The sequence below is a fragment of the Streptomyces pathocidini genome, from assembly GCF_001418495.1.
Lineage (GTDB): Bacteria > Actinomycetota > Actinomycetes > Streptomycetales > Streptomycetaceae > Streptomyces > Streptomyces pathocidini.
In genome coordinates this window covers 1-46,714 of record NZ_LIQY01000001.1, presented here as the reverse complement: position 1 = coordinate 46,714, position 46,714 = coordinate 1, and the positions used below count along the sequence as shown (strand labels likewise).

Annotated in this window: 41 protein-coding genes and 2 pseudogenes; 23 read left to right on the top strand and 20 right to left on the bottom strand. The window is 68.6% G+C overall.

What is annotated here, in order from left to right:
• Window positions 1–43 precede the first annotated feature (43 nt).
• Window positions 44–238, bottom strand: coding sequence for a DUF2304 family protein (locus AOK16_RS00210; protein ID WP_055470134.1), 195 nt, complete (start codon window positions 236–238; stop codon window positions 44–46).
• Window positions 239–877: 639 nt separating this feature from the next.
• On the opposite strand from AOK16_RS00210, the gene AOK16_RS00205 reads away from it, so the two are divergent.
• The 7 genes from AOK16_RS00205 (at window position 878) to AOK16_RS00175 (ending at window position 9,965) form a co-directional block, all read left to right on the top strand.
• Window positions 878–3,013: a prolyl oligopeptidase family serine peptidase gene (locus AOK16_RS00205; protein ID WP_055470133.1), complete on the top strand. Its 2,136-nt coding sequence runs from the start codon at window positions 878–880 to the stop codon at window positions 3,011–3,013.
• Window positions 3,014–3,126: 113 nt separating this feature from the next.
• The gene (locus AOK16_RS00200; protein ID WP_055470132.1) at window positions 3,127–3,333 is read left to right on the top strand and encodes a hypothetical protein; all 207 of its coding nucleotides are present in this window, start codon (window positions 3,127–3,129) and stop codon (window positions 3,331–3,333) included.
• A 444-nt stretch (window positions 3,334–3,777) separates the two neighbouring features.
• Window positions 3,778–4,767: an ABC transporter permease gene (locus AOK16_RS00195; RefSeq protein ID WP_398718156.1), complete on the top strand. Its 990-nt coding sequence runs from the start codon at window positions 3,778–3,780 to the stop codon at window positions 4,765–4,767.
• Between the two features lie 100 nt (window positions 4,768–4,867).
• Window positions 4,868–6,667, top strand: coding sequence for an ABC transporter substrate-binding protein (locus tag AOK16_RS00190; protein WP_055470130.1), 1,800 nt, complete (start codon window positions 4,868–4,870; stop codon window positions 6,665–6,667).
• Between the two features lie 108 nt (window positions 6,668–6,775).
• Window positions 6,776–7,753, top strand: coding sequence for an ABC transporter permease (locus AOK16_RS00185; RefSeq protein WP_055470129.1), 978 nt, complete (start codon window positions 6,776–6,778; stop codon window positions 7,751–7,753).
• A 10-nt stretch (window positions 7,754–7,763) separates the two neighbouring features.
• Complete coding sequence (locus AOK16_RS00180) at window positions 7,764–8,828, top strand: ABC transporter ATP-binding protein (RefSeq protein WP_055470128.1); 1,065 nt, start codon at window positions 7,764–7,766, stop codon at window positions 8,826–8,828.
• 15 nt (window positions 8,829–8,843) lie between these two features.
• The gene (locus AOK16_RS00175; protein ID WP_055470127.1) at window positions 8,844–9,965 is read left to right on the top strand and encodes an ABC transporter ATP-binding protein; all 1,122 of its coding nucleotides are present in this window, start codon (window positions 8,844–8,846) and stop codon (window positions 9,963–9,965) included.
• Between the two features lie 54 nt (window positions 9,966–10,019).
• Here the strand turns inward: AOK16_RS00175 and AOK16_RS00170 are convergent, their stop codons facing one another.
• Genes AOK16_RS00170 through AOK16_RS00150 form a run of 5 tightly spaced genes read right to left on the bottom strand, consistent with a single transcriptional unit; the run spans window position 10,020 to window position 15,652 of the window.
• Entirely contained in the window at window positions 10,020–11,093 is a 1,074-nt protein-coding gene (locus AOK16_RS00170) for an ABC transporter ATP-binding protein (RefSeq protein WP_055470126.1), read from the bottom strand.
• Window positions 11,083–12,087, bottom strand: coding sequence for an ABC transporter ATP-binding protein (locus AOK16_RS00165; RefSeq protein WP_276202459.1), 1,005 nt, complete (start codon window positions 12,085–12,087; stop codon window positions 11,083–11,085). Before AOK16_RS00165 ends, AOK16_RS00170 begins: the two co-directional genes overlap by 11 nt.
• An 11-nt stretch (window positions 12,088–12,098) precedes the next feature.
• Entirely contained in the window at window positions 12,099–13,121 is a 1,023-nt protein-coding gene (locus AOK16_RS00160) for an ABC transporter permease (protein WP_055470125.1), read from the bottom strand.
• Window positions 13,114–14,037: an ABC transporter permease gene (locus tag AOK16_RS00155; RefSeq protein ID WP_055470124.1), complete on the bottom strand. Its 924-nt coding sequence runs from the start codon at window positions 14,035–14,037 to the stop codon at window positions 13,114–13,116. The genes AOK16_RS00160 and AOK16_RS00155 overlap by 8 nt, the downstream gene beginning before the upstream one ends.
• A 4-nt stretch (window positions 14,038–14,041) precedes the next feature.
• Window positions 14,042–15,652 carry a peptide ABC transporter substrate-binding protein gene (locus tag AOK16_RS00150; RefSeq protein ID WP_055470123.1) on the bottom strand — a complete coding sequence of 537 codons (1,611 nt, stop codon included), beginning with the start codon at window positions 15,650–15,652 and terminating at the stop codon, window positions 14,042–14,044.
• Between the two features lie 1,046 nt (window positions 15,653–16,698).
• Between AOK16_RS00150 and AOK16_RS00145 the strand changes: the two genes are divergently transcribed.
• Together AOK16_RS00145 and AOK16_RS00140 are read left to right on the top strand one after the other, a co-directional pair.
• Complete coding sequence (locus tag AOK16_RS00145; protein ID WP_055470122.1) at window positions 16,699–17,640, top strand: RICIN domain-containing protein; 942 nt, start codon at window positions 16,699–16,701, stop codon at window positions 17,638–17,640.
• A gap of 356 nt (window positions 17,641–17,996) precedes the next feature.
• Complete coding sequence (locus AOK16_RS00140; protein ID WP_055470121.1) at window positions 17,997–18,728, top strand: hypothetical protein; 732 nt, start codon at window positions 17,997–17,999, stop codon at window positions 18,726–18,728.
• Window positions 18,729–18,847: 119 nt separating this feature from the next.
• Here the strand turns inward: AOK16_RS00140 and AOK16_RS00135 are convergent, their stop codons facing one another.
• The gene (locus AOK16_RS00135; RefSeq protein WP_055470136.1) at window positions 18,848–20,224 is read right to left on the bottom strand and encodes a M1 family metallopeptidase; all 1,377 of its coding nucleotides are present in this window, start codon (window positions 20,222–20,224) and stop codon (window positions 18,848–18,850) included.
• 212 nt (window positions 20,225–20,436) lie between these two features.
• On the opposite strand from AOK16_RS00135, the pseudogene AOK16_RS00130 reads away from it, so the two are divergent.
• Window positions 20,437–20,697 (top strand): annotated as a pseudogene (locus AOK16_RS00130) (MFS transporter); the annotation flags it as partial.
• A gap of 203 nt (window positions 20,698–20,900) precedes the next feature.
• The gene (locus tag AOK16_RS00125; RefSeq protein ID WP_107098228.1) at window positions 20,901–21,548 is read left to right on the top strand and encodes a DUF4230 domain-containing protein; all 648 of its coding nucleotides are present in this window, start codon (window positions 20,901–20,903) and stop codon (window positions 21,546–21,548) included.
• Between the two features lie 401 nt (window positions 21,549–21,949).
• Here the strand turns inward: AOK16_RS00125 and AOK16_RS00120 are convergent, their stop codons facing one another.
• Together AOK16_RS00120 and AOK16_RS00115 are read right to left on the bottom strand one after the other, a co-directional pair.
• Window positions 21,950–22,360, bottom strand: a complete 411-nt coding sequence (locus AOK16_RS00120) for an NUDIX hydrolase (RefSeq protein ID WP_055470118.1) — start codon at window positions 22,358–22,360, stop codon at window positions 21,950–21,952.
• On the bottom strand, window positions 22,357–23,016 hold the full coding sequence (locus tag AOK16_RS00115) for an NUDIX hydrolase (RefSeq protein ID WP_055470117.1): 660 nt from the start codon (window positions 23,014–23,016) through the stop codon (window positions 22,357–22,359). Before AOK16_RS00115 ends, AOK16_RS00120 begins: the two co-directional genes overlap by 4 nt.
• Before the next feature lie 407 nt (window positions 23,017–23,423).
• On the opposite strand from AOK16_RS00115, the gene AOK16_RS00110 reads away from it, so the two are divergent.
• The 7 genes and pseudogenes from AOK16_RS00110 to AOK16_RS29150 all read left to right on the top strand — a co-directional run.
• Window positions 23,424–23,933 (top strand): nucleoside-diphosphate kinase, encoded by a 510-nt coding sequence (locus AOK16_RS00110; RefSeq protein WP_055470116.1) that lies wholly within the window; start codon window positions 23,424–23,426, stop codon window positions 23,931–23,933.
• 79 nt (window positions 23,934–24,012) lie between these two features.
• Window positions 24,013–24,312, top strand: a complete 300-nt coding sequence (locus AOK16_RS00105) for a hypothetical protein (protein WP_055470115.1) — start codon at window positions 24,013–24,015, stop codon at window positions 24,310–24,312.
• Window positions 24,313–24,469: 157 nt separating this feature from the next.
• Complete coding sequence (locus tag AOK16_RS00100; protein ID WP_055470114.1) at window positions 24,470–25,045, top strand: CYTH domain-containing protein; 576 nt, start codon at window positions 24,470–24,472, stop codon at window positions 25,043–25,045.
• A 38-nt stretch (window positions 25,046–25,083) separates the two neighbouring features.
• Window positions 25,084–25,848, top strand: a complete 765-nt coding sequence (locus AOK16_RS00095) for a hypothetical protein (RefSeq protein ID WP_079100891.1) — start codon at window positions 25,084–25,086, stop codon at window positions 25,846–25,848.
• A gap of 2 nt (window positions 25,849–25,850) precedes the next feature.
• Complete coding sequence (locus AOK16_RS00090; protein ID WP_055470112.1) at window positions 25,851–27,245, top strand: hypothetical protein; 1,395 nt, start codon at window positions 25,851–25,853, stop codon at window positions 27,243–27,245.
• A gap of 61 nt (window positions 27,246–27,306) precedes the next feature.
• The gene (locus AOK16_RS00085) at window positions 27,307–28,044 is read left to right on the top strand and encodes a class I SAM-dependent methyltransferase (protein ID WP_055470111.1); all 738 of its coding nucleotides are present in this window, start codon (window positions 27,307–27,309) and stop codon (window positions 28,042–28,044) included.
• 122 nt (window positions 28,045–28,166) lie between these two features.
• Window positions 28,167–28,481: pseudogene (locus AOK16_RS29150) on the top strand (ATP-binding protein); the annotation flags it as partial.
• Between the two features lie 458 nt (window positions 28,482–28,939).
• Here AOK16_RS29150 and AOK16_RS00080 read toward each other — a convergent pair.
• Genes AOK16_RS00080 through AOK16_RS00070 form a run of 3 tightly spaced genes read right to left on the bottom strand, consistent with a single transcriptional unit; the run spans window position 28,940 to window position 30,242 of the window.
• A complete protein-coding gene (locus tag AOK16_RS00080; protein WP_055470110.1) occupies window positions 28,940–29,146 on the bottom strand; it encodes a DUF397 domain-containing protein in 207 nt (68 codons plus the stop codon).
• Window positions 29,143–29,340: a DUF397 domain-containing protein gene (locus AOK16_RS00075; RefSeq protein WP_055470109.1), complete on the bottom strand. Its 198-nt coding sequence runs from the start codon at window positions 29,338–29,340 to the stop codon at window positions 29,143–29,145. The genes AOK16_RS00080 and AOK16_RS00075 overlap by 4 nt, the downstream gene beginning before the upstream one ends.
• Before the next feature lie 11 nt (window positions 29,341–29,351).
• The gene (locus tag AOK16_RS00070) at window positions 29,352–30,242 is read right to left on the bottom strand and encodes a helix-turn-helix domain-containing protein (protein WP_079100890.1); all 891 of its coding nucleotides are present in this window, start codon (window positions 30,240–30,242) and stop codon (window positions 29,352–29,354) included.
• A 167-nt stretch (window positions 30,243–30,409) separates the two neighbouring features.
• On the opposite strand from AOK16_RS00070, the gene AOK16_RS00065 reads away from it, so the two are divergent.
• Window positions 30,410–30,820, top strand: coding sequence for an ATP-binding protein (locus AOK16_RS00065; protein WP_240483299.1), 411 nt, complete (start codon window positions 30,410–30,412; stop codon window positions 30,818–30,820).
• A gap of 95 nt (window positions 30,821–30,915) precedes the next feature.
• On the opposite strand, the gene AOK16_RS00060 is transcribed toward AOK16_RS00065, so the two are convergent.
• The 7 genes from AOK16_RS00060 to AOK16_RS00030 form a co-directional block, all read right to left on the bottom strand.
• Window positions 30,916–32,046, bottom strand: coding sequence for an ABC transporter ATP-binding protein (locus AOK16_RS00060; protein ID WP_055470107.1), 1,131 nt, complete (start codon window positions 32,044–32,046; stop codon window positions 30,916–30,918).
• Complete coding sequence (locus tag AOK16_RS00055; protein WP_398718157.1) at window positions 32,039–33,073, bottom strand: ABC transporter ATP-binding protein; 1,035 nt, start codon at window positions 33,071–33,073, stop codon at window positions 32,039–32,041. Before AOK16_RS00055 ends, AOK16_RS00060 begins: the two co-directional genes overlap by 8 nt.
• 20 nt (window positions 33,074–33,093) lie before the next feature.
• On the bottom strand, window positions 33,094–34,023 hold the full coding sequence (locus tag AOK16_RS00050) for an ABC transporter permease (RefSeq protein WP_055470105.1): 930 nt from the start codon (window positions 34,021–34,023) through the stop codon (window positions 33,094–33,096).
• Entirely contained in the window at window positions 34,016–34,939 is a 924-nt protein-coding gene (locus AOK16_RS00045) for an ABC transporter permease (RefSeq protein ID WP_055470104.1), read from the bottom strand. Before AOK16_RS00045 ends, AOK16_RS00050 begins: the two co-directional genes overlap by 8 nt.
• 118 nt (window positions 34,940–35,057) lie before the next feature.
• Window positions 35,058–36,695 (bottom strand): peptide ABC transporter substrate-binding protein, encoded by a 1,638-nt coding sequence (locus tag AOK16_RS00040; protein ID WP_055470103.1) that lies wholly within the window; start codon window positions 36,693–36,695, stop codon window positions 35,058–35,060.
• Window positions 36,696–37,108: 413 nt separating this feature from the next.
• On the bottom strand, window positions 37,109–39,007 hold the full coding sequence (typA, locus tag AOK16_RS00035; protein WP_055470102.1) for a translational GTPase TypA: 1,899 nt from the start codon (window positions 39,005–39,007) through the stop codon (window positions 37,109–37,111).
• Between the two features lie 150 nt (window positions 39,008–39,157).
• Window positions 39,158–41,047 (bottom strand): ABC transporter family substrate-binding protein, encoded by a 1,890-nt coding sequence (locus tag AOK16_RS00030; protein WP_055470101.1) that lies wholly within the window; start codon window positions 41,045–41,047, stop codon window positions 39,158–39,160.
• 376 nt (window positions 41,048–41,423) lie between these two features.
• Between AOK16_RS00030 and AOK16_RS00025 the strand changes: the two genes are divergently transcribed.
• The 4 genes from AOK16_RS00025 to AOK16_RS00010 are packed head-to-tail and all read left to right on the top strand — an operon-like array spanning window position 41,424 to window position 45,375.
• Window positions 41,424–41,720 (top strand): hypothetical protein, encoded by a 297-nt coding sequence (locus AOK16_RS00025; protein WP_055470100.1) that lies wholly within the window; start codon window positions 41,424–41,426, stop codon window positions 41,718–41,720.
• Window positions 41,721–41,780: 60 nt separating this feature from the next.
• Window positions 41,781–42,623: a hypothetical protein gene (locus tag AOK16_RS00020; RefSeq protein WP_055470099.1), complete on the top strand. Its 843-nt coding sequence runs from the start codon at window positions 41,781–41,783 to the stop codon at window positions 42,621–42,623.
• Entirely contained in the window at window positions 42,623–44,596 is a 1,974-nt protein-coding gene (locus AOK16_RS00015) for a fumarate reductase/succinate dehydrogenase flavoprotein subunit (RefSeq protein WP_055470098.1), read from the top strand. Before AOK16_RS00020 ends, AOK16_RS00015 begins: the two co-directional genes overlap by 1 nt.
• Complete coding sequence (locus AOK16_RS00010) at window positions 44,593–45,375, top strand: succinate dehydrogenase/fumarate reductase iron-sulfur subunit (protein WP_055470097.1); 783 nt, start codon at window positions 44,593–44,595, stop codon at window positions 45,373–45,375. The genes AOK16_RS00015 and AOK16_RS00010 overlap by 4 nt, the downstream gene beginning before the upstream one ends.
• A 228-nt stretch (window positions 45,376–45,603) precedes the next feature.
• On the opposite strand, the gene AOK16_RS00005 is transcribed toward AOK16_RS00010, so the two are convergent.
• A partial coding sequence (locus AOK16_RS00005; RefSeq protein WP_157859037.1) for an ATP-binding SpoIIE family protein phosphatase occupies window positions 45,604–46,714 on the bottom strand: 1,111 nt, incomplete at its 5' end.

Genomic DNA, 46,714 nt, shown 5'->3' with positions numbered 1-46,714 from the left:
GTCGGGCGTCGGCGGCCGGCCGCCTGGCCGGCCGCTGCCGCGGTCAGAACCTGATGTCCCCGATCATGCCGGCGACATTCGTGGTCAATTCGCTGATTGTGGGAGCTATGGACGAACTCGCCAGATAGAACCCCAGCAACATGCAGACCACCGCATGTCCGGCCTTCAGTCCTGCTTTCTTGATCATCAGGATGACGATGATCGCCAGCAGCACCACCATGGAGATGGACAGGGCCACCGCGGTTCACCTCCTCAGACGCGCGGCAGAGCCAACGGAACGTACGGACGACTCAACTCGTGCATGACCAGTGCACTGATCCCGACCAGCGCCCCATGGGCTTCCTACCCACCATGCGCAACTGATCATAACTACGGGCCTGTTGAGCATGGATCGGTGCACGGAAGCAGACCAGGGGCGCACGCCCCGCCGGGTGCCCTGCGGGCGGCTGGGGACGGTTCGGCACCGCCGGGCTTCGGCGCAGGGGTTGAGCGCCGTCGCGGCGGGAGTTTTTCGCGGACGGTGGGCGGGGCCCGCCTGGGCAGGCGGCGGCCACTCACGTCCCGATGCCCCGTGAACGCCCTGCGGGCGGGCTGGGGATTGCCTTCCGGCCAGCTGAGAGCAGTTCGGCACCGCCGAGCTCCACCACGGGCGTTGAGCACGGCCGCGGCGGGAGGATTCTCGCGGACGGTCCGCCGCCCTGCTCAGCGAGGGTTCAAGTGGCCGTGCCGCGGGACCCTGCGGGCGGCTGGGGGTGTTCGGCACCGCCGGGCTTCGACATGGGGGTTGAGCGCCGTCGCGGCGGGAGATCTTGCCCGGAATCGAAGTCGCTGTGCGCGAGATGGGGGCGTTGTCAGTGAGGGCGCATAGGGTCGGGGTATGGATGGCGAGGTTTCGTTTCCGCGGCAGTTCGCGCGTACGCAGCGGTTCACGCTGGGGGCGCCGCGTGGGTTCAGTGTGGCGCCGGACGGGGGGCGCGTCGTTTTCCTGCGGTCGCGCGGGGGGACCGAGCGGGCCAACCTTCTGTGGGTGTGCGAGCCGGGCTCCGGGGAGGAGCGGATCGCGGCCGATCCGGAGGTGCTGCTCGGCGGCGCCTCCGAGGAGCTGTCCGCAGAGGAGCGGGCGCGGCGCGAGCGGAGCCGGGAGGGCTCCGCGGGGATCGTCGGCTACGCGGTGGACGACGCCGTCGAGTTGGCCGCCTTCGCGCTGTCCGGGCGGCTGTTCACGGCCGAGCTGCGGGCCGGTACGGCGCGCGAACTGGCCGTGCCCGGGCCGGTGGTTGACCCCCGGCCCTCGCCGGACGGGCGCCATGTCGCCTACGTCGCGGATGGGGCCCTGCGCGTCGTCGGGGCGGACGGTGGCGGTGACCGGATCGTCGCCGGGCCCAGCGCCGCGAGCGACGGGGCCGATGTGACCTACGGGCTCGCCGAGTTCGTCGCCGCCGAGGAGATGGACCGGGCGCGGGGGTTCTGGTGGGGCCCGGGGAGCGACCGGCTGCTCGTCGCGCGCGTGGACGAGGCGCCCGTGCGGCGGTGGTGGATCGCCGATCCGGCGCACCCCGAGCGCGGACCGCAGGAGGTCGCGTACCCGGCCGCGGGGACGGACAACGCCGAGGTGCGGCTGCTCCTCGTCGGGCTCGACGGGGCGCGGACCGAGGTCGAGTGGGACCGCAAGCGGTACCCGTACCTCGCGCGCGTGCACTGGTCGGCCGCGGGCCCGCCGCTGCTGCTCGTCCAGGCACGGGACCAGCGCAGCGCGCTCTATCTGACCGTGGACACCGCCACCGGCCGGACCCGGACCCTGCATGTGGACGAGGACCCGGTGTGGCTGGAACTGTTCCCCGGCGTGCCCGCCTGGACGCCGGGCGGGCAGCTCGTGCGGATCGCCGACGAGGGCGGCGCGCGCGTGCTGGTCGTGGGCGACCGCCCGCTGACCGGGCCCCAGTTGCACGTGCGGGCCGTTCTGGACATGTCGGATTCGGACATCCTCGTCTCCGCCTCGGCGGGACCGGAGGCCGAGGATCCGGAGACCGGCGAGATCCATGTGCACCGCGTCAACGAGCTGGGCACCGAGCGCTTCTCGGAAGGCCGAGGCGTCCACTCGGCCGTGCGCTCCGGCGGGGTCTGCGTGGTGTCCTCGGCGTCCCTGGAGAGCAGTGGGGCGACCGTACGCGTCCTGGCGAACGGCAAGCCGGTGGCCGGCGTCGCCTCGTACGCGCAGCGGCCGGTGCTGTCGGCCCGCCCGCGGCTGACCGAGGCGGGCGCGCGCCGCATCCCGTGCGCCGTGCTGCTGCCCACCGGCTACGAGGCGGGCGACGGCCCGCTGCCGGTCCTGATGGACCCGTACGGCGGCCCGCACGGGCAGCGCGTGGTGGCGGCCCACAACCCGTACCTCACCTCGCAGTGGTTCGCCGACCAGGGCTTCGCGGTGGTCGTGGCCGATGGCCGCGGCACGCCGGGCCGCTCCCCCGCGTGGGAGAAGGCCGTCGCGGGCGACTTCGCGGGCGCGACGCTCGACGACCAGGTGGCGGCGCTCCAGGCGCTGGCCGCGACCGGGGACCACCCGCTGGACCTCTCCCGGGTCGCCATCCGCGGCTGGTCGTACGGCGGTTACCTGGCCGCGCTCGCGGTGCTGCGCCGCCCGGACGTCTTCCACGCGGGCGTGGCGGGGGCACCGGTCACGGACTGGCGGCTGTACGACACCCACTACACGGAGCGGTACCTCGGGCTTCCGGAGGACGGCGACACCTACGCCGCCAACTCCCTTGTCACGGACGAGGGGTTGTCCGGGGCCGTCGAGCCCGCCCGGCCGCTGATGATCGTCCACGGGATGGCCGACGACAACGTGGTCGCCGCGCACACCCTGCGGCTGTCCTCCGCCCTGCTCGCGGCGGGCCACCCGCACGAGGTGCTGCCGCTGTCCGGGGTCACGCACATGACCCCGCAGGAGCAGGTGACCGAGAACCTACTCCTCCTCCAAGTCGCCTTCCTCAAACGCTCCTTGGGCATGAAGTAGCAACCCCGGCCCGGGCCGGCCCCCGCCGGAACGTAAACCGCCCCGGACCGGAGCAGACCGGCCCGGCGCCAGGCGGGCCCGGTCAGTCCCTGCCCGCCAGTGCCTCCGCGGCAATGCGCCAGATTTCCGCGGCCAGGTCCGCGTTCATCCGCCTCCGCGGCGACCAGGGCGAGGAGCACAGCCGCGAGCTCCTGGGTCGGCAGGTCGTGGGCGCGGGCGACGGCAAGGGCGTCGATCCCGTACCGCACCGCCTGGTTGGCGTCGCCGAGTCCGCGGGTGCGCCGGGAAACAAGATGATCGTCCAGGCCGCCGAGGGCTGATCCGAGACCGCCGGTCTCCGGGCAGGACCGGCCCCAGGGCTGATGCGAACCGGCTGGGGGCGGCCTCGCAGCCACCCTCAGCCGGCCCTACGGCACCCGCACGGCCGTACGCAGTTCAGCGTGGCGCGTCCGTATATCGGTGCTGCGTCAGTCAAGTTGCGTACGCGTTAACGAAGTTGGTCGGCATAAATCCCCTATGCCGGACTAGTTGTTGAGCTGTCAAGCACGTACGGAGTTCAATCTGCGAAATCTTCGCTCAAGCTTCTCAGTCTCCACAGGTCACAGCCGTCTTCCCCCTTGACGCACGTTGCGTCGCTCGTCAGAGTTCCGCTCAATCAGCGAGCGCTGTCCGCCGCTGTCGATGTGTCAAATACTTTTCGTCGCGGGGGCAAGGAACCGATGACCAGTCCAACTCAAGCCGCCGGCACCTCCACGGACGCGGCCATGGTTCCCGAATCCCTCACGGAGGCCGCCCGGGAGGACACGTCCCAGGAGGGGCTGTCGCCCGGCAGGCTCATGTGGCTGCGGTTCCGGCGCGACCGGGTGGGCGTGATCTCCGCGTGTGCGGTGTTCGCCTACTTCGCCGTGGCCGCGCTGGCCCCGGTGATCTCCTGGCTCTACGGCAAGGACCCGTACACGCTCTACGCCCAGGACCCTAACTACCCGGGCCTGCTGAACGACTTCGCGATGCCCGCGGCCCCCTTCGGCGGGGTCTCCGCCGACTTCTGGTTCGGCGTCGAGCCCAACGTGGGCCGCGACGTGTTCACGATGCTGATCTACGGGATGCGGACCTCGCTGTTCATGGCGCTCGCGGTCACCTTGACCACGGTGCTCACCGGCGTCGTCATCGGCATGGTCGGCGGCTACTTCGGCGGCCGGGTCGACTACTGGCTGGGCCGCGTCACCGACTTCTTCCTGTCCTTCCCCAACCAGCTGTTCTTCATCGCCTTCATGCCGGTGGTGACCGCGCTCTTCGTCTCCCCCAAGGACGAGACGCCCGCGTACCTCCGCGCCGTGGTGATCATCCTGGTGCTCTGGTTCCTGGGCTGGATGGCCATGGCCCGCCTGGTGCGCTCCTCCGTACTCGGCCTGCGTGAGCGGGAGTTCGTGGAGGCGGCCAAGGTGTCGGGGGCCTCGCCCTGGCGGATCGTCCGCAAGGAGATCCTGCCGAACATCGTCACCCCGATCCTGGTGCAGAGCACCTACATGCTGCCCAGCAACATCCTGACCATCGCCTTCCTCTCCTTCGTCGGCGTCGGCTTCGTGGAGCCGACGCCGGACTGGGGGCGGATGTTCGCCACCGCCGCCGACATCTACGAGCAGGATCCGGCGTTCATGTTCTTCCCCGGCGTCGCCCTGTTCGTCTTCGTCCTGGCCTTCAACCTCCTGGGCGACTCGGTGCGGGACGCGTTCGACCCCAAGACCGGACGGTGACCGTCCATTGGTGGGGGGTGGCTGCCGCCCCCGCACCGGGAGACCGGATGCGTCAGGCAGCACTCATGGATAACAACCGACAGGTAGGTGCACACGCATCATGAAGACCGACCGATCGCGCCAGACGCGCGCCATAGTGGTCGCCCTCGCCGCCGGCGCCCTCGTGCTGACCGGCTGCTCCGGCAGCGGCGGCGACACCACGGACAAGTCCGCCAAGCGCAAGGACGCCGCCAGACAGCAGGAGCCGGTCAAGTACGCGGACGAGGCCGCCTCGACCGGCCCCGCCGCCCCGGTGGCCGGGGCCGAGGAGGGCGGGGTGATCACCGGCTATATGCAGTCGGACTTCTCCCACCTCGACCCGGGCCAGATCTACGTCAGCGACGCCAACCAGCTCGGCAACCTGATCCACCGCGGCCTGACTAACTTCCACTCGGACAAGGACGGCAACCTCAGCATCGTCGGTGACATCGCCACCGACTCGGGGCAGTCCTCCGACGGCGGCAAGACCTGGACGTTCAAGATCAAGAAGGGCGTCAAGGACGAGGACGGCAACGTCATCACGTCCAAGGACGTCCGCCACAGCATCGAGCGGACCTACGCGAAGTTCATCTTCGACGGCCCGAACTACGTCCAGACCTGGCTCTCCGGCGACGACTACCGCAAGGCGCTGCCGGATGGCCCGTACAAGGGCAAGCACCTGCCGGACTCGGTCCTGGAGACCCCGGACGACTCCACGGTGGTCTTCCACTTCAAGCAGGCCCGCCCGGACCTCCCGCAGGCCCTGGCGATGCCCGGCTACTCGATCGTGCCCGAGAAGCAGGACACCAAGGAGAAGTACGACAAGGCGCCCGCCGCCCTCGGCCCGTACAAGATCTCCGAGTTCAAGCCCGGCAAGTCCATGACGCTGGTGCGCAACACCAACTGGGACCCGAAGACCGACTCGGTCCGCCACCAGTACGTGGACGGCTACAACTTCCCGCTGACCGTCAGCATCCCCAGCCAGACCAAGCGGCTGCTGGCCGACCAGGGCGAGGCCAAGAACGCCCTGCAGTTCATCGACATGGTGGACACCGCGCAGATGTCGTCCGTGGTGACGGACAAGAAGGCCTACGCGCGGACCGTGCGCGGCTACCAGCCCTACGTCTGGCAGATGTGCTTCAACCTCGACAGCTCCGAGATGAAGGACAAGAAGATCCGGGACGCGATCACGTACGCGATCCCGAGCGCCTCCATGGTCCAGGCGGACGGCGGCAAGTACGGCGGTGAGGTCGCCGGCGGCCTGCTGGCCCCGACCCTGCCGGGCTTCGACCCCTCCTACGACCCGTTCGGCAAGGTCAAGAAGCCGGCCGGCGACCTGGAGAAAGCCAAGCAGCTGCTGAAGGAGGCGGGCGTCAAGGAGGGCACCAAGCTCACCTACGCGTACTCCAACACCCCGCGCGGGCAGAAGCAGATGGTCATCGTCACCGACGTGCTCAAGAAGCTCGGCTTCGACCCCCAGGCCAAGGAGATCGACCGCGCCACCTTCTACGAGCAGATCGGCAAGCTCGACAACCCGTTCGACCTCTACATGACCGGCTGGGGCCAGGACTGGCCGTCGCCGTCCACCGTCATCACCCCGGTCTACGACGGCGACCTGGTCGGCGACGGCAGCCCGAACTACTCGCACATCAACGACGAGACGGTCAACAAGGGCATCGACGAGGCCACCGCGCTGGAGCCCGAGGCGGCCGCGAAGAAGTGGGAGGAGATCCACCACCGCATCGTGGAGGAGATCAACCCCTGCGCCCCGGTCTACTACTCCAAGACGATCCAGCTGTACGGCTCCCGCATCGGCGGCGCTCGCTACAACATGGAGGCCAGCAACATCGACATCAACGACGTGTTCATCAAGAACCCGTAACCCGTCAGTGCGGCCAGTCCGCGGGAGTGCGCGCCAGGCGGAGCGCACCCCGCGGACCCGCACGCCTCACGACAACTCCCCGCCTCACCAAGAGAGCAGCCGCCCGCCATGCTTCCGTTTCTGATCCGCAGGTTGTCCGGCGCCGTCGTCATCATGTTCCTGATCGGCGCGTTCACGTTCTTCCTGTTCTACTCGATCCCCCAGGACTTCGCCGAGCTCGCCTGCGGCAAGAACTGCAGCCCCCAGAACATCGCCGTGATCCGCGAGAACCTGGGCCTCGACCAACCCATCGCCGCCCAGTTCCGGGACTTCATGATGGGCATCGTGGCCGGGCGCGACTTCCCGCAGGGCCACTGCCCCGCGCCCTGCCTGGGCGTCTCCTTCGCCAGCGGCGACATGGTCTGGGACTCGATCATCGACCGGTTCCCGCTGACCCTGTCGCTGACCCTCGGCGGCCTGGTGGTCTTCCTGGTGGTCGGTCTCGGCGCCGGTCTGATCGCCGCCTGGAAGCGCGGCACCGCCGTCGACAAGGCGCTCAGCGGCGCCTCCATCGTCCTGAGCTCATTCCAGATCTACCTGCTCGGCCCGATCGTGCTCGGTCTGCTGGTCTACAGCACGGGCCTGATGGAGAACCCCAAGTACGTCTCGCCCTTCGACAGTCCGGGCGGCTGGTTCCTCGGGATGCTGATCCCCTGGGTGGTCATGGCGACGATCTTCACCGCCCAGTACACCCGCATGTCGCGCTCGACGATGATCGAGCAGCTCCAGGAGGAGCACGTCCGCACCGCGCGCGCCAAGGGCATGTCCCGGGGTTACGTGTTCTTCCGCTACGCCTGGCGCGGCTCACTGATCCCCATCGTCACCATCATCGGCATCGACCTCAGCTCCCTGCTCTCGGGCGCGGTGGTCACCGAGTTCACCTTCGACCTGGCGGGCCTCGGCCGGCTCGCGGTGGAGTCCTCGGTGAACAAGGACATCCCGCTGACGATGGGCGTGATGATGTTCGGCGCCTTCTTCATCCTGATGCTGAACATCATCGTGGACCTCGCCTACGCCTTCATCGACCCGCGCGTGCGGCTGTCCTAGGAGACCGACCGTGACCACACTCACCAAGACCGAGGGCGCGGGCAGCGCCCCGACCGGGTCGGACCCCTTCCTCTCCGTGCGCGACCTGTACGTCCGGTTCTCCACCGAGGACGGCACCGTCAAGGCCGTGGACGGCCTCTCGTTCGACCTGGAGCGCGGCAGGACGCTGGGCATCGTCGGCGAGTCGGGCTCCGGCAAGTCGGTGACCAACCTGACCGTGCTGGGCCTGCACAACCCCAAGACCACCCAGATCGCCGGGGAGATCGTCCTCGACGGCCAGGAGCTCATCGGGGCCCGCGAGCGCACGCTGGAGACGCTGCGCGGCAACAAGATGGCGATGATCTTCCAGGATCCGCTGACCGCGCTCTCCCCGTACTACACGGTGGGCCGCCAGATCGCCGAGCCGTACCGCAAGCACCGGGGCGTCTCCCGGCGCGAGGCGCACCTGCGGGCGGTGGAGATGCTGGCGAAGGTCGGTATCCCGCAGCCCAAGCTGCGGGTCAACGACTACCCGCACCAGTTCTCCGGCGGTATGCGCCAACGCGCCATGATCGCCATGGCGTTGGCCTGCGACCCGGACCTGCTGATCGCCGACGAGCCGACCACCGCGCTCGACGTGACCGTGCAGGCCCAGATCCTGGACCTGCTCAAGGACCTCCAGCAGGAGTTCGGCTCCGCGATCGTCTTCATCACCCACGACCTGGGCGTCATCTCCACCATGGCCGACGACCTGCTGGTGATGTACGCGGGCCGGGCCGTGGAGCGCGGCAGCGTCGGCGAAGTACTCCGCAGCCCCCAGCACCCGTACACCTGGGGCCTGTTGAGCTCGATGCCGCGGCTGGGCTCCGACGTGGACAAGGCGCTCACGCCCATCCCGGGTTCCCCGCCGTCCCTGCTGAACCCACCGTCCGGCTGCCCGTTCCACCCGCGCTGCGCCTTCCCCGAGCAGGTGGGCGGCGGTCGGTGCGCGACCGAGCGCCCGGCGCTGCCCGAGGGGCGGGGCGCGGCCTGCCATCTGACGGCCGAGCAGCAGCGGACCGTCTTCATCGACCAGATCAAACCCCGGCTGGGCTAGGGAGATTCCGAGAACATGAGCGAGAACCCCACCCTCTCCCCGGAGCGGCAGGACCCGCCGGACGCAGTGGGCGAGACGCTGCTCAGCGTCGAGGGCCTGACCAAGCACTTCCCGATCTACGGCGGCTTCCCCTTCAAGCGGAAGGTCGGCGCCGTCCAGGCGGTGGACGGGGTCGACCTGACCGTGCGGGCGGGCGAGAGCATCGGCCTGGTCGGCGAGTCGGGCTGCGGCAAGTCGACCACGGGCCGGCTGATCACCCGGCTGATGCAGCCGACCAGCGGCCGGATCACGTACGCGGGCCAGGACATCACCCGGGCCAACCGCAGGCAGCTCGCGCCGATCCGCTCCGAGATCCAGATGATCTTCCAGGATCCGTACTCGTCGCTGAACCCGCGGCAGACCGTCGGCACCATCATCAAGAGCCCGATGGAGGTCAACGGGATCAACCCGCCCGGCGGCCGCGAGAAGCGGGTGCGCGAGCTGCTGGAGACCGTCGGCCTCAACCCCGAGCACTACAACCGCTTCCCGCACGAGTTCTCCGGCGGTCAGCGCCAGCGCATCGGCGTGGCCCGCGCGCTGGCGCTGGAGCCCAAGCTGATCGTGGCGGACGAGCCGGTCTCGGCGCTGGACGTGTCCATCCAGGCGCAGGTGGTCAACCTGCTGCAGAAGGTCCGGGAAGAGCTGGGCATCGCGTTCCTGTTCATCGCCCACGACCTGGCCATCGTCAGGCACTTCTCCCAGCGTGTGGCGGTGATGTACCTCGGCAAGGTGGTGGAGATCGGCGACCGCGACTCGATCTACAACCGGCCCCGCCACCCGTACACCCACGCCCTGCTCTCCGCCGTGCCCGAGGTGGAGCTGGCCGAGGAGACGGAGGGCCGTGAGCGTATCCGGCTGGCAGGCGACGTGCCCTCGCCGGTCAACCCGCCCTCGGGCTGCCGGTTCCGTACGCGGTGCTGGAAGGCCCAGGACAAGTGCGCGACGCAGGAGCCGCCGCTCGTGCGCATCGGGGGCAACCGGGAAGGGCACCTGACGGCATGCCACTTCCCCGAGGAACCGACGATCGCGGCCCGCGACGAGGACGTGGTCCTCGACCCCGCGCTGGCCGCGCTCGAGGAGGCGACTGACACCCATTGACCCGAGTTCAGCGCCTCCGCTCGGGTCGGAACCCGTGTCCGCGACACCCCCGTTTCACTCCGCGGACGCGGGTTCCGACATGTCCTGGGGCAGGGCCTCCGCGAAGTGGCAGGCCGAATCGTGGACCACGGGCCCTTCCGCGTGGCGGAACCCGGCCGGGACCACCAGCTGCGGCACCTCCTGCGCGCACTTGTCCTGCGCCTTCCAGCAGCGCGTACGGAACCGGCAGCCCGACGGCGGGTTCGCGGGGGACGGGACATCGCCCGCCAGAATGATCCGTTCCCGGCCCTCCCGCGCCTCCGGGTCGGGGACGGGCACGGCGGAGAGCAGGGCCTGGGTGTACGGGTGGGTGGGGTAGTCGTAGATCTGCTCGTCCGTGCCGATCTCGGCGAACCGGCCCAGATACATCACCCCCACCCGGTCCGAGATGTGCCGGACCACGGACAGGTCGTGGGCGATGAAGACATACGAGAGCCCGAACTCGTCCTGGAGCCGCTCCAGCAGGTTGACCACCTGCGCCTGCACCGAGACATCGAGCGCCGAGACCGGCTCGTCGCAGATGATGATCTCGGGGTTCAGCGCCAACCCCCGTGCGATCCCGATCCGTTGGCGCTGGCCACCCGAGAACTGGTGCGGGTAGCGGTTGATGTACTCCGGATTCAGGCCCACCACATCCAGCAGTTCCTGGACCCGCCGCCTCCGGTCCCCCTTCGGCGCCACCTCCGGATGGATGTCAAAAGGCTCACCGACGATGTCCCCGACCGTCATCCGCGGATTCAACGACGTGTACGGATCCTGGAACACCATCTGAATATTCCGCCGCACCGCCTTCAACGCCCGCCCCGACAACCGCGTAATGTCCTCGCCCTTGTAGAGGATGCGGCCGGAGGTGGGCCGCTCCAGGTGGACCAGCATCTTCGCCAGCGTCGACTTGCCGCAGCCCGACTCCCCCACGATGCCCAGCGTCTCGCCGCGCCGCAGGTCGAAGGAGACGGTGTCCACGGCCCGTACGGCCCCGATCTTCCTGCGGAAGACGACGCCGCGGGTCAGCGGGTAGAGCTTCGCCAAGTCCCGGACTTCCAGGATCGGTTCCCCGGTGGGCCTGGCTTCGGTCGCTTCAGGAGGCATTCAGCTCGTCCTTCCAGAAGTGGCAGGCGCCGGCGCGGCCGGGCAGCTCCGTGCCGTCGTTCTCGGTGACCGGGAAGAGCGGCGGCCGGTCGGTGACGCACACGTCCTGGGCCCGGGGGCAGCGCGGGTGGAAGGGGCAGCCGGGCGGGATCGCCATGAGGTTGGGCGGCAGGCCCTTGATCGCGTACAGCTCCTGCCCCTTGCGGTCCAACCGCGGGATGGAGTCCAGCAGGCCTCGGGTGTACGGGTGGGCGGGGCGCTTGTAGAGCTCGTGGACCGGGGCCGTCTCCACGATCCGCCCCGCGTACATCACCGCGATCTTGTCGGCCACATCCGCCACCACACCCAGATCGTGCGTGATCAGAATCAGACCCATGGTGAACTCCCGCTGCAACTCCGCGAGAAGATCCATCACCTGGGCCTGGACGGTGACGTCCAGCGCCGTCGTCGGCTCATCCGCAATGATCAGATCCGGCTCCAGAGCAAGCGCCATCGCAATCATGATCCGCTGCCGCATACCCCCCGAGAACTGATGCGGGTAATCGTTCACCCGCTCCTTCGCCGCCGGAATCCGCACCCGGTCCATCAGCTCCACGGCCTTCACCCGGGCGTCCTTGCGGGACATGCCCTCGTGGACCTGGAACATCTCGCCCAGCTGGGCGCCGACCGTGTGCACCGGGTTCAGCGAGGACAGCGCGTCCTGGAAGATCATCGCCATCTTGGCGCCGCGCACCCGCCGCCGCTCCTCCTTGGACAGGGTCAGCAGGTCACGCCCCTGGAACAGGACCTGGCCGCCCGTCACATGGCCCGGCGGGCTGTCGAGGATGCCCATGATCGCCTGCGCGGTCACCGACTTGCCCGAACCGGACTCCCCCAGCACGGCCAGCGTCTCCCCCGCCCCGACGCCGTAGCTCACCCCGTTCACGGCCTTCGCCACACCGTCCCGCGTACGGAACTCCACATGCAGATCGCGGACTTCGAGCAGAGCACTCACCTGACGGCTCCTCAGCGCAGCTTGGGGTCGAGGGCGTCGCGCACCGCGTCGCCGAGCATGATGAAGGCCAGCACCGTGAGGCTCAGCGCACCCGCGGGCCACAGCAGCATGTGCGGCGCGTTGCGGATCTGCGGGGCGGCGTTGGAGATGTCGATGCCCCACGAGACGGTCGGCGGGCGCAGCCCCACACCGAGGTACGAGAGGGTGGCCTCCAGCGAGATGTACGTGCCGAGCGCGATGGTCGCCACCACGATCACCGGCGCGACGGCGTTGGGTGCCACATGGCGCAGCAGCAGCCGCGTGTTGCTCGCGCCGAGCGCGCGGGCGGCCTGCACGTAGTCGTTCTGCTTGGCGGTGATGACCGAGCCGCGGGCGATGCGGGAGATCTGCGGCCAGCCCAGCAGCACGATGAAGCCGACCACCGGCCACACCGTCGTCGAGGTGATCACCGAGAGGAACACCAGGCCGCCGAGGACGACCGGGATGCCGAAGAAGATGTCGGCGGTACGGGAGAGCAGCGCGTCGCCCCAGCGGCCGAAGAACCCGGCGAGCCCGCCCAGCAGGCTGCCCAGCAGCGCGGCCCCCAGCGTGGCGCAGACGCCGACGGTGACCGAGGCGCGGGCACCGTACACGGTGCGGGTGTAGACGTCGCAGCCCTGGGTGTCGTAGCCGAAGGGGTGGCCGGGCTGCGAACCCTCCTGGGACTTGGCCAGGTTGCAGGAGAGCGGGTCGCCGCTCGCGATGAGCCCGGGCCAGATGGCGATCAGCACCAGGAAGACGATCAGCAGCCCGGAGGCGATGAAGACGGGGTTGCGGCGCAACTCCCGCCAGGCGTCGGACCACAGGCTGCGCGGCTTTGCCCCGGGCCCGCCCGGGGGACCGCCCGGGATCGTGCCGGTGCCGGGCGGCCGCTCCAGCGTCTCGGCCTCGCTCACGGCGAGGTCCATCGCGCCGCCGGCGCCGGTGGGGGCGATGGTGTTCCCCGGTCCGCGCTGAAGCGGCCCCTGCTGGAGCGGTTGAAGGTCGTCAGGCATAGCGGATCCTCGGGTCGAGCACGGCGTAGAGGAGGTCGACGAGCAGGTTCGCCAGCAGGAAGACGATGACGAGGACCGTCACGAAGCCCACGACCGTCGGGGAGTTGTTCCGCAGGATGCCCTGGTAGAGCTGGTAGCCGACGCCGTGGATGTTGAAGATCCGCTCGGTGACGATCGCCCCGCCCATCAGCGCCCCGATGTCGGTGCCAATGAAGGTGATCACGGGGATGAGCGAGTTCCGCAGCAGGTGGCGGGTGATGACCCGGTGGCGCGGCAGGCCCTTGGCGACGGCGGTGCGCACGTAGTCCGCCCGGACGTTCTCGGCGATGGACGTCCGCGTCAGCCGTGTCACGTAGGCCAGCGAGACCAGGGCGAGGACGGCGCCGGGCAGGAGCAGTTCGTTCAGCGGGGCGGCGGGTGAGACCGACGGCCTGATGAGGCCCCACTCGACGCCGAAGAGGTACTGGAGGAGGTAGCCGGTCACGAAGGTCGGCACCGAGATGACGACGAGGGTCAGGAACAGCACTCCGGTGTCGGTGGCCCGCCCGCGCCGCAGCCCGCCGATGACGCCGAGGGTGATGCCGAAGATCAGCTCGATGACGATGGCGACGAGGGTCAGCCGCAGCGTCACCGGCCAGGCCTCGGCCATCAGGTCCAGGACGGGCTGGCCGTTGAAGGCGGTGCCGAAGTTGCCCTGGAAGATCTGGCCCATGTAGTGCAGGTACTGCGTCCACAGCGGCCGGTCGAGGTACAGCTCGCGGCGGATCCGCGCGGCGGTGGCCGGGTCGGGCGCCCGGTCGCCGAAGAGGGCCGCGACCGGGTCGCCCAGCGCGTACACCATGAAGAAGATCAGGAAGGTGGTCCCGATGAACACCGGGACCATCTGGAGGAGCCTGCGGAGCACATAGCGGCCCATGGGGTCAGCTGACCTTGATCTGCTCGTAGACGGGCACGCTGAACGGGTTGAGGGTCACGTCCGAGAGCCGCTCCGAGTAGCCCGCGCTGCCGTTCTGGTACCAGAGCGGGATGGCGGGCATCTGCTCGGCGAGGATCTTCTCGCCGTCCTGGAAGGTGGAGACGGCCCTGCCGGTGTCGGTCTCGGCGTTGGCCTCGTTGACGAGCCGGTCGAAGTCCTTGTTGCTCCACTTCCCGTCGTTGGACGAGGCGTTGGTGTAGTAGAGCGGCTGGAGGAAGTTCTGGATCAGCGGGTAGTCCATCTGCCAGCCCGCCCGGAACGGGCCGGTCATCCGGTGCCCGGTGATGCGGTTGCGGTAGTCGGCGAAGGTGCCGACCGGATCGACCGTGCAGGCCCGTTCGTTGCCGAGGGCGTTGTTGATGCTGTTGCAGACGGCGTCCATCCACTCCCGGTGCGAGCCGGTGTCGACGTTGGAGGTGAGCGTGACCTTCCCGCCGGGCAGCCCGCCGCCCTCCTTGATCAGCTTCTTGGCCGCGGCCGGGTCGTAGTCGCAGGCGTCCCCGCACAGCCCGGACTTGTAGCCGCCGTCCTTGCCCAGGACCGGGGAGGTCCAGTCGGTGGCCGGGGTGCGGGTCTTCTGGAAGATCTGCCGGGTGATCTGCTCGCGGTCGATGGCCCGCGAGAGCCCGATGCGCAGCTTCTCCTTCCCCGCGCCCCAGTTCTTGTCGTAGTAGGGGAAGGCGAGGGTCTGGAGGATGCCGGCGGGCTGGTTGATGTACCGCTCGCCCAGGTCCTTCGGGGCGTTCTTCAGCTGCGCGGCCGGGATGTCGTCGGCGAGGTCGAGGTTGCCGGACTGGAGGTCGGTGTACGCGGTGTTGTTGTCCGTGTAGACCTTCAGGTCCACGCCGCCGTTGCGCGCCTTGTCCGGACCCGGGTAGTCCTCCCACTTCCGCAGCCGCATCTCCGAGCCCTTGGCGTACGAGTCGATGGTGTACGGGCCGTTGCCGACGGGCTTGTCGAGCCACGCGTCGTGGTCGTCGAAGAAGGACCGGGGCAGCGGGGCGTAGGCCGCGTAGCCGAGGGTCTCGGGCCAGGTGGAGAACTTCTGGGTGAGCTTGACGGTGAACGTGCGGTCGTCCTTCACCGTCAGCCCGGAGAGGGTCTTGGCGGTGGGGTTGCCGGAGGAGGGGTGCACCTTGTCGTAGCCGTCGATGTACTCGAAGAAGTAGGCGTTCTTCTGCTTGTTGTCGAGCAGGGCACCGTAGTTCCAGGCGTCCACGAAGGACCGGGCGGTGACCTTCTCGCCGTTGCTGAAGGTCCAGCCGTCCTTGACGGTGACGGTGTAGTTCTGCGAGTCGTCACTCTCGATCCGCTCGGCGAGCATGTCCTTGGCCTCGCCGGTCTTCGGGTCGTACTCCTTGAGCCCGCGGAAGATCATCGACAGGACCTTGCCGCCCTGCACCTCGTTGGTGTTGGCCGGCTCCAGCGGGTTCTGCGGGTCGCCCCAGGAGGAACTCAGCACGGCCGAGGTGTCGCTTGCGCCGCCCCCGCCGCAGGCGGTGGCCGTCGCCGCGAGGACGGTGACGGCGGCCGCGGCCCATGTGACTCCACGCATGGTGTTTCCTCCTAGAACAGGCTCAACTGACTCCGCACGCTGCGGCATCCGGCGCCTCCGTCGGAGCGGTACGCGCGGAGGGGCGCCGAGAACCCCCCGGATGCCCGAACGGCCGGTCCCTCCCAGGGGGCACGGGGCGTACGGGTTGTCGGGCGGGGCCGGTCGCCGAGACCTACGGGCGGTGGGCTCCTCGGCCGGTCGGACGCCCCGCCCAGCGGGCGCCCCCCGGTGCGGCGGTGGCGGCGCGGTGGGAGGCGCGCGGTCGGCGGCTCGCCGAAGGGCCGCGCGGTACGCCTCCTGGGGCGGTCGGGAGTCCCGGCCGCGTAGATCAGTGCACCCCGGGGCAGGCGGGGTGCACGCGGCGCACGCCGGCGTCACCGATTCGGCGCAACCGCGGTCGGCGAACCCACCAGCTTTTCCTTCCGGCACTCTCTTCAGGCGTTCCCTTCCGGCGTTCTCCTCCGACTTCGAGGCACATTGCATATGGCGGGGGATCTTGCCCCGGGAATGCGGCGGCGGGAACCCTGTGGCTTCATGGGATGCGGGCACATTTGGGGGCACCCCGGCGTTTCAGGCATCCGGCGTTTCAGGCATCCGGCGTTTCAGGCATCCGGCGAGAGGAACAGACCATGGCTGGGCACAAGTCCCCCTCAGCAGATTTCACGAGCGCGGAACTGAATTCGCTGCGAGCGATACGGCGATCGCACGGGAACAACCGAGAAGCGGCCGACGCGGTGCGGGAGTCGATACAGCAGAGGGTGGATGCCGTTCTGCGGGCCCGAGGCCGGAGCCCCCGAGACGCGAGTTCCCGAGGCCGGAGCGCCCAAGACCGGAGTTCCCAAGGCGGGAGTTCCCGAGGGCGAGACGGAGGAGCTGTCCCGGCATCGGTCGCAGCGCCCCCGACACCCGCCACCATTTCGGCCAACTCCTATGTCTGGGGCTACAACTTCGTCCTCCCGAATGCGGCCGTTGCGTCCCTGCAGGACGGCGGAAACTTCCCTGAGCTCCTCGGCGCGATCCCACCGGAACTCGAGCCCGTCAGCCAGGTGGTGGAGGCCTACCTGGAGGATGACCTGGCCTCTGTCCGAGCCGTGGACGAAGGTGCGGGCGTGTATCTCACCGCCACTTGGACAGCTCCCGAGGTGCTGGTTCCGACGGCGGTGGGCTGGGAATTCATCACCAGCTGGCTGCCGGACTCCGGCGGCAGCAGCCTGGTACTCGACGTCGCAGGAGCCTCGACCGAGCCGGGCACACCGCTTCACATCTGGACGTACAAGTCCTCCGACAACGCGGATCAGCAGTGGACTTACGCCAGCGACGGCTGGATCATCAACGCCGAGAGCGGGCTGTACGTGGAAATCGCCGACTCCGATCCGAGCGACGGAGCCACGATCCAGATCAACCATTTCACCGGCGCCCCCAACCAGTCGTGGTCGATCTGCGGCGACGGCTTCATCCGGAGCCGGATGAACGGGAATGTCCTCGACGTCTCCGGCGGCTCGAACAGCCCCGGCACTCCGATCATCTCGTACCACCCCAAATACCCGCCCACCCAAAGCCCCGGAAATCAGGGCTGGACAACGAACTTCGCCCCCAGCCTGTCGTGCAACGGCCTGGTGACGGTCATCTCCAACGACACGCCCAACGAACTACTCATCACGCTGAGTCCGTCCGACGGAACGCTGCTGACCTACCCCGACTCCCCCGTACAACTCGTCCCACCGAACTCGGTCGGGACGTACGTGTCGACCTACAACACCGACAACGAAGTAACTTTCGCGATCCTCGATCTCGCCATCTCGCCCACGAATCCCGTCGTGTCTTTCGAGGTCCACCAGCACTACTGCCTGTACGAAGCCGGAACGGTCTGGGCCGACACCTATTACATGGGAAACGGCTACACCCTGAACTGCCAGCCGAACGACTGGTACGGGGGCGCGTATTCCCATGTTCCCGGCATCATCGTCGCCTCGATTACGGGCGGTTGACCACCCGTCGCCTCGATTACGGGCGGTTGACCACCCGTCGCCTCGGTGACAGGCGGTTAACCACTCCCGAACCGCCGACGACCCCGGAACCCCTACTTCCACTAAGAGAGCTACCAGATGATCACCACTTAAAGGGGCAAAACAGCCTGGATTCACGCATGTTGAGGTACTGGCATTCATATTCGTTTCCTCTTCGCCCAATTGGCGCATCACTCCCGGTGACACGCACGCCGAGCGGTACGCCCGGCTCCTACCCCCGGGCCGACCACCGGACCAGCGTTCCCGGCGAGGCAGTTGCGCGCAGCGACCCCTCCCCCGGACCAAATCCGACAGGGCAGCGAGAGAGGGAAGCGATCATGACGGACATCACGGAGATCGTCGCGACCATCCGCACGGGCAGTGGTCTGGGTGCGCAGACCGATGACTGGGTCTACCTCGGCATCGCCGGCCGGGAGTTCCTCCTGAACACCGCCGCCGACGACTTCGAGGACGGCGACACCAACGTGTTCGTCATCGGCACCGGCAGCAACGTCACGCCGGCCAACTTGAACGACCCCACAAGTCCGCAGCTCACCATCGCCGACCTCGACCTCTTCCCCGTGTACCTCCGGCTGGCCAGTAACAACGAATGGCTCCTGGACGAGGCCACCGTCACCGTCAACAACACCCACGTCTTCGAGAACCCGGCCCTGACAGGCAGTGCCGCCAACCAGCAGATCTGGCTGGCCAGGAACGCCGGCACCATGTGGTACCTACGGCGGACCGCCGGCACCCCCCAGCCCGGACCGCCGTCGAACAGCACGCTGGGCGGACACGTCGTACGCGGCACCATCAACGAGAACGGCTCCGTCCACGCCGGCAGCGGCAACTTCCAGATCAACGTTGTGGGCGCCGGCCAGTACCGCATCACGTTCACGACCCCCTTCCCGGCCCCTCCGAGCGCCACGGCCACCATCTGGGGCGACTGGCTCTACATGCAGGACGCCGTCCACATCGCCGGCATCGACCAGACAGGCGTGACCATCTTCACCAGCGACAGCAACTTCAGCCGCGCCAACCGACCCTTCAACTTCATCGCCATCGGCTGAACGGACGCCCCGCCTCACGGAGGGAGTGCCGTTGGGGGTCGGGGGGGACAGCCCCATCAGCTACACAGCAAACGCTGAAGGGCCCTTCTCAAGGGGGGTTGGGCCCTTATCCGTTGCTCTCAGGTAGCGGCGGGCTTGCCCTCGGCGTAGAGCCAGGTTTCGAAGAGCTCGGTCAGGTCCTTGCCCGACTTCTGCTCGCACAGGGCGATGAACTGCCCGGTGTCGGCGTTCCCGTGCCGGTGCTGCCGGGTCCAGGTCCGCAGGATCGTGAAGAAGGTCTTGTCTCCGACGGCCTGGCGCACCTTGTGCAGCACCATCGCGCCGCGCCCGTAGACGGGCGAGTCGGAGACACGGGCGGCGCTGGGCGGGTCGGCCGGGGGGAAATCCCAGATGCCGTCGCTCTCCGCGTGGGTGCCGTCGTAGAAGGACTCGAAGGTCTCCTGGACCGTCCTGCCGCCCTGCTCCTCTTCCCAGAGCCACTCGGCATAGTTGGCGAACCCCTCGTTCAGCCACATGTCCTTCCACTCGCGTGGGGTGACCGAGTTGCCGAACCACTGGTGGGCCAACTCGTGGACCAGCAGGCTCTCTTCGGGCGCCGAGTCGAAGTACGGCTTGGTCTGGGTCTCCAGAGCGTAGCCGAGATCCGGGAGGTGGTCGACGACGGCACCCGTTGAGGAGAAGGGATAGGGACCGAAGCGCTCACTCGCCCATGCGACGATCTCGGGCACCAGGTCGGCCACGTCCGCGGCTTCTTCGGCCTCGTCGGGGTCCACCGCGATATGGACCGGCAGGCCGTCGTCGGTGCGGTCCTTGATGATCTCGAAGTATCCGACGGAGATGTTCGCGAGGTAGCTCGCCATCGGTTCCCTGCTGCGCCAGTGGCTGCCGACGCGGTCGCCCTTGTCTTCCTCCTCCACCAACTCCCCGTTGCTCAAAACGTCGTACGGGTCGCCGTCCTCGTCCTTGGGCACGGTGATCCGGATGTCGTAGGCAGCCTTGTCCGAGGGGTGGTGGTTGCCGGGGAACCACGTCATGGAACCGGCCGGCTGGCCCAGGGCGGTTGAGCCGTCGTCGGTCTCGATCCAGCCCTCCACGGATCCGTCGGCGTCCTCGATCATGCGCGGCGTGCCGGAGTACGCCACGGTGGCCTGGAAGGTTTCGCCGTCCTCGACCGTCTTCGCGGGCGTCAGCGTCAGCTCGTTCTCCTCGCGCGCGAAACGGGCGCCCGTTCCGTTCACCCTGGCACCACGCACCTTCAGCCCGGCGAAGTCGAGGTTGAAGCGCGCCAGGTTCTGGGTGGCCCGCGCGGTGATGATCGCGGTGCCGCTGAGGTGGTTGGTCTCGGGTACGTAATGCAGCGTCAGGTCGTAGTGGGCCACGTCGTAGCCGCCGTTGCCGAGCGCGGGGAAGAGGCGGTCGCCCGCTCCGGCCGCGCCGATCCTCGCGCGCGCCCCGGCCTCGGTGTGCGGTGCGGGATCGCTGCATGCGGTGCCCATGGCCACGACAAGCGCCAGGGCCGGAGCCCAGCGCGACGAGCGGGGAACCCAGGACCAGCGAGGAAAGACGGCACTGTCCTTGCTGGGGTCCACTGCCTGCTCTCCGTCCGGTCGCGGTGTGCCGCGTCCTGGTAGAGGGCCCTTCGCGCCACGAGGTTGCCGCGATCCCGGCACCTGTTCGCCTCCGCGGGCCATGGCCGGGCACCCCCTGCGGTCTCGGCTGGGGCGGCGTACCGACGCTCCTGCAGACGGCCGTCGGGCAGGCGGGCGGCGGCCAGGCCGACGCGGCGCAGGCCATGCTCGTCACCCTGTGGAACATGGCCATGGCCGGTGGCGGCATCGCCGGAGGCGTGCTGCTCGACGCGCTCGGCGCTACCGCGTTCCCCTGGAGCGTGCTCGCCCTGCTGGTGCCGGTGCTGCTCGCCGTGCTCGGCGCCCGCACCCACAGCTTCCCTCGGACAACCGGACTGTGATGCGTTGCACAACGACCCTCCGGTGATCGATCGTAGGCAGTCGACCCGGCGGAGGGCACGATTCCGAAGCCACCGATTCGGTCCCAACCGACCGGGAAGTGGCGGGAGTTGAGGACGAACATGACCAGGACATGACCGCGGCATGGCGTACTGATCTCCGCAGGACGAGGGCATCCGTACAGAAAAAGGGGAGGAACACCCTCATGAGTGCTGGCAAGACTGTGCCGTGGTGGGCGAAGGCGGCGGGCGGCGCGGTTCTGGTGGCCGTCGCGCTGGTGGCGGCGGTGCGCCTCAGCCTGCTGCCGTCGCTCGACGACGTGCTGGGCGAGAAGGAGCGCGACCGCTCGGGCCCCGCGCTGCTGGAGTCCATCCAGGACATCAGCCGCTACGAGGCGGCCACGGGCAACTTCCAGGTCGTCGTGGACCTGGAGAAGGACACCAAGTACGTGCCGGACTCGCTCCGCGGTACGAGGACGCTGTACGTCGGCGCCGGCACCGTGGACGCGTACGTCGACATGGGCGGCCTCGCCAAGGAGGACGTCACGGTCAACGAGGCCCGGACCGCCGCCAGCATCAAGCTCCCGCACGCGGCCCTCGGCAAACCGGCCCTCGACCCGGACCGGTCCTACACCGTCTCGAAGCAGCGCGGCATCTTCGACCGGCTCGGCGACTTCTTCTCCGACAACCCCAACAACGAACAGGCGGTCCAGAAACTGGCCACGAAGCACATAGCGTCCGCGGCCAAGGACAGCCGCCTGACGACGACGGCCGAGCAGAACACGACGCGGATGCTGGAGGGCCTCCTACGCTCCCTCGGCTTCACGAACATCCGGGTCACGTACGGCGCGTGAGGTGCCGGGGCCGGACCGGCAAGGGCGCTGCCTAACGGGCTCCGGACGGTCCGGCCCGCCGCTCACCGTCCGGCGCCCCCTCGCCGCCGTGACAAACGCGGCGAAGGCGGCCCGCCGGAACGTGAGCACATGCACAGTGATCGTCAGAGCGGTACCAGAGCGCCGCGGGAAGGCCTCATCAGCGATCGTGTCCTTCGCGCCAGTCAGGTGGCGGTGAACCGTCCTCTCCTCCAAAGCCAGCGGCTACTCCGCCGTCAAAGAGGCCGACTCGTGCTGAGCTTGAGCGACGTGTAGCTGCACTCGCATGAGAAAATAAGCGTCTACGCTCGCGGGGAGGGGCGCGACCAAGAATAACTTCCCACTCAGCCAGCAGAGTTGCCGACCCATACCCGGGTCGGCAGTCACCTCAGCGTGGCGTCCAGATGCTGCTGCACCGGCTCGTAGAGCCCGTAGGGCACGTACTCGGGGATGTCGGCGTGCGCCACCCACGCGAGTTCGGCCAGCTCGTCGGTGTCCGCGACGTAGGCCGTCCCGCCCGCGACCTCGCAGGCGGTGTACGACATCAGCCGGCCCGTCTTCGGGTGGACCCGCTCGCCAAGGAGCTTGACGGCGGCCACGTCCAGGCCGGTCTCTTCCTTGGTTTCGCGTACGGCGGCGTCTTCGCGTGTCTCGCCTGGTTCGACCTCGCCGGCGGGGAACTGCCAGGAGAGCTGGCCCTCGCTGACACGGCGCCGCACCATGAGCACGCGGCTCTCGTGGACGACGATCGCCGCGGCGATGCCCGGTCGCTCGTTTGCGTTCTGCTGCGTCACGTCTGTTCCTCCAGCACGGCGAGAATGGGCGGGAAGATCGTATCGGTGGGGATGAAGCGGGTCACTGCGTTCCTGGGGACCCACATCACGTCGATGTTCTCGACGGTGTCGGTGTTCTTGGCCTCACCTGCGAGGTACTCGCAGAGGAAGTACTCGCACAGCACACCGGTTACCGGGTGGAGCCGGTTGCCGAGGTGCTGCCGGACCGCGCAGTGGACGCCTGTCTCGTCGAGTGTCTCCCGCACCGTGGTGGTCTCCGCCTTGCCGCCGGGCTTGATCACACCGGCGGGGAACTGCCAGGTGATGCCGGTCGCGTCGTCGTCGCGGCGGCAGACCAACAGCACCTTGTGATCCCGGACGACCACGGCGATGGCCACGCGGAGCGCTTGGGCGCCAACCGGTGGAGCAATCTCCGGGGTCCGCTCGGCGGCGACGAGGAGTGCGAAGCGCTGTCTCGCTGCCTCCGGGGCCTGCTCGTGGATGGTGTCGAGGAGCTGCTGCATCTCCCGGCGGGGTACGACGGCCGCGTCGGAGTGCCAGGTGGCTACGGTCCGCACAGCGATGCCCAGACGGGCGGCGAACTGTTCGTTGGTGAAGCGCAGAGCGGATTGCAGCAGGCAGGCGTAGCGGCCACTCCACAGCTCGATCACGTCCACGAGGCTGCCCCTCCGTCATCGCTCGCGGTGCAGGAACCTGCGCGCCGAAGGTGCACTCCCACTGCACTGGCGCTACATAGTGGTGCGGATTGGGCTCCGGAAGAATCGGAGTCACCAGGGCAAGGAATCACCCGGTGAACTGCTCAGCCCTTGGGAGTCCAGTGCGTGGCGCGAGAGCGTCAGTCGACCACAGAGGAGATCTTAGATGCGACGCACCAACAGGTAACACTGGATGGGAAGTTGGCTCATCTGGGCCCTGTCCCGTTGGCCAATTTCATCACCGTCAGCATTTCGCCCGTCCGAGGCGTTGCCCGTACGTCCGAACCGCCATGTCAGCGCCGGTAACCTCAGCAGGTGACGGCTGAGAACCCGTCATGTCCGGTTGTTAGAAAGGCGAAAGGGAGCCAATGCCCAAGGATCAGGCACACACCGTCGAGCGCACGCTCGTTCTACTCAAGCCCGATGCGCTGGCGCGTGGCCTGGCGGGAAGGATCATCTCGCGGTTCGAGGACGCCGCGCTGAAGATCGTCGGCACCAAGATGAAGTGGATGGACGAGGAGTTCACCCGCCGCCACTACTTCGACCTGGAGGAGCGGCTGGGCTCGGAGGTCTACGGCGTCACTGCCACCTTCATGCAGCAAGGGCCTGTCATCGCCTTGGTGCTGGAGGGCTATGACGCCATCGCCACCGTCCGAAAGATCGTGGGCAGCACGTATCCGAACGAGGCTCCGGCCGGCACGGTGCGCGGGGACCTGTCGCACTACAGCTCTGCCGCCAGCATCGCCACGGGCAAGGCGGTAGCGAACCTCGTTCATGCCTCCGGCAACGCGGAGGAGGCCAAGCAGGAGGTGGAGCTGTGGTTCGACAAGGACGAGCTGCAGGACTACAAGACGCTGGCCGAGATCTACACCTACTAGAGGTGACTTACGGCGTCACTGCGGGGGCGCCGACGCGTTGATCACCACTACGCACGACCGTCTGACCTGAGAGGGCACCATGACCAACCAGACCCGCATGGCCTCCGCCGAGGAACTGGAGTCGATCTTCCAGCGAGAGCTGGTAACCGACCGATGGGCGGCCACAGAGACCGCGTACGCCCTGGCGGTGCGCCACCGTGACCTGGGCGACTGGCCCAAGTCGCGTGAATGGGTCCAGCAGTGCCTCCGCCTCCTGGAGGGCTTTCCCAGCGACACGGAGGAACAGGTCGCTACCAGCCGCACCTCGGTGGGCGGCGTCTCTATTCCGACCTACCTGCACTCGGGCGTCGTCCAGGACCGCTTCGGCGACCTCGGGTGACACCACAGATGCACATCGGGTGATGTGGCCGGCGCCTGGAACCGGCCGCGTCACCCGCCTCTGACCACCAATTTCACACAGCCACCCCACCGGACAGGCCCCCTTGCGGCAGGGTCCGGGCGGCTTCGCCATGCCTGAAACGAGGAGACAGCACCCCATGGCCGTCGAGATCGAGATGCGTGCCCGCTTCACCAAGGAAGCCCACGACCAGCTGGTCGCCCGTCTGAAGGCGGACGGTGAAGACCTAGGCAGGGACGACAAGCACATCTACTTCTACGTGTTCCCCGACAGGCTCCTGAAGGTTACCGACAACACGGCCGCCGGGACCGCCAAGATCACGCTCAAGGGAAGCAAGATCGGTCAGGGAACGGCCTTCGCGGAGACCGAGTTCGCCATCGCCCCCGCCGACGTTCCCGCCGCGGTGAAGGTGTTCAACGCCCTCGGCTTCGAGACGACCATGCACGAGGCGTTCAACTTCCGCCACAACTTCCGCTTCGACGGCGTCGAGATCGCGGTCAAGTGGAGCGAGGCGTGGGGCTATCACGCCGAGTTCGAGATCCTGCTCGACGACGGTGCCGCGGATGCCGATCGTGTCGAGGCAGCCGCGAAGATCACGAACGTCGCCGCCGAATTGGGCGTGAGCTTGATGACTGAGCAGGAGCTGGCCGACTTCACTGCCGCCTTCGAGGCCGCCGAGAAGGAACGCAAGCAGGAAGCCCCACTTATCCGGTAGGCAAGACACCGCGGAGACCACCAAGGGGGTGGGCACAGATGAGCACGACCCCAGCGACCGCAAATCTGATCGACCTGGCTGCCCAAGGGCGGCTACCGCTCCACCAGTGCATGGATCACACGACCATCGCGTGGATCGCGGGCAACCAGCCTGACCTCCCGCCGGCACCACGGCGGACCCTGCGTCACACATCGCAGAGCCTGATCAAGCGCGCCGGTGTACCACCCGCCTGGATGGCCGACCCCCGGCTGTACACGTCACTCCATGGCGTCAGACACGGCATGCGCACGGCAGCACTGGCCGCTGTCCTCGCCGAGGCGAACGGCCTGGACGACGCCGACACCGCCACCGCGATCGTCGCCGCCGCCATTCACGACTGCCAGCGCCGCCATGACAAGGACGATCAGGGGCACGGCGACCGCGCAGCCGTCTGGCTCGCCGCGAACGCCGACACCGTGTGGGGGCACTTCGATATCACCGCCACGCCCTTCCGGATCGTGCAGGCAGCCGCTGCCGTGCGCCTGCACGACGTTCCGTACACCGCCTTCAGCACCGACGACCGCAGCGACCACGCACGCGCCGAGCACATCGTCGACGTGGTCAAGGCCGCCGACGCTCTGGACCGCTACCGCTTGCCGAAGCTCAAGTGGTGGCCGGACGTCCGGCGCGTCCGCCAGCTGGCGTTCGACCAGTTCCGCAGCCTCGCCTTCGACCTCGTGGTCATCTCCGAGAAGGCCCAACTGGCAGGCGCCAGCAGCCCCGAAGCCGTCCGCTTCGCCCTGGCAGAGAAGGGCCTGGTGTAACCGTGGACTTCCTCGACGCCTACCACCTGTGGGCCGATGCCCACGCCTTCTTCGACTCCACGCTCATCCCCGGACCTGCCGACGCCAACGACCCGCTCGCCTCACAGACCGCAGCATGGGACCAGCGCCTGGCCGAGGAGACGCCGAACGGGAAGCTTCTACGCCAGAACACCCTCTTCGATGCGTTGAGCGGCAACGGCAAGCTGCACCTGCTCCATGTCACCCACGCCCTGGAGGAAATCAACCAGCAGGGAGTCCTCTACCCGTCAGGGGGCTGCCTCGTCGGAAGCATCTACTGCGCTCCGCTCACTGAGACCGCCCAGGGCTTCCGTATGCACAACCTTGCCTCCTACGTGCTGACGAAGGAAGCACCGGCCTCCCTGGCCAGACTCCGCGTAACTGACCGCACCCCGACACCCCTGATTTTCGAGATCAACACACCACCGCAGGCATACCGGGGGCTCGCTGGCGTCGACTACCTCCGACTCGGCCTGATCCACCTACAGATCTATAGCCACCTCGAATACCTGCTCAGCAAGACCGAGCGCCATCACCTCGGCGAAACCGTCGTCGGCCGCATCAAAAACTCAGCCGCGTTCCTCGCCACAGCCGCCGCCGTGGCCTACCAAGGCACGCGCGTCGACCCCGAACCGTTCCTCCAACAGCTCGACGAGACCATCCAGCGTCTGCCGATCCTGGGGTACCTGTACTTCGAGGTGCTCGCGGAGTATCTGATGCTCCACTCCACCTCCCAGCACACCCGCCGCCTGGCCGAACTCGGGGAACTGAACAACTGGCTGTACAAGGAGATGCTGTTCGCCTCCTTCCCCGCCATGGCCGGCAAGTTCGACCTCGCGAAGTTCCGCCCCCATCCCAACCGGCTCGCCGCGCTCCTGATGCAGGTCGACCCCACCGTCGACACCGACCACGCGCGTACGTACCTCGTCGAGCGGATCAGCCACCTCGTCGCCGCACGCCTCTTCCCCCCTGGAGAGATCCCCGAAGCCTGGCACCGCACCCGCTGGGAATTCGACGCCCTCGCCACCCAGCTCGGCCCGCTCCTGGGCCACCTCATCCACCGGGAACTGCGCACGTTCGGCCGCTACCCCGACTTCTACTTCTATTTCGACCAGTACAAGGCCCTGCAAGCCTGGAACTACTGGAACCACATGGACATCGTCGCGCCATTCAACGGCACGATGCCCAAAGGCGAGATCGGCATCAACCCCGCCTATCCCAACCTCGACTACCGCGTGTGGCGTGCCGAGCAGGACCACGCCGGCCACGTCCACCCGGCCGAGCAACTCGACCTGACCATCGCCCCGCGACTGGTCGACATCAAGTACACCCTCATGCGGAACAACCAGTGGACTGCCCCCGCGCCCAGCGCCGCGTGACTCCCTCCGCGTTCCCCGCAGTCCGCCCCTCACAACAGCGTCCCTTTGACTAGGAGCCGTCATGCGTCGCTTCGGCATGCCCTCAACCGACCCCCTCAGCGGACAGATCGCCTCTCTCCTGGACCACCCCGCCACAACCCACGGCTTGGCCCGCAGCCTCCGAGCCGCCGCCCGGGAGATCGAACTCCACCGACACCACCACGCCAGCCAACGCGCATGGCCCAGCGGCAGGATCGACCAGAAGCCCACCAAAGTGCAGATCGGCGGCGGAACCCACCGCATCGACGGTTTCTTCAACATCGACGCCGTCCCGCCCGCCGACCTCCTCTGGGACGTCCGCGAAGGCATCCCCCTCCACGACGACACCGTCCAGACGATCTTCTCCGAGCACTTCATGGAGCACATCGACTACCCATGCTCCGTCAAGCACTACGTCGCCGAATCCCACCGCGTACTGGTACCCGGCGGCCAGATCATCACCGGCGTCCCCGACGCCGCCTTCGCGCTCAGCCAGTACCCCGGCGCCCTCGACCGCTCCACCGAGACGATCGACCGCTGGTACGCCAAGCGCGACTGCCTCGGCGACATCAACACCCAGCTCGACCTCGTCAACCTCGTCTTCCGCGACCAGGACGACGACCCCAACTACACCGCGCACCTCTGGGCGTACGACCACGAGAAGCTCGTCCAGCTCTTCACCGAAGCCGGCTTCACCACCGTCGAACCCTGGACGTTCGACTCCTCCATGGCCAACCCGAAGCGCCGCTGGGGCAGTGTCTACGTCGTCGCGACGAAGTAGCGCCGCCTGGCGGCGAGCGGGCCCCGGACGGTCAGACCTCCGCTGCCCTCCGGGGCCCGCCCTTCCGCGCCACACACAGTGCCCCGCACCCGCCCGGCCACGCAGCCGAGGGAGCCACCCGCGTGAATCAACCCCACCCACCCGTCAGCGACTTGATCCTCGCGGCCACACCCAACGCCGTCTCTTGGGCCCGCCGCCACACTGTCGACGTGCTACGACACTGGCGATTCCCCGACGAGGGCACCGAGGTAGCCCGACCCCTCGTCTCGGAACTCACTACCAACGCCATCTGCCATGCCCACCCAGAGCAGACACCATCAGACGTCGAAAGTTCGCCGGCACTCGCCACGATCTTGCTCAGGCTCTGGCCCACCAGAACGGGGGTCCTTCTCGCCATCGGCGACAAAGACCCACGCCTGCCCACACCTCAGTCCGCCGACGAGAATGCCACCGGAGGCCGAGAGGACTGCTCCTCACCTCAGCGATGGCACGCCGCTGGGGCTACTACCACTCCCAGCAAGCATCCCGGGAAGTTCGTCTGGGTCGAGGTGCCCGCCCAGCCTCCCATCGACACCGACGACCAACAGGCCGGGCCACTGATCATCGGGCGGGTGCTGACCGGTCTACGCGAGCTGTAGACATCCATCTCCGCCAGCGTCTTGCGGCGACTTTCAGAGGGACTCGATCTCATGTGGCCAAAGCCCTCGTCGTGATGATGTGGGGGTGTGCCGACTGACGGCCCAGGCCGAATAGAACACGACGAGGATGCTGGAGGGCTCCTGCGGTCCCTCGGCTTCGCGAACGTCCGTGTCACGTACGGCGCGTAGGCGCGGGGGGCGGGGGCGCGACCCGCTGTCAGGGGCCCGACCGGCGGGCCCCCTGTCGGCCGTTCCGCTCACCGGGCCCGTGCCCGGAACCCCCCACTCGCCGCGGCGGCGACGAAGGCCGCGAAGGCGCCCGCCCGGAACGTGAGCACGGGCCCGTCGGGGTCCTTCGAGTCCCGAACGCCCACGACGTGCGGCAAGGCCGCGACCTCAACGCAGGTGTCTGATCCGCCTTCGCTGTAGCTCGACTTCCGCCACCTGAGCGCAGCTCGCGTCACCTCGCCTCCCCGAACCCACCACTCACCGCGGCGGATACGAAAGACGCAAAGGCGTCGGAGCTGAACGTCAGGAATGGCCCCTCGGGATCTTTCGAGTCACGAACGGCGACAGCCTGGGCCAAGGAGGCGACCTCGACGCAGTTGTCGCCCTCGGCGGTGCTGAATGAAGACTTCCGCCACCTGAGCTGGGACATTCGCGCTTCTCCTAGAGCAGTGGGTAGAGGATGTGCTGGACGAGGCCGAGGGAGTCCTTCGCGGAACGAGCCTCCGGCGCGGCGCTGGGGTCGATGGGCGGGAGCGCCAGTTCGGCCAGCAACGCAAAGGTATCGCTGTACTTGGTGATCCCCTCCCGGTCCCCCAGGTACAACGACTTGCCGAACTGCTCCAGTTGGACGGTCCCCAATTCCCGGACAGGCGGCTCAAGCATCATGAACGAACTGTTGAAGGCTACGCGTCCTTCGAAGTCCAGCGGATACACCTGAATCGTCACGTTGGGGAACCGCGATACCTCGATCAGCTTGAGCAACTGATCCCGCATGACCTCTCTGCCGCCGTAGCGTACCCGGAGAGCCGACTCGTGGATGATGGCGTGCATCTGCGGCGGGCGCTCTCCTCTGAGTACCTTCTGGCGCTCCATACGGAACTCGACCAGTCGCTCCTGCGCTTCCGGCGGGGTGGGGACGAAACTCTCGCGGTGGACAGCCATCGCGTACTCGAAAGTCTGGAACAGCCCGGGGATGTACATGTGCTCATAGCTGTTGAGCCTGGCGGCAGCCGCCTCGAGCTCGGCCAAGTCGAGGTAGGACGGCCTCATCTCCTCGCGATAGCCGCTCCACCACCCCTTGCCCGAATCCTGCCCCAGCTCGACCAGGGCTTTGAGATAGGTGTCAGATTTCTCACCGGCAGCCCGCGCCAGCCGCTCAACTCGCTCCGCAGACAGCCCCGTCTTGCCCGCCTCGATGTTGCTGAGCTGGGACTGGCGCATCCCCAACAGGGCGGCCGCATCGCCGGACGAGAGACCCGCCCGGTCGCGCAGGCTACGGAGTTCTGCTCCGAAGCGGCGCTGACGGTAGGTCGGATTGACCCTCAACCCCATGCGGCTCCTCCCCTGGCTGGCTCGCACAGTTTCACTCGTGACGCGACGCCAAGTCCATCTCGTAACTGCCCATCCGGGCAACCAGGTTGAAAATTTCTAACCGTTCGCCCTACGGTACGTGTGGCACCAGTCACAGATAGTCCTCACCTGGAGGCTGCCATATGCGCATGCCTGAAGAGCCCCCCTGGTCCTACGGACTGTTCATCCCCCACGATCCGCGGGCTGTCGGCGTCGTGCGGGCGACGGTTCGGAGCGTGTTGCGTGCGGCGCGGCTCGACTGCCTGGTCGACACGGCCGAATTACTCGTTTCGGAGCTGGTCACCAACGCGTACCGCTACAGCGAAACCGACGCGTACGTCAGTGTGGACCGGTCATCGGACGGGGTGCGGGTCGCGGTGTGGGATGCCGGGGACGCTCAACCCCACGCGTTCACCGCCCAGTTGGACGACGAGAACGGGCGAGGGCTCTCCATTGTCGAGACGTGCGCCGACGCCTGGGGCGTGGACGACTACACCGACAAGGACGCCGGCCTCACCGGCAAGGCGGTGTGGTTCAACCTCAGGCCGCAGAGCCCCTGAGCCAGCAGAACCCGCAACGCAACGTGGCGCGCCACGGAGAGCAAACCCTCCGCAGCGCGCCACAACCGATACACGCGAAGCCCAGCCGCAGGCGACTACGCGTGGACCACGTCCTTCTCCTCCGCGAAGTGGCATGCCGACTCGTGCGCCGCCGGTGAGGCCGAGGCCGCGAAGCGGGTCGGGACCGCCAGCAGCGGCACCTCCTCGGCGCACCGCGCCTGCGCCTTCCAGCAGCGGGTGCGGAAGCGGCAGCCGGACGGCGGGTTCGCGGGGGACGGGACATCGCCCGCCAGGATGATCCGTTCCCGGCCGTCCCGCGCCTCGGGATCCGGTACCGGGACCGCCGACAGCAGCGCCTGGGTGTAGGGGTGCGTCGGGTGGTCGTAGATCTGCTCGTCCGTGCCGATCTCGACGAACCGGCCCAGGTACATGACCCCGACCCGGTCCGAGATGTGCCGCACGATCGACAGGTCGTGCGCGATGAACACGTACGACAGGTCGAACTCGTCCTGCAGCTTCTCCATCAGGTTCACCACCTGCGCCTGCACCGAGACATCCAGCGCCGAGACCGGCTCGTCGCAGATGATGATCTCGGGGTTCAGCGCCAACCCCCGTGCGATCCCGATCCGTTGGCGCTGGCCACCCGAGAACTGGTGCGGGTAGCGGTTGATGTACTCCGGATTCAGGCCCACCACATCCAGCAGTTCCTGGACCCGCCGCCTCCGGTCCCCCTTCGGCGCCACCTCCGGATGGATGTCAAAAGGCTCACCAATGATGTCGCCCACCGTCATCCGCGGATTCAACGACGTGTACGGATCCTGGAACACCATCTGGATATTCCGCCGCACCGCCTTCAACGCCCGCCCCGACAACCGCGTAATGTCCTCGCCCTTGTAGAAGACCTCACCCGCCGTCGCCGTCTCCAGCGTCATCAGCAGCTTCGCGACCGTGGACTTCCCACAACCCGACTCGCCGACGATGCCCAGCGTCTCGCCCTGGTAGAGGTCGAAGGAGACCCCGTCCACGGCCTTGACCGCGCCGATCTGGCGCTTGAAGAGGACGCCCTGGGTCAGCGGGAAGTGCTTGACCAGGTTCCGCACCTGGAGGATCGGCTCCCGAGGTTCCCGAGACTTCCCGGACTCCCGGGACTCCCGAGCCGCCGCAACAGCCCCAACAACTCCCGCAGCCCCAACAACCCCCGCAGGAGCCGCAACAGAATCAGTCACCGATCGTCTCCTTCCAGAAGTGGCAGGCGCTGCCCCGGCCCGGGGCCACGTCGTGCAGTACGGGGATGTCCGTACGGCAGATGTCCTGTGCCTGCGGGCAGCGCGGGTTGAACGGGCAACCCGTCGGCACCTTCAGCAGGTTGGGCGGCAGGCCCTTGATCGCGTACAGCTCCTGCCCCTTGCGGTCCAGCCGCGGGATGGAGTCCAGCAGACCACGCGTGTACGGGTGAGCGGGGCTCCCATACAGCTCACGCACCGGGGCCGTCTCCACGATCCGCCCCGCGTACATCACCGCGATCTTGTCGGCCACATCCGCCACCACACCCAGGTCGTGGGTGATCAGGATCAGGCCCATGTTGAACTCGCGCTGGAGCTCGGCCAGCAGGTCCATCACCTGGGCCTGGACGGTGACGTCCAACGCCGTCGTGGGCTCATCCGCGATGATCAGATCCGGCTCCAGAGCAAGCGCCATCGCAATCATGATCCGCTGCCGCATACCCCCCGAGAACTGATGCGGGTAATCGCCCACCCGCTCCTTCGCCGCCGGGATGCGTACGCGATCCATCAGCTCGATGGCCTTCGCCCGCGCCTCCTTGCGCGACAGGCCCTCGTGCACACGGAACATCTCGCCCAGCTGGTAGCCCACGCTCAGCACCGGGTTCAGCGAGGACAGCGCGTCCTGGAAGATCATCGCGATCTTCCGGCCGCGGATCCTCCGGCGCTCCTCCGCGGACATCTTCAGCATGTCCCGGCCGCGGAAGAGCACTTCGCCCCGCGGGATCCTGCCGGGCGGCATGTCGAGGATGCCCATGATCGCCTGCGCGGTCACCGACTTGCCCGAACCGGACTCCCCCAGCACGGCCAGCGTCTCCCCCGCGCCGACGCTGTAGCTCACCCCGTTGACGGCCTTCGCGACGCCGTCCCGGGTGTGGAACTCCACGTGCAGGTCCCGGACTTCGAGCAGCGGGCCGCCGTCCTCGCCCTCGGGGCGCGGCGCCGGAACCCGGCCTTCGGACTTCTTCTCCACAGTGGTCACGTACGCCTCCCTCAGCGCAGCTTGGGGTCGAGGGCGTCGCGCACCGCGTCGCCGAGCATGATGAACGACAGGACCGTGAGGCTCAGCGCGCCCGCGGGCCACAGCAGCATGTGCGGCGCGTTGCGGTACTGCACGGCCGCCGCCGAGATGTCCTGGCCCCAGGAGACCGTCGGCGGCTTGAGGCCGACACCGAGGTACGAGAGCGTGGCCTCGACCGAGATGTACATGCCGAGCGCGATGGTCGCGACCACGATCACGGGGGCGACCGCGTTCGGCAGGATGTGCCGGAGCAGGATCCGGCCGGTGGACCCGCCCAGGGCGCGGGCCGCCTGCACGTAGTCCTGCTGCTTGACGGTGATCACCGAGCCGCGCGCGATGCGCGCGATCTGCGGCCAGCCGAGGGCGATCATGAAGCCGATGACGGTCCAGATGCTGCCGCCCTTGATCACCGACAGGATGACCAGGCCGCCCAGCAGGATCGGGATGCCGAAGAAGACATCCGTGATCCGGGACAGCAGCGCGTCCCACCAGCCGCCGAAGTAGCCGGCCAGGCCGCCGAGTACGCCGCCGAGCAGCGCGACGCCGAGGGTGACCAGCACGCCGACGGTCACCGACGCGCGGGCGCCGTAGATCGTACGGGCGTAGACGTCACAGCCCTGGAGGTCGAAGCCGAAGGGGTGGCCGGACGCGGCGCCCTGGCGGGACTTGGCGAGCTGGCAGTCGGTGGGGCTGGTCGAGGTGAACAGGGACGGCCAGAGCGCGACGGTCACCAGGAAGAGGATCATCAGCGCGGAGGCGATGAAGACGGGGTTGCGGCGCAGTTCGCGCCACGCGTCGTTCCACAGGCTGCGCGGCTTCTCCCGGTCGGTGGCCGGGGCAGCGGCGGCGACGGGCTCGGGGTCGAGGGTGCCGACGGCGGTCTTCTCGATCTGGTCAGGCATAGCGGATCCTCGGGTCCAAGACCGCGTAGAGCAGGTCGACGAGCAGGTTCGCCAGGAGGAAGACGAGCACCAGGATGGTGACGAAGCCGACCACCGTCGGGGAGTTGCCCCGGACCAGGCCCTGGTAGAGCTGGTAGCCGACGCCGTGCACGTTGAAGATCCGCTCCGTGACGATCGCCCCGCCCATCAGCGCCCCGATGTCGGTGCCGATGAACGTCACCACGGGGATCAGGGAGTTGCGCAGCAGGTGCACGCCGATCACCCGGCGGCGCGGCAGGCCCTTGGCGACCGCGGTGCGCATGTAGTCCGCGCGCAGGTTCTCCGCCACGGAGGCCCGCGTCAGCCGCGTCACGTACGCCAGGGACAGTCCGGCCAGGACGAAGGCGGGGACGATGAGTTCGTCGAAGGTGGCGGCGCTGGACACCGAGGGCTTGACGAGCTGCCACTCGACGGCCAGGAAGTACTGGGCGAGATAGCCGATCACGAACACCGGGATGGAGATCACCACGAGCGTGGAGATCAGCGTCAGGGTGTCGACGAGCCGGCCGCGGCGCAACCCGCTGAACAGGCCCAGGGTGATGCCGAGGACGATCTCGATACCGACGGCGATCATGGTGAGCCGCGCGGTGACGGGGAAGGCCTCGCCCATCAGCTCGGTGACCTGCTGGCCGTTGAAGGCCTGGCCGAAGTCCCCGGTGAAGATCCCGCCCATGTAGAGCAGGTACTGCTGCAGCAGGGGCTTGTCGAGGTTGAGTTCGGCGCGGATCCGGGCGAGGGTCGCCGGGTCGGGGGCCCGGTCGCCGAACATGGCTGCCACGGGGTCGCCGAGCGCGTAGACCATGGCGAAGATCAGAAAGGTGGTCCCCACGAACACGGGGATCATCTGGAGCAGTCGTCGGATGACGTAGCGCCCCATGGCTACTCCTTCAGGTGGGGGGAGGCGGCGGCCCAGGACGGGACGGGCCGCCGCCCCCTCTCGCTAGAGGCAGGCCGACGGAGGCCTCCCGGAGTGTCGGGAGGCCCTCGTCAGGGCGTCACTTGACGGTGATGTCCTTGAAGACCGGGACGCTGAAGGCGTCCAGCTTCACGTTGTCGACGCGCTCCGAGTGGGCGCTGCTGCCGTTCTGGTACCAGAGCGGGATCGCGGGCATGTCCTGGACGAGGAGCTTCTCCGCGTCCTGGTACAGCTTGATCGCCTTGCCGGTGTCCGCCTCGGCGTTGGCCTTGCCGAGCAGCTCGTCGAACTCCTTGTTGCTGTACGAGCCGTCGTTGGAGCTGGCGCCGGTCTTGTACAGCGGGGTGAGGAAGTTGTCGATGAGCGGGTAGTCCATCTGCCAGCCGGCGCGGAACGGGCCCTTCATCTCCTTGTCGGTGACCTGGTTGCGGTAGTCCGCGAAGGTTCCGACCGGGTTCACGCGGCAGGAGTCCTTCTTGCCCAGCGCGTTGTTGATGCTGTTGCAGACCGCGTCCATCCAGTCCCGGTGGGAGCCGGTGTCCACGTTGGAGGACAGCACGAGCTGGCCGCCGGGGATGCCGCCGCCCTCCTCGATGAGCTGCTTGGCCTTCTTGGGGTCGTACGTGCAGAACTCGCCGCAGACGTCCTCGGAGTAGCCGCCTGGGACGCCCAGCACGGGCGAGGTGAAGTCCTTGGCGGGGGTGCGGGTGTCCTGGAAGATCTTCTTGGTGATCTCCTCGCGGTTGATCGCCATGGAGATGCCCTGGCGGACCTTGGCCGCGTCCTTCGTGCCCCAGCCCTCGGCGTAGAGCGGGAAGGCCAGGGTCTGGATGATGCCCGCGGGCTGGTTGATGTACCGGCCGCCCATGTCGGACTCGACGTTGGCCAGCTGCCCGGCCGGGACGTCGTCCAGCACGTCGAGGTTGCCGGCCAGGACGTCGTTGTACGCGGTGTTGTAGTCCGTGTAGACCTTGAGCTCGACGCCCTTGTTCTTCGGCTTGGAGTCCCCGGCGTAGCTCTCGTTGACCGAGAGCTGCATGCCCTTGCCCTTCTGGAACGAGTCCACCTGGTACGGGCCGTTGCCGATGGGCTTCTTGAGCCAGGCGTCGTGGTCGTCGAAGAACGCCTGGGGCAGCGGGGAGTAGGCCTTGTAGCCCAGGCGCTGCGGCCAGGTGGAGAACTTCTCCTTCAGCTTCACGGTGAAGGTGTGGTCGTCCACGACCTTGAGGCCGGACATGGTCTTGGCCTTGGGCTCGGACTTCTCGTCGGCGGGGTGGACGTCGTCGTAGCCCTCGATGTCGGAGAAGAAGTACGAGCCGATCTGCTTGTTGGGCAGGTAGGCGCCATAGTTCCAGGCGTCGACGTAGGACTTGGCGGTCACCGGGGTGCCGTCGCTGAACTTCCAGCCCTTCTTGAGGGTGAAGGTGAAGTTCTGCTGGTCGTCGGTCTTCACGGACTCGGCCATGGCGTCCTTGGCCTCGCCGGTCTTCGGGTCGTACTCCTTGAGGCCCCGGAAGATCATGTCGAGGACCTTGCCGCCCTGCACCTCGCTGGTGTTGGCCGGCTCGATGGGGTTCTGGGGGTCGCCCCAGGCCGCGGTGACGATCCCGTCCCCGCTGCCCGCGCCCTCGTCGCTGCTGCCGCCTCCGCAGGCGCTCGCGGCCATCGCCACGACTATCGCGCCCACGACCCACTTGGCGCTCTTGGCACCGCGCATGGGTTCGCCTCCTCAGGAGTCCACTGTTTGTCTACATGGAAGAGCGCCGGCCGCGCTGACACCCCTGACAGCAGCCACCGGCACTCTGTCGCTCGTGAGTCGGCGCACCCCGTTCGCGCGTGACCCATTGACCCGAGCTCAATGAAGCCAACTATCAGGGCATTTCGCGCGGCAAACCACGGGTAAGGGATCTCGGTTTGGTCACATCACGGCTGCCGAAAGTCCGGAATCCGGACAAATTAATCCGTTACAGACACCCATGAATCGGACGGTTGCCTCAACTTCCGCAAAGAAGTCACCGATTATCGAACACAATCCAACAGAAACCAGTTGACAGCCCAACCCATCGGCCACATCAAACACCGGTGGCCCGCCGGCAACAGCCGACGGGCCACCGATGAGATCCGGTCAGGTCAGCGCTTGGCGCGCGAGGCGGTGCGGGCGCGCTCCTTCTGGTCCAGGACGACCTTGCGGATGCGCACGGCCTCCGGGGTCACCTCGACGCACTCGTCGTCGCGGCAGAACTCCAGCGACTGCTCCAGCGAGAGCTTCCGCGGCGGAACGACCGCCTCGAACGAGTCGGCCGACGCCGACCGCATGTTGGTGAGCTTCTTCTCCTTGGTGATGTTCACGTCCATGTCGTCGGAGCGCGAGTTCTCGCCGACGATCATGCCCTCGTACACCTCGGTGCCGGGTTCGGTGAACAGGACGCCGCGCTCCTGCAGGTTGATCATTGCGAACGGCGTGACGGCACCGGCGCGGTCGGCGACCAGTGAACCGTTGTTCCGGGTCTGCAGCTGGCCGAACCACGGCTCGTGGCCCTCGTGGATCGAGTGGGCGATGCCCGTACCGCGGGTGTTGGTCAGGAACTCCGTACGGAAGCCGATGAGGCCACGGGACGGCACGACGAACTCCATACGGACCCAGCCGGAGCCGTGGTTCGACATGTTGTCCATACGGCCCTTGCGGACGCCCATGAGCTGCGTGACGGCGCCCATGTGCTCCTCGGGCACGTCGATCGTCATACGCTCGACCGGCTCGTGCATCTTGCCGTTGATCTCCTGCGTGACCACCTGCGGCTTGCCGATGGTCAGCTCGAAGCCCTCACGGCGCATCTGCTCGACCAGGATGGCCAGCGCCAGCTCACCGCGACCCTGCACCTCCCAGGCATCGGGGCGCTCGGTGTCCAGGACGCGCAGCGAGACGTTGCCGATCAGCTCGCGGTCCAGCCGGTCCTTGACCTGGCGGGCGGTGACCTTGCGGTCCTTGACCGCAGCCTTGTTGTCCGCGCCCTTGCCGGTGCCGCCCCGGCCGACCAGCGGCGAGGTGTTGGTACCGATGGTCATGGAGATCGCCGGCTCGTCGACCGTGATCAGCGGCAGCGCGATCGGGTTCTCCGGGTCGGCCAGCGTCTCGCCGATCATGATGTCCGGGATACCGGCCACCGCGCAGATGTCACCGGGGCCCGCCTTCTCGGCGGGCTTGCGGGTCAGCGCCTCGGTCATCATCAGCTCGGTGATGCGGACGCTGGAGATCGTGCCGTCCCGCTTGATCCACGCGACGGTCTGGCCCTTCTTCAGTTCGCCCTGCTCGACGCGGAGCAGCGCGATCCGACCGAGGAAGTTGTCGGCGTCCAGGTTGGTGACGTGCGCCTGGAGCGGCGCCTCCTCGTCGTACTGCGGCGCCGGGACGGTCTCCAGCAGGGCGGTGAAGAACGGCTCCAGGCTGGTGGAGTCGCCCGGGACCGTGCCGTCCTCCGGCTTGGTCAGCGAGGCGACGCCGTCCCGCGCGCAGGCGTAGACGATCGGGAACTCGATCTGGTCCTCGTCCGCGTCCAGGTCGAGGAAGAGGTCGTAGGTCTCGTTGACGACCTCGTCGATACGGGAGTCCGGCCGGTCCGTCTTGTTGATGCAGAGGATGACCGGCAGCCGGGCCTGGAGCGCCTTGCGCAGCACGAAGCGGGTCTGCGGCAGCGGGCCCTCGGAGGCGTCGACGAGCAGCACGACCGCGTCGACCATCGACAGGCCGCGCTCGACCTCGCCGCCGAAGTCGGCGTGGCCGGGGGTGTCGATGATGTTGATCGTGACGGGGTCGCCGCCGTCCTTGGGGTGGTACTTGACCGCGGTGTTCTTCGCGAGAATGGTGATGCCCTTCTCGCGCTCGAGGTCGTTGGAGTCCATCACCCGGTCGTCCACCTGCTGGTGGGCGGCGAACGCGCCCGCCTGCTTGAGCATGGCGTCGACGAGGGTCGTCTTGCCGTGGTCGACGTGGGCGACGATGGCGACGTTGCGGATGTCGTGGCGCGTGGGCACTACGGTGCTTCTCCCGGAATCGTGGATGGGCTCCGCGTACAGGACTGGGTACGCGCGCCCGCCGTGCGTAGAGGAAAGCCACGGCCGCATCCCATGGTACGGGGCCGGGCGAAAACCGGCCGCCCAGCCCCGTCCGTACCGGCCCGTCCGCTACTTCTTGAAGCCGATGTCCTGGTAGCGCGGGGTCGCGAAGCCGAAGGCCCCGACGTTGGCCAGATTCGAGCGGACCGCCACCAGCTGCGGGCGCTGGTAGAGCGGGATCGACCCGGCGGCGGCCCAGATACGGGCGTCGGCGCGGCGTACGAGGGCCCGCGAGGCCGAGGGGTCCAGCTCGCTGATCGCCTGGTCGAAGAGCTGGTCGATGTGGTCGGTGCCCACCCGCGTGTAGTTCTGCTCGACGATCAGCGAGCCGTCGGGGGCCGGCTGCGGCTTGGCGAAGATCGGCCGGGCGTCGGTGGCCGGGTAGGCGCTGGCGGGCCAGGACCACAGGGCCAGGTCGTAGTCGCCGGAGGCGATGTGGTCCTTGAAGTAGCTGTCGTCGCCGACCTTGGTGATCTGCGTCCGGATACCGACCTTCTGCAGCATCCGGGAGATCCGCTCCCCGGCGGTGCGCAGCGGCTCGGTGCCGGGGCCCGTCGGCAGCACGAAGCGCAGCGCCAGCGGCTTGCCGTCCTTCTGGAGGGTGCGGACGTCGGCCGGCCTGGCCTTGCCGCCCTTCCCGGCCCGGTCCTCGTGGTCGCCGCGGTCCAGCCGCGCCTGGGGCCCCTTCTCCCCGGCGAGCCCGCCGCCCTCGCGCCAGCCCGCGGAGGAGAGCAGGGCCTGGGCGGCCTCGGTGTCCTGGCCGCCGAGGGCCGAGCTGTTGTCCTGGTAGCCCTGCTGGCCGACCATCATCAGATGGCTGCCGAGCGCCTGCCCGGGCAGGTCGACCGGCCCGAGCACGGCCTTGGCGATGGCCTTGCGGTCGATCGCGCGGGCCACGGCCCGGCGCACCCGCTCGTCGGCCAGCGGCCCGGCCGAGCCGTTGAGCGCGAGCTGGGTGTAGGCGGGCTCCAGCGACTTGCGGACGGTGAAGCCGCGCAGCGTGGCCTCCGCCCGCCGGACCCGCGCGGCCGTGGCCTGGGTGCCGGCCGCGCCCTGCTCGCTCTTGGGGATCGTCTGCGCGTTCTTCCCCTTGGACGCGGCGTGGATCTTCTCGACGCCGTTCCGGTCGACCTCGGCGACATCGAGCCGGCCGGCCGCGAGGGCGGCCGTGCGCTGGTCGCGGGGCACGGCGGCGAAGACCACCTTGTCCAGCTGGGCCTTGTCGCCCCACCACTTCGGGTTCCGTACGAGCGTGACCTCGCTGCGGCCCTTGTTCCGGAGCGCGAAGGGGCCCGCGGTGGCCTGGAGGGTCCCCCGCGCACCGTCGTTGAAGGAGTTCGCGGTGCCCATCACGGACCGCGGGTAGAGCGGCGAGAACAGCGAGCGCCAGTCGGTGTACGGCTTGGCGAAGGTGACCCGCACCTCCCCGGCCGCGGCGCCCTTCTCGATCTTCTGGATGCGCTCGTACCCGGCGTTGCGCGCGGTCCAGAAGGCGCGGTCCTTGCCGCGCAGCGCCTGCCACTGGGCCGTGAAGTCCTCGACGCCGAGCTTGCGGCCGTCGGTCCAGACGGCGCTCTTGTTGAGCCGGTAGCTGACCACCTGCTTCGGCTCGCGCTCGATGACGTCGGCGGCGGCCAGGTAGTCGGGGTTGCGCTGCGGCCTGCCGCGCTGGTCGAGGGTGAACAGGGCGGGCAGGACGGCGCCCGCGACGCGGTCGGTGGCGGCGTCGGCGTCGGACTGGAAGGTGTTGAGCGTCGCGGGCACGGCGTCGATCGCCCAGCGCAGCGTCCCGCTCTCGCGCAGGCCCCCGCGCGAGGAGGCGCCGACGTCCTGCGGCACGGCCGTGGCCGCGGGCGTGCCCTCGGAGGAGCTGCCGCAGGCGGCCAGTACGGGCAGGGGGAGGAGCGCGCCCGCCACGAGGAACGCGGTGCGGCGCCGCTGGCGTGTACGCGATGACATGACGGGGACCTCCACTTGCACTGCCTGCGCTCTGGTCGAGCGAAACGCACACATTCGGGCGCTTATGTCGCTCATCACATATATCCATGGACCACTGAAAACGAGAGGTTCCACCCCGGCGCGCCGACACGGCACAGGAACGCGGATTGCCACTCGTACGGCGGCGGGCCGCACAGACGTCCTGGGGCGCACGGCTGGGGCGTGCACGACGACGCGCGCTCGCCACGACGGGGGAATCCCGGACGTGGCCTAGCCAACGCGGGATGTGACGCGCAACACTTCCTCCACATCCGCGGTCGGCCCCTCAACGACGACCGCGGGTCCGCGTTGCCATCGAACGAAGCGAGCCGCACGCGCGAAGGCGAGGGCAGTCCCTATGTCCGTTTCCGACGACCTGACAGCCGCACAGCGTTCCCTCGACGAGCTGGCCAGAACCGTCAACCGGCTGGAACAGCACGTCGGTGGCGGTCTGGAGATCCGCCGGGTGCGCGCCGACACCGACCACCTGAGGGAGAGCCTCGCGCTGCTGCGCGAGAGCGCCCCGCCGGAGCGGAACCGGGGCGAGACCCTCAAACCCGAGATGGTCACCATCCCCGACACCCCGTACAACGCCGCCCTGTGGGCCGACGCCGAGGACGAGGGGCTCGGCGCGCGCGACCGGCACGCGCCGTAAGGAATCCCGTACGTCAGCCGCGTCCGCAGTCGACCCCACTCCTGCCTGGAGTCATCCACCTTGGCCACTGGTACCCAACCCCGAACGGACACCGGCGAACCCGACGGCGCGCGTGGCGGAGTGCTCTCCGCCACGCGCGCCGCCATTTCCGCCCGGCACCTGCGGACCGACCGCTGGTGGCTGGCGCCCGCGGCCACCGCGGCCGGGCTGCTGGCGTTCGTCGTCTACTCGACCTGGCGGGCCTTCGCGAACGCCGACTACTACGCGGCGCCGTACGTCTCGCCCTTCTACTCGCCCTGCCTCGCGGAGAACTGCGAGACCATGAAGGGCGGCCCCAACTGGGAGATCTTCGGCAGCTGGTGGGGTCTGTCCCCCGCCCTGCTGATCCTGATCTTCCCGCTCGGCTTCCGGCTGACCTGCTACTACTACCGGAAGGCCTACTACCGCGGCTTCTGGGCCTCGCCGCCCGCCTGCGCGGTGGCCGAGCCGCACGGGAAGTACACCGGCGAGACCCGCTTCCCGCTGATCCTGCAGAACATCCACCGGTACTTCTTCTACGCGGCGATCCCGGTCGCGGGCATCCTCACGTACGACACCGTGCTGGCCTTCCGGAACTCCGCCTACGCGTGGGGCCACATGGGTCTCGGCACGCTGGTCTTCCTGGCCAACATCGTGCTGATCTGGGCGTACACCCTCTCCTGCCACTCATGCCGGCACATCGTCGGCGGCCGGCTCAAGCACTTCTCCCAGCACCCGGTGCGCTACCGGCTGTGGGGCTGGGTGGGGTGGCTCAACGCGCGCCACGCGCGGCTCGCCTGGGCCTCGCTGATCAGCGTCGCGCTGGCCGACTTCTACGTGTACCTGCTCGCCACCGGTGTATTCGACGATCCGAGGTTCTTCTGATGTCTGCTGTGGAACGGCACGCGTGGGACGTGGTCGTGGTCGGCGCGGGGGGCGCCGGGCTGCGCGCGGCCATCGAGGCCCGCGAACAGGGCCTGCGCACCGCCGTCATCTGCAAGTCGCTGTTCGGCAAGGCCCACACGGTGATGGCCGAGGGCGGCATCGCGGCCAGCATGGGCAACGTCAACGAGGGCGACAACTGGCAGGTCCACTTCCGCGACACCATGCGCGGCGGCAAGTTCCTCAACCAGTGGCGGATGGCCGAGCTGCACGCGCGCGAAGCACCGGACCGCGTCTGGGAGTTGGAGACCTGGGGCGCGCTGTTCGACCGTACGGCCGACGGGCGGATCTCGCAGCGCAACTTCGGCGGCCACGAGTACCCGCGCCTCGCGCACGTCGGCGACCGCACGGGCCTTGAGCTGATCCGCACGCTCCAGCAGAAGATGGTCTCGCTCCAGCAGGAGGACCAGCGGGAGTTCGGCGACTACGAGGCGCGGCTGAAGGTCTACCAGGAATGCACGGTCACCCGGGTCCTGAAGAGTGACGGCCTGAAGTCCGGCGGCAAGGTCTCCGGCGTCTTCTGCTACGAGCGGGAGTCCGGCCGGTTCTTCGTCATCGAGGCGCCGGCCGTGGTGCTGGCGACCGGCGGCATCGGCAAGTCCTTCAAGGTGACCTCCAACTCCTGGGAGTACACCGGCGACGGGCACGCCCTCGCGCTGCTCGCCGGGGCCCCGCTGATCAACATGGAGTTCGTGCAGTTCCACCCCACCGGCATGGTCTGGCCGCCGTCGGTGAAGGGCATCCTCGTCACCGAGTCGGTGCGCGGCGACGGCGGGGTGCTGCGCAACAGCGAGGGCAAGCGGTTCATGTTCGACTACATCCCGGACGTGTTCAAGGAGAAGTACGCGCAGTCCGAGGGCGAGGGCGACCGCTGGTACGAGGACCCGGACCACAACCGGCGTCCGCCCGAGCTGCTCCCCCGCGACGAGGTCGCCCGCGCCATCAACTCCGAGGTGAAGGCGGGCCGCGGCTCCCCGCACGGCGGGGTGTTCCTGGACGTCTCCACGCGGATGCCCGCCGATGTCATCAAGCGCCGACTGCCCTCCATGCACCACCAGTTCAAGGAGCTGGCGGACGTGGACATCACCGCCGAGCCCATGGAGGTCGGCCCGACCTGCCACTACGTCATGGGCGGCGTGGACGTCGACCCGGACACGGCCGCGGCGCGCGGTGTGCCGGGCCTGTTCGCGGCGGGCGAGGTCGCGGGCGGCATGCACGGCTCGAACCGGCTGGGCGGCAACTCCCTCTCCGACCTGCTGGTGTTCGGCCGCAGGGCCGGGCTGCACGCGGCGGAGTACGCGGCCGCCCTTGCGGCGGGGATGCGGCCCTCGCCCGGCGAGGCGGACATCGCGGCCGCGGAGGCGGAGGCGCTGCGCCCGTTCAGCGCGGAGGGCCAGGCCGAGGGCCAGGGCGCAGAGCACTCGCAGGGGCGGCCCGCCGAGAACCCGTACACCCTCCACCAGGAGCTCCAGCAGACGATGAACGACCTCGTCGGCATCATCCGGCGGGAGGGCGAGATGACCGAGGCGCTGCACCGGCTCTCCGGACTGCGGGTGCGGGCCCGGCACGCGGGCGTCGAGGGGCACCGGCAGTTCAACCCGGGCTGGCACCTGGCGATCGACCTGCGGAACATGCTGCTGGTCAGCGAGTGCGTGGCGCGGGCGGCGCTGGAGCGCACCGAGAGCCGCGGCGGGCACACCCGGGACGACCATCCGCACATGGACCGGGAGTGGCGGCGGATCAACCTGGTCTGCTCGCTGATCGACCCGACGGGCGGCATCGCGGCTGCCGACCCGGAGCGCGGCCAGATCCGCCTGGAGCGGCGCGAGGTGCCGCCGATCCGCCCCGACCTGCTGGGGCTGTTCGAGAAGGAGGAGCTGGTGAAGTACCTGACGGACGAGGAGCTCACCCAGTGACCACCAGTACGAGTGCCTACCTGGCCCACTTCCGGGTGTGGCGGGGCGACGAGGACGGCGGCGGACTGGAGGACTTCAAGGTGGAGGTGAACGAGGGCGAGGTGGTCCTCGACATCGTCCACCGCCTCCAGGCCACCCAGGCCCCGGACCTGGCGGTGCGCTGGAACTGCAAGGCGGGCAAGTGCGGTTCGTGCAGCGCGGAGATCAACGGGCGGCCGCGGCTGATGTGCATGACGCGGATGTCGGTCTTCGGCCGGGACGAGACGATCACGATCACCCCGCTGCGCGCTTTCCCGGTCGTACGCGACCTGGTGACGGATGTGTCCTTCAACTACGCGAAGGCGCGCGAGGTCCCGTCGTTCGTCCCGCCTCAGGGGCTCGGCCCGGGCGACTACCGGATGCAGCAGGAGGACGTGGGGCGCTCGCAGGAGTTCCGCAAGTGCATCGAGTGCTTCCTGTGCCAGGACACCTGCCATGTGGTGCGCGATCACGAGGAGAACAAGGGGGCCTTCGCGGGCCCGCGCTTCCTGATGCGGGTCGCCGAGCTGGACATGCACCCGCTGGACGCGGCGGCCGAGGCCGGCATCGACCGCAAGCGCACCGCCCAGGACGATCACGGCCTGGGCTACTGCAACATCACCAAGTGCTGCACCGAGGTGTGCCCCGAGGGCATCAAGATCACGGACAATGCCCTGATTCCCTTGAAGGAGCGGGCGGTCGACCGCAAGTACGACCCCCTGGTGTGGCTCGGCAACAAGATCCTGCGGCGCAAGCCGTAGCCGCGGCGCCGATGTGGTGACCGCTTGAACCGGTCCGGTCGGTTCGGCTCCCCCGGCTACCGCTGGGAGGGGCCCCGTCCGGGCCGGGGCCGTCGTGGCTGCTCGCCGTTGCGGCGGTGAAATTCTCCGCCGCAGCGGCGGGAAGCCTCGCGGCGCGGTCCGGCAGTGCCGTCCGGCGGCGCGGCGCTGCTGCCCGAACTACCCGCGACCCTCCCGGGTGGCCGTGCGTCAGAACAGGCTCAGCAGGGCGTCCGTCGGGTCCGGTAGCGGCGAGTCCCCGTCCGGGATGGCGAGTTCGAACCAGACCGTCTTCCCGCGCGGGGTCCGGCGGCTGCCCCAGCCCATGCTGAGGAGGCCGACGAGCTGGAGGCCGCGGCCGCCCTCGTCGGTGTCGCGGGCGCGGCGGCGGCGCGGCTGGACCAGCCCGCCGTCCCACACCTCGCACACCAGGGTGCGGTCCTTCAGCAGCCGCAGCCGGATCTCGCCCTCGCCGTACCGCATGGCGTTGGTGACCAGCTCGCTGACCAGCAGCTCCGTGGTGTCCACCAGGGCGTCCAGGCCCCAGGCGACCAGCTGGCCGCGGGCCAGTTCGCGGGCGCGGGCCACCGACCGCGGTTCGGGGGCGAGCGTCCAGTCGCCGACCGAATCCGCGGGCAGGCCCTGCACGCGGGCCATCAGGAGGGCGATGTCGTCCTCGCCGTGGCCGGTGTCGAGGGTGGAGAGCACCCGGTCGCACAGGTCCTCCAGCGGGCTGGGGTCCCCGGCGGCGGGCGCGGGCGGCGGGTCGCCGAGCGCCTTGCGAAAGGCGTCCAGGCCCTCGTCCAGCGGGTGGTCGCGGGACTCGACGAGCCCGTCGGTGTAGAGCGCGAGGAGGGCGCCGTCGGGGAGTTCGACCTCGACCTCCTCGAACGGCTCGCCGCCCACCCCGAGCGGCATGCCGGTGGGCACTTCGAGCAGTTCGGCGGACTCGCCCGGCGCGACGAGCACGGGCGGCAGGTGCCCGGCGTTGGCGACCGTGGCCCGCCGGGTGACCGGGTCGTACACCGCGTACACGCAGGTCGCGAGGTAGACCTCGGCGAGGTCGGCGGCGCGTCCGCCCGCCATCCCCTTGCGGGAGGCGTGGGCGCCCGCGGGGGCGCCGAGGCCCCGGGCGATCTCGTCCAACTGCGAGAGCACCTCGGCGGGTTCGAGGTCGAGCAGCGCCAACGTCCGTACGGCGGTGCGCAGTTCGCCCATGGCAACGGCGGCGCGCAGGCCGCGGCCCATCACGTCGCCGACGACCAGGGCGGTGCGGTGGCCGGGCAGCTCTATGACGTCGAACCAGTCGCCGCCGACCTCG

Coding starts and splice junctions, on each gene's coding strand:
- AOK16_RS00205 (WP_055470133.1), top strand. CDS start 878: ATGGATGGCGAGGTTTCGTTTCCGCGGCAGTTCGCGCGTACGCAGCGG.
- AOK16_RS00200 (WP_055470132.1), top strand. CDS start 3,127: ATGCGCCAGATTTCCGCGGCCAGGTCCGCGTTCATCCGCCTCCGCGGC.
- AOK16_RS00195 (WP_398718156.1), top strand. CDS start 3,778: ATGGTTCCCGAATCCCTCACGGAGGCCGCCCGGGAGGACACGTCCCAG.
- AOK16_RS00190 (WP_055470130.1), top strand. CDS start 4,868: ATGAAGACCGACCGATCGCGCCAGACGCGCGCCATAGTGGTCGCCCTC.
- AOK16_RS00185 (WP_055470129.1), top strand. CDS start 6,776: ATGCTTCCGTTTCTGATCCGCAGGTTGTCCGGCGCCGTCGTCATCATG.
- AOK16_RS00175 (WP_055470127.1), top strand. CDS start 8,844: ATGAGCGAGAACCCCACCCTCTCCCCGGAGCGGCAGGACCCGCCGGAC.
- AOK16_RS00170 (WP_055470126.1), bottom strand. CDS start 11,093: ATGCCTCCTGAAGCGACCGAAGCCAGGCCCACCGGGGAACCGATCCTG.
- AOK16_RS00160 (WP_055470125.1), bottom strand. CDS start 13,121: ATGCCTGACGACCTTCAACCGCTCCAGCAGGGGCCGCTTCAGCGCGGA.
- AOK16_RS00155 (WP_055470124.1), bottom strand. CDS start 14,037: ATGGGCCGCTATGTGCTCCGCAGGCTCCTCCAGATGGTCCCGGTGTTC.
- AOK16_RS00150 (WP_055470123.1), bottom strand. CDS start 15,652: ATGCGTGGAGTCACATGGGCCGCGGCCGCCGTCACCGTCCTCGCGGCG.
- AOK16_RS00140 (WP_055470121.1), top strand. CDS start 17,997: ATGACGGACATCACGGAGATCGTCGCGACCATCCGCACGGGCAGTGGT.
- AOK16_RS00135 (WP_055470136.1), bottom strand. CDS start 20,224: ATGGGCACCGCATGCAGCGATCCCGCACCGCACACCGAGGCCGGGGCG.
- AOK16_RS00125 (WP_107098228.1), top strand. CDS start 20,901: ATGAGTGCTGGCAAGACTGTGCCGTGGTGGGCGAAGGCGGCGGGCGGC.
- AOK16_RS00110 (WP_055470116.1), top strand. CDS start 23,424: ATGCCCAAGGATCAGGCACACACCGTCGAGCGCACGCTCGTTCTACTC.
- AOK16_RS00105 (WP_055470115.1), top strand. CDS start 24,013: ATGACCAACCAGACCCGCATGGCCTCCGCCGAGGAACTGGAGTCGATC.
- AOK16_RS00100 (WP_055470114.1), top strand. CDS start 24,470: ATGGCCGTCGAGATCGAGATGCGTGCCCGCTTCACCAAGGAAGCCCAC.
- AOK16_RS00095 (WP_079100891.1), top strand. CDS start 25,084: ATGAGCACGACCCCAGCGACCGCAAATCTGATCGACCTGGCTGCCCAA.
- AOK16_RS00085 (WP_055470111.1), top strand. CDS start 27,307: ATGCGTCGCTTCGGCATGCCCTCAACCGACCCCCTCAGCGGACAGATC.
- AOK16_RS00075 (WP_055470109.1), bottom strand. CDS start 29,340: ATGTCCCAGCTCAGGTGGCGGAAGTCTTCATTCAGCACCGCCGAGGGC.
- AOK16_RS00070 (WP_079100890.1), bottom strand. CDS start 30,242: ATGGGGTTGAGGGTCAATCCGACCTACCGTCAGCGCCGCTTCGGAGCA.
- AOK16_RS00065 (WP_240483299.1), top strand. CDS start 30,410: ATGCCTGAAGAGCCCCCCTGGTCCTACGGACTGTTCATCCCCCACGAT.
- AOK16_RS00050 (WP_055470105.1), bottom strand. CDS start 34,023: ATGCCTGACCAGATCGAGAAGACCGCCGTCGGCACCCTCGACCCCGAG.
- AOK16_RS00045 (WP_055470104.1), bottom strand. CDS start 34,939: ATGGGGCGCTACGTCATCCGACGACTGCTCCAGATGATCCCCGTGTTC.
- AOK16_RS00040 (WP_055470103.1), bottom strand. CDS start 36,695: ATGCGCGGTGCCAAGAGCGCCAAGTGGGTCGTGGGCGCGATAGTCGTG.
- AOK16_RS00030 (WP_055470101.1), bottom strand. CDS start 41,047: ATGTCATCGCGTACACGCCAGCGGCGCCGCACCGCGTTCCTCGTGGCG.
- AOK16_RS00025 (WP_055470100.1), top strand. CDS start 41,424: ATGTCCGTTTCCGACGACCTGACAGCCGCACAGCGTTCCCTCGACGAG.
- AOK16_RS00015 (WP_055470098.1), top strand. CDS start 42,623: ATGTCTGCTGTGGAACGGCACGCGTGGGACGTGGTCGTGGTCGGCGCG.